The organism is Variovorax sp. 38R (genome assembly GCF_014843395.1).
GTDB classification, from domain to species: Bacteria; Pseudomonadota; Gammaproteobacteria; order Burkholderiales; family Burkholderiaceae_C; genus Variovorax; species Variovorax paradoxus_H.
In genome coordinates this window covers 5,303,448-5,361,118 of record NZ_CP062121.1, presented here as the reverse complement: position 1 = coordinate 5,361,118, position 57,671 = coordinate 5,303,448, and the positions used below count along the sequence as shown (strand labels likewise).

Genomic DNA, 57,671 nt, shown 5'->3' with positions numbered 1-57,671 from the left:
GCGGTGGTGCCTGGCCTACGGCGGCTGCGAGCGGTCCTCGTTCGTCGTCGGCCACCTGCTCGACGATCTGGGCGGCTGGCATGACGTCGAGCGCGACCTGCCAGTACACGGTCTACACGATCAACGTGAGCAACACCGGTGGCGCGGTCGGCGCCCTGGCGCTGCAGGACACGCTGCCGAGCGGCTTCTCCTATGTGGCCGGATCGGCCGTGTGGAGCAACTCGCCGACGGCGGGTACGGCCCTCACGGATGCTTCGACGGCCGATCTGGGTGGCATCGACTACCAGGCATCGGGCAACACCATCACGGCGGTCATCAAGGCGCTGCCTGTCAATGTGTCGCAGACCATCAGCTTCGTGGTGCTGGTCAACGACACGGCGGCCATCGGCGTGACGACCACCACCAACACGGTGAAGTACAACCCGATCGACGCGGGAACCAGCGCCGACTCCACGGCGCCGGGCACGCTGCCTTCGACGTCTAACCCCGCGGCCTTCACCGTATTGGCCAGCTACGGCTTCGCGATAGGTACCAACCTGCCGACCGTGTCCACCGCCGTGACGGCCAAGGACGTGACGCCCGGTACCGCCGACGGTAGCGCGGACACGACGACGCAGCCCTCGGTGATTCCGGGCGGCAGCGTCTCGTTCCCGAACCGGGTGTTCAACACCGGCAACGCGACCGACGCCATCAACCTCGCGACGAGCGGCAGCACATTCCCCGCGGGCACCACGTTCACCTTGCTGGCCGTGGACGGCGCCACGCCGCTGCTCGATACGACCGGCGACGGCATTCCCGACACGGGACCGATCGCAGCCGGCGGCTACGTCGACATCGTGGTGCGTGCGAACGTACCAGCCACCGCGACCCTGGGTTCGGGTCCGTTCACCGTGCTGGTCACCGGCAAGTCGGCGGGCAACCCGGCGGTTGCCGTGGATGCGACCAAGGAAATCGTGACCGCCGTGATCGGCTCGCTGGTCGACCTGACCAACAGCATCGGCGGCACGGGCACCGGCACGGTCGCTGGCGGCGATCTGGGCCCGGGCCCAAGCCCGAGCCCGACGACGACCCGCATCGTGGCAGCAGGCACCGCAGCGTTCTTCAACCTGTTCGTCAAGAACGGTGACTCGCTGGCCAACACCTACAACCTGTCGGCCAGTCAGACGCCGAGCTTCCCCGGCACGCTGCCAGCCGGCTGGACGGTCAAGTTCGTCACGGTCGGTACGGCCGGCACGGCGGGCGAGACCTGCGCGACCGCGCCTGCCATCACGCAAATCGACGTGGCCGTGGGCGCCCAAGGCAAGGTCGACGTCTGCGTCACGCCGCCGGCGACCCAAACCCCGGTGGCGGGTCAGAAGATCTACTTCCGGGTCGACTCCACGAAGCCCACGTCGACCACGACGCCCGCCAACGACACCAAGACCGATGCGGTGACGGTGATTGCAGCATCGACCCTCGGTGCCACGCTGACGCCGGACAACAGCGGCCAGGTCGCGCCCGGCGGTTCGGTGGTGTATGCCCACACGCTGACTGCCACCGGCACGCAGAGCTGCGCCGGCCCCTACGCCGTGTCGGTCTCGCTGCCCTCGGCAGACGAGACGGCAGGGTGGACCACCGCGGTGTACATCGACGCCAACGGCGACGGCCAGATTGACGCCGGCGATCCTCTGATCACGGGCACGATCCCCGGTCCGCTGGTCGGCGGCACCTCGCAGAAGCTGCTCGTCAAGGTGTTCGCACCGGGCGGCGCAACTGCAGGCGCCACCGACACGGCCACCGTGACCGTGACGTTCCCCTCGGGCGTCGGCTCGTGCGGCACGCCTACGGCCACCGACGTGAGCACGGTCATCAGCGGCCAGGTGCGCGTGGTGAAGACGCAGGCGGCAGACGCCAACTGCGACGCGAGCGAAGCGGCCACGCCCGCAGCGATCACGGCGAACTTCTCGACCGCGCTGCTGACGATGAAGCCAGGCCAGTGCGTCCTGTACCGGATCGTGGCGACCAACGAAGGCGTGGCACCGATCTCCAACCTGAAGATCAACGACGCGGTGCCCGCGTACACCAGCCTCACGGGTGCCACGCAACCCGCGGCGGCCACGCAGTGCTCGTCGACGGGCCTGACCGGAACGGCCGTCGCCTATGCAGGCACGGCACCGGCCACCACGGTGAGCTGCGGCAGCGCGGCCAACACCCTGGCGCCGGGCGGTACGGCCACGTTGATCTTCGCCGTAAAGATCAACCAGTAACGGTCGATCGACCCCACCTCCCACGCCCCTCGCGGGCGTGGGATCTCCATTCAGAAGGGCGCCCCTCAGGCGGCGTCGCTTCTGCTTTTTCCTGCGCTGTGAACCGCGCTGTGCGCCTGGCCGTCGAGGCCAGGCAGCGCAGGAAAGAGCCTTGGGCGCGCGTGCGTATTTGCACGGCGACGCAACCGATTCGGAACCCCTTCGTGCGACACGTCATCCACCACCGTCAATTCAGGTCACGCCTCCTGGCAGCCGCATGGGCACTGCTGGTGGCGGCGTGCATGTTCGTCTTTGCGATGGCACCCGCGCCGGCATCGGCCGCGCCCGTGCCGGCGGGCGTCTCGATCCGCAACGTCGCCACCGCGACCTACGTGCCGGCCGGAATGAGCCAGCAGGAAACCGCGAGCTCCAACGCCGTGCAGGCCATCGTGCTGCCAGTCGAGGCGTTGCTGCTCACGCAAGACCAGAGCGTGACGCGGCCGCCGAACGCACAGGTCACGCTGAGCCATTTGCTCAGCAACGTCGGCAACGTGACGTCGGGCTACACGCTGGCCTGGGCCAACAACGCCGGCGGCTGCGGCCCCGACCAGCTGGACCTGAGCGCCTTGCGCGTGGTGCGCGACGTCAACAACAACGGCGTGGTCGATGCGGGCGACCCGGTGCTGCCGCTGGGCAGCGCCGGCGCGCTGTCGCTCAAGCCCGGCGAGACCGCGGCGCTGCTGGTGCAGGGCACGCTGCCCGCAGCATCGGGCGGCATCGCGTGCCTGGCCCTGACCGCCACCACGGCGTTGCAATCGCAGACGGCCACCAACCGCGACGTGATCACCGTCAGCAGCGCGGCGGTGATCTCGCTGGTCAAGTCGGCGTCGTACCCCGGCGTGATCGTGCCGGGAACCACGCGCATCGACTTCACCGTCAAGGGCTCCAACATCGGCGCACAAGATGCGCAGCCGACCGGCTCTGCCGTGCCCGGCCCGTCGGCCATCACGGTCAACGGCGTGGCGTCGTCACTGGTGCTGGTGCGCGACCTGGTGCCCGCGGGCACGGTCTACCTGGCGGGCACGCTGCAGAGCACGGCCGCCGGTGCGGTCCGCCTGTACCGCCTGCCGGGCGACGCGGCTTTCAACTACCGCACCACGGACGATGCGGCCGCCATCGAAGTGGCGATCGGCGTGCCGACGGCGCTCGTGCGCAACGGCTCGATCGCGATGCAGTTCGCCGTGAAGGTCAAGGCCGACGTGGCGGGCGACATCCGCAACAACGCGCAGAGCTACTACAACGACAGCGCGGTCGATACGCTCGCGCAGTCGAACACGGTGGTCATCCCGCTGTCGCCCGCGCGCATCGGCGTCGCGAAGGCAGCGACGGTGCCGCGCATCCATCGCAACGCCGACGGCTCGCTCGACGGCACGGCGACCGTCGGCTTCAGCCTGCACGTGCGCAACTACGGCACGACCTGGCTGTACGGCGTGCAGGTCAACGACCTGCTCGAAGGCACGGGCGCGACCCAGTTCGGCAGCTACACGGCAGCCGTGGTGCCGGGCGCGAACCAGTACACGGTCGTGCCCGGCACGCTGCGCGTGGTGGGCAACCAGGGCGCGGGCACGGTCGCTGCCGTTAACACCGGCTTCACCGGCAAGCCCGCGGCGCGCGGCCTGCTCGCACCGGGCGCGGTGCTGCCCGTGGGCGCGGAGTTCACGGTGCAGTTCGACGTGCGGATCAACTTCACGGGCCGGACGGGCACGTTGTTGAACACCGCCCGCGCCGAGGCTTCGCTGACACCGGGCGGTGCGCCGCAGGTGTTCGACGATTCCGTCGACGGAAGCAGCCCCGACGCCGACGGCGACGGCAACCCCGGCAACGACGCCTCGCCCACGCCCATCTCGACGCAGGGCCCCTCGCTGTCGATCGTGAAGACGGCATCACAGCCCCGCCGTGTCGGCGACGGCGTCTACGAGATCGACTACGGCTTCAAGGTCACGAACACCGGCAGTGGCCCGGCGCCCAACGTGCGCGTCATCGACAACCTGAACTGCACCTTCGACATGGACAGGTCGGACAGCCGCATTGCCTCGTGGCAATTGACGGGCCCGGTACGGGCGCGCAACGGCGTGCTGTCGCCGTCGTCGAGCTTCACCGGCCGCGCCAGCTGCAACCGCGAGACCGCGGTCAGCACCGACCCCTACAAGCTGCCGACGGAGGTCGCGCTGAGCCTGGTCGACGGCAGCAGGGCGCTGGCGCCCGGCCAGAGCGAAGAGCTTGCCCTCACCGTGCGCATGACCACCAAGCGCGCGGCGGACAGCGCACGCGTGACGCTCGACAACAAGGCCTGGGCCGCGGCGTTCGCGCAGAACACCGTGAACGTCTCGCCGGCCAACCTGCTGGCCGCGGCCGTCGGTTCTGCGCGCGCCGTGCTGATGGACCCGATGGGCACCGTCTATAACGCCGTGACGCGCTTGCCGGTGGCGGGCGCGGTGGTCAAGTTCACGCGCCAGTCGTGCAACGCGGGGCCGGTGACGCCCATCCAGCGGGGCGAGATCGTCGGGACCGACACGGGGGTGTACACCTTCAATGCCGACGGCAGTGTTTCGATGTCGACGGGCGTTGACGGGACTTATCAGTTCCCGCTACAGAACCCGCCGGTGACGGGGCTGTGCACCTACGCCATCGCTGTCACGCCGCCGGCGGGCAGCGGCTATGTCGCGCCTTCGCTGCTGCTGCCGGCCAGGGCAGGGAGCTTCGCGAGCTGCGGCCAGGTCGTGCCAAACGCGGCGCCGCCGCAGGACGCGGAGCCCACCACCTACTACTTCAACGTGGTGACCGGCTTCAATGCCGATGGCAGCGCCTGCGATGCGGCCCACAACCACGTGCCGATGGACCCGGGGTCGCTCACAGGGCTGGTGATGCGTAAGGACGGCAGCAAGCGGCAGGTGGAGTTCGGCGACTTTCTCGACTACGCGTTGACCGTCACCAACAAGACCGGCTTTCCCGTCAACGGCCTCAACGTCGTCGACACGCTGCCGCCCGGCCTGGCCTACGTGCCCGGCAGTGCGCGGCTGAACGGCGTGGCCACCGACAACCCGCGCGGTGGCGCGGGTCCGCAGCTGGTCTGGAGCTATCCCGCGCTGTCGCTAGCCATCGACCAGTCGGTCATGGTGCGCTACCGCGTGCGGGTGGGCGTGGGCGCGCCCGTGTCCGGCGACGTCGTGAACCGCGCGCTCGCGAACTCGGGCGCGCTGCAGTCCAACCTGGCCACCTTCACGGTGCGCGTCACGGGCGGTGTCTTCTCCGACGAAGCTTTTGCCTTCGGCAAGGTCTACATGGATTGCAAGCGCGACCGTACGCAAGAGGGCGCAGACGAACCCGGCGTGCCCGGCGTGCGCCTTTACATGGAAGACGGCACGAGCGTCGTGACCGACGTGGAGGGCAAGTGGAGCCTGTACGGCTTGAAGCCCGTCACGCATGTGCTGCGGCTCGACGAGACGACGCTGCCCCCGCAGGCGCAGATCGTGCTGCTGGACAACCGCAACGCCAACAATCCCGCGAGCCGCTTCGTCGACCTCAAGAAGGGTGAGCTGCACAAGGCCAACTTCCCGCTAGCCGGCTGCGACGACCCGGTCGTGATGGACGACGTGGCGCGGCGCCGCAAGCTCATCGCCGTGCGGCCCGATGCCGACGGCGAAGCCGCGGTGCGTTCGCGTCTCGACCCGCAGGGCACCATTGTTCCCGTGGGCGACCACCGTTCGCTGCCGGCCTCGGGCGAGGTGAGCGCCTCGGGCGCCACTGGCGCCACGATTGCATCGAGCCAGCCGCTGATCACGCTGCCGAGCACACCCGCGGGCGGCGCAGGCAGCTTTGTCGGCGGCGTCGGCGCGGCCGGTGGCCTGACCGGCACGCTGGGCACCGTGCAGCAATCCACTGCCTTCAGCAGCCCGGTGGGCGTGCCCGGCGGCACCTCCGGCCTCTTGCCCGGTGGTGTGGGTAGCGGCGTGGGCACGCTGGGTGCCAACGGCATCAACGCACGCAGCGGCAGCCTCTCGCCGCTGGCGCAGCCGCTGTTGCCGCAGGGCGCGCCCGGCGCCATCGAGCTGGAAAAGATGATGCCCGGCCTGGACAACACGCCGGGGTTCATCGGGCTGAAGGACCGCGACACGCTCGCGTCGCAGACGGTCAACGTGCGCGTCAAGGGCCCGGCGGGCGCGAGCCTGCAACTGCTGGTCAACGGCGAGAAGATCGACGGCCGCCGCGTCGGCAAGAAGGCGACCCTGCCCAGTGCCACCCTGAGCGCCTGGGAGTACATCGGCCTCGTGCTTAAGCCCGGCACCAACCTGCTGCGGCTGGAGGTGCGCGACGACTTCGGTGGGGTGCGCGGCGAGCCGGTCGAAATCAACGTGGTCGCGCCCGACAAGCTTGGCGCCATCGCCGTGCAGGTGCCCGAAGGTGCGCGCGCGGATCTGCGCACACCTGTGCCGGTCAAGGTGCGCCTGACCGACGCGGCCGGCGTGGCGGTGTCGGCCCGCGCCCAGCTCACGCTCGAGGCTGACCGCGGGCGCTGGGTCGAGGAAGACCTGAACCCGAACGAGCCCGGTACGCAGGTCTTCATGGACGGCGGCGAGGCCGAGTTCCACCTGCTGCCGCCAGGCGAGCCCGGCGACGTGCGCGTGCGCGTGTCCACCTCGGCCTTCGTGCGCGAGGTGCGCATCGCCTTGCTGCCCGACCTGCGTCCGATGATCGGCGTCGGCATCCTCGAAGGCACGCTCGACTTCACGAAGCGCGGGAAGCTCGCGCTCGGCGAAATGCCGGCCGGCGCCGCCTTCGAGACCGAGCTGCGCAGCCTGTCGAGCGAACCGAAGGACACGCGTGCAGGTGCACGCGCCGCGTTCTTCTTCAAGGGCGCCGTGAAGGGCGAGTACCTGCTCACGGCCTCGCTGGACACCGACAAGAACCGCAAGGACCGGCTGTTCCGCGACATCCGTCCGGACGAGTTCTACCCCGTCTACGGCGATTCGTCGGTGCGCGGCTTCGACGCGCAAAGCTCGCAGCGCCTGTATGTGCGCATCGACAAGAACCGCTCGTTCCTGATGTACGGCGACTTCGTCACCTCAAGCAGTGCCGACGTGCGTCAGCTGAGCCAGACCAGCCGCACGCTCACCGGCCTGAAGCACGTGGTTGAGACCGATACGGTGCGCGCCACCAGCTACGCCTCACGCACGTCGCAGACGCAGCAGGTGGAAGAGTTCGCCGCGCGCGGCATCTCCGGCCCGTACTACCTGGGCGGTGGCGCAGGCAGCGCCGGCGACTTCGTGGAGAACAGCGAGCGCGTCGAGATCCTCGTGCGCGATCGCAGCCAGCCGAACGTGGTGCTGCAGAACGTGGCGGCAACGCGCTTCGTCGACTACACGATCGAGCCGCTGTCGCGCCGCATCCTGTTCACGCGCCCCATTGCGTCGGTCGATGCGAATCTGAATCCGCAGTCGATCCGCGTCACCTACGAGATCGATGCGGGCGGCCCCAAGTACACCGTGGCCGGCACCGACGTGCAGGTGAAGGTGGCCGACAACCTGCAGCTGGGCGTGGTGCTCGGCATCGACCAGAACCCGGAGAACCGCCGCAAGCTGGGCGCGGTCACCGCGCTGGCGCGCCTGGGCGACAACACCAGCGCGGCGGCCGAGCTGGTGCAGACCGATTCCGACCTGAACGGCAAGGGCTCGGCAGGCCGCATCGAACTGCGGCACCAGGACGACGCGCTCGGCGTCGCGGTGCAGGCCGCGCGCACGAGTAAGGGCTTTGACAACCCGGGCGCGACCTTCGCGGCCGGGCGCACCGAAGCCAGTGCGCGGGCCGAATACAAGGTCGATGCCACGCTGCAGGTGCGCGCCGAGGCGCTCTACAGCAAGGACAACCTGGCCGTGGGCAACACCCAGGGCGTGACCGTCAGCGCGCAGAAGAAGATCAACGACAGCCTCACGGGCGAGCTCGGGCTGCGCTACGGCTCGACCTCGAGCGCGTCGGCCTCGCTGTTCGACTACAACCAGGTCTCCAGCTACAACGGCGCGCTGGGTTCACCCAACGTCGGAAGCTCGGTCACCGCGCTCGGCGGTGTGGCCAATGCCGCGGGCGCGCTGCTCGACAAGCAGCAGGACAACCTCGCCACCGTGCGCGGGCGGCTCACGGCACAGGTGCCGAGCCTGCCCCAGGCCCAGGTCTTCATCGAAGGCGAGCAGGATCTGCGCAGCAGCGGCAAGCAGATCGCGATCGGCGGCAACTACGCCATCACCGACAAGACGCGCATCTACGGGCGCTACGAGTTCATCTCCACGCTCGGCGGCATCTACGACCTGAACAGCCAGCAGGCGCGCAACACCGGCATCGTCGGTGTCGAGAGCAACTACATGGAGGGCGGGCGTGTCTACAACGAGTACCGCCTGGCCGATTCGGTCGATGGTCCCACGGCGCAGAACGCCATCGGCATCCGCAACACGTTCAAGCTGAACGAGCGCTGGCGCCTCACCGGCGGCGTCGAGCACGTGAAGGCGATGGGCGGCACCCCGACGACAGCGGGCATCCTGGGGCAGGGCGATTCGACCGCGGTGGTCAGCGGCGTCGAGTACGCCAGCGAGCGCGTGAAGGCAAGCGCGATCCTGGAGGCGCGCTGGGCCGACGACTCCAACACCGTGCTGTCGAGCGCGGGCCTGGGCTACAAGATCGATGACGACTGGAGCCTGCTCGTGCGCAGCGTCTACAGCGACAGCAAGGGCAAGGGCGCCAACGAAGGCGACCGCCGCACCCTGTCGCGCCAGCAGCTGGGCGTGGCCTACCGCCCGGTGGGGCAGGACGTGTGGAACGTGCTGGCCCGTTACGAGCACAAGACCGAAGCCGTGCGCGGCGCGGGTACCACGCTGGGCACGATCAGCGGTAACGCCTTCGGCTCCGACGCCACGCAGGCCGGCGACTACCAGGCCGACATCGTGTCGGTGCACGTCAACGTGAACCCGCAGCCTGGCACCTACATCACCGGTCGTTTCGCGGCCAAGCGCGCGACGCAGGACGACGGCCTGCTCAAGAGCAGCTACTCGGCACAGCTGCTGCATGGCCGCCTGACCTACGACATCAACAAGGACTGGGACGTCGGCGTGCAGGCCGGCCTGTTGCACGGCAGCGGCGGCTCGCTGCAGAAGACCCTGGGCTTCGAGGTCGGCTACCAAGTCTACAAGGACCTGTGGCTGTCGGGGGGCTACAACTTCGTGGGCCTGAAAGACCGCGACTTGACCGCCGGCGAATACACCAGCAAGGGCGCGTTCGTGCGGCTGCGCTTCAAGTTCGATGAAACCGCACTGGGGTTCGCCTCCGCGGGCGCCGTGGCCAAGCTCGTCGCAGACGAGCCGGTAGCGGCACTTCCGCCGGGAAAGATCACGTTGCAGGCAGACGCCCTGTTCGAGAGCGGCCAGCACGCCCTGAAGCCTGCCGCCCATGCCGTACTGGACGAGGTCGTCTCACGCATCAAGAGCGAGCACTACGACGTCGTCGAGATCATCGGCTCGGCCACTCCCGAAGGCTCCGCAGATGACGTGCGGAACTTGCCGAAACAGCGCGCCGAAGCAGTCGCAGCCTACCTCGTGGCGCAGGGCGTCAGTTCGGCCCGTGTCAAGTCAGAGCGGCGGACAGACGCTCCGTCTCTCGCTGATAGGCCCAAGCCGCAGGGCGGCACGCGCAAGCAGCTGCTCGAGATCGAAGTGGCCGCCTGAGGCTGTCTTCAACGATGCCCGACCGACCGTTCAGCTACCGACTTTTTCCTTGCGGGCACCGCGTCCGCTTGACCAGTGACGGACCCCGTCGTCATGTTGCCCTATCGACAGAAGAAAAGAATGATGCCTAGAACCCTGTGCGCGCGATTTGCGTCGGCCTTGTCGAGCGGCTTGCTTGCGTTAGCTGCGCTGGCCCTGACGCCAACACAGGCGCAGGCTCAAACGGTGGCATTTGCTGGCACTACCACAGCAAAGGCCAGCGGCTCGGGTGCGTTCGGCACCCCCACGCTGACGTTCAATGTGGCGGCTGGACAGAACCGCGTTGTTTTGCTCGCAGCGTCTTTCGAGCGGGATCACTGCATCAGTGGCGGCGTTGAAGCATTGGCGGATTGTGTGGACGAGCCCCCCAGTCAGGCCAACAGCAACTTCGCTGGTCCCACCATGGTAGCGAACAATGGGGTGAATCCACAGATCCAGTTCGCAGCGAGTGGGCCGGGCGGCTCTCTGATCCTGACCAATCCGCTGGTACCTCCGAACGGGGATCTTCGCTATGCCAACCGGTGGGTAGGCATGCCCAACACCAGCACGATCGATCGCACGATCTATAGCCTGGAGAGTTATTTCCTGGCGCTGTACGAAGCCGATCTGCGCACCTTGCTCGGCGGTGCAGGCAGCGGCACGATCACCGTGACGCTGCCCAATGTGCAAGCGCCTCATCGGGCGGGTGACGAGGCAATGTTGACCGGCCTCCAGTTCAACAACGTCAGTCAGCGCAAGGACGGAGGCGCTGGCACGGGCATCGTTCGTTCGGGGGCCGACACGTCCGATGTGAATTGCGCGACGGGCCTCAGTGCCCTTTTGGGCGCTACGCCCGGGACATGGACGAAATGCCTTACGGGCTATGACGCAGGCCAAGCGCCGACAGGGGCCGGAGACGGTGTTCTGCTGTTCGGCCTCAATGGTTACGCCGGGAGTGGCTTGGCGGGCTTCGACACGGTCGCCGGATACACCGAGGTGGCGAATCCGTCGGTCATCAACACCGATCCGATGACGGACACAGGTACTGCCGCCGGGGCGAATTTCATCACAAACACTGAATCTGACGGCCTCAGCGCAACCTTTCAGTTTCGTAGTGGCTTCGCGCCCCCTAACGTCGCGATGCAGTCGCGCAATGGCTCGGCTCCACTCACCAGCGGCGGCCATGTGGCGAAGTTCACACTGACCCGTGCCGGAATGGACTTGACTGTCACCAAGACCGACGGCGTGACGTCGGTGGCACCGGGCGCGACTGCCACGTATACCATCGTCGTGACCAACCCCTCCGTCAACTTTGCCGACGGCGCCGTGGTGGCCGACCCTGCTACCCCGGGGCTGACCATTACCAACGTGACCTGCGCGGTCACCACGGGCTTGGCCGTGTGCCCGGTTAGCCTGACTCAGGCCGACCAAGCGCTGCGCGTGGCGGCTCTGCAGGGCGGTGCGACGATCATGCGGTTTCCGCCGAGCAGCTCCTTGACGCTCACCGTCACCGCGACGGTGGGGGCGGGCATTGCCTCGGTCTCGAACACCGCGACTCTTACGACCCCTGCGGGTTACACCGACCTTGTGCCTGCGACCAACACGGTGATCGACACCGACGCCGTGCTGGGCACCATCGTCATCGTCAAGGATGCGCAGCCCGACCATGCGCAGGACTTCAGCTTCACGACGACGGGCGGCTCGAACCTGCCAGCCAGCTTCGGCCTGGACGATGACCCCACGGACGCCACGCTGCCCAACAGCCGCACGTTCTACGTTACGCCCGGTGCCACCGTCTATACCGTCAAGGAAGCAGCGCTACCCAGCGGATGGACGCAAAGCAATGTGAGCTGCACCACCGGCGGCAGCGTGGCGAGCGGCACGGCTTCCATCACCGTGGGGGCAGGGGAGACAGTCACCTGCACGTTCACGAACGCCAAAACACCGACCGTGAAGGTACAGAAGGTCACGCAAGGGGGCGCAGGCGGCACGTTCAACTTCAGCCAGACCAACCTGGCGAGCGCGCCGGCAGGCATCGTCACGGGCGCTGCCGGCACGCCGACCCCGTCGTCACCGACGCCGATCAACGTGACCACGACGGGCACGGCCGTGACGCTCACCGAAGCGCCGCTGACCGGTGTGCTGACGGGGTGGGCGCTGGTCTCGGCCAGTTGTACCGATGCCAACAGCACAGCCAGCGGTAATCCCGCGGGCGCGATCGGGACGCTGGTGGGCAGCACGCTGACGATTCCCGCAGCCAATGTGAAGGCCGGCGCCGACTTCACCTGCGTGTTCACCAACGCCCGTCCGCGCCTTCGCCTGACCAAGCTGTTGCCCGACGGGCGCGTGAACGACGGCCTGCTCACGCCCGACCAGTTCAGCCTGTCGATCGTCGGTCCCAGCGGGGCGACGGCCAGCACCTCGACGGTGCTGCTCACTACCCTCGGCAACGGCACCACGGTCACCGGTCAGGCCGACACCAATGCCTTGTTCCCCGCCAACTCCGGTGGCATCTATGCGTTGTCGGAGACGCGAGGCAACCTCACGACGACCCTGTCTCAGTACATTTCTAGCCTCAGCTGTACCAATGCAACGGCGGGCTCCACCACCGTGCTGCCGGGCGGCTCCGGCATCAGCGGTTTCTCGGTGACGCCCACAGGCAACGACGACATCACCTGCACCTTCACCAACCGGAAGAAGCTGCCCCAGCTCACGACTACCAAGACGGTCAGCGCAAACCCGCTGCTGGTGGGCGCGAGCGGGCAGAGCTACACCATCACCGTCACGGTGGCCAACGGACCGACGACGGCGCCGATCACACTGACGGACCCTTTGCCTGCGGGCATCACCACCAATGGTCCAGTCACCGCCACAGGTGGCACCTTGAGCGGTTGTCCTGCGGCAGGTGCCACGAACTTGAGCGGCTGCACGATCGCCATGGGCGCGGCCAACGGCAACATCGTGATCACCGTGCCGGTCGCTGTGGCCGTGGGGGCGGTGGGACCGTCGGGCGCCACCAACGTCGTGAATGTGTCGGGCGGTGGTGACCCGCTGTGTACGACGGCGCCGGGGCAGCCCTGTGATGCGAGCACGACGACGACCGCCGTGGTCCAGCCTGCAACGCTGCAATTGGCCAAGGCCTGGGGCGTCGGCAGCATCGCTGGCAACGTGGCGAGCATCGGCGCGAGCACAGGTGGCACGAACAACACCGTCGCATTCACCGCCACGGCGCCCACGGCCGCCAACAGCGGCACGGCCGTGATGGTCGTGGCGGGCAACACGATCACGCTGCCTGCGGAGACGATGACCACGGGCACGCTCGCGAACTACAACACGGTGCTGTCGTGTACCGCCAATGGCGGCCCCACAGCCAACGCATTGAGCGGCACCGACGGTCAGGCGATCAACACACTGCTGATCGGCGCGGCCGATGCCGGCAAGGCCATCGTGTGTACCTACACCAACATCGGCAAGCCGCCGACGCTGACCATCGCCAAGCGTTCGCTCGGCGGCACGGCTGCCTTCGAGTTCACGGGCACCAATGGTGTCGCGTTACACACCGTCACCACCGCCGTGGCCGGCACGGCCGTCAACGGGCCGGTGCAGACGTTGACCACGCCGGGCACGGCGACCACCGTCACTGAAACCTACACGCCGGCCACGGGCGTGCCCGACTATGTGATCACCGATGTCTCGTGCACGGGCATGGGCAGCGGCGGTGCGGTGACGCGCGGGACGCTGGCGAACACGAACCAGTTCACGCTGAACGCAGCCGCGACGGCCGCGGGCTCGAACGTCGTCTGTACCGTCACCAACGCCAAGGCGCCGACGGTGGTGCTGCGCAAGAAGTGGGTCAACGCGCTGGTCAACGATGCCTTCACGCTGGGCGCTTCGGGCACGGGTCATCCGAACCACAACGTCAGCTACGCCTTCAACCTGCAGGCGACGGCCAACACTCCGAACGAGACCGACACCGCCGGCCCGCAACGCGTGGCGGTGGGCGACACGGTCACCCTGTCGGAGACGCCGTTTGGCACCAACGCGGGCTCGTACACGGCCAGCGCCTGGAGTTGTACCGGCGGCGGGTCGCTCAGCGGCAACCTGCTGACCCTGGGCACCGCCGACGCGGGCCTGCCGATCGTGTGCGAGATCACCAACACCGCGAAGACAGCGAATGTCACGCTGGCCAAGACCTGGTCGGGCGCGAGTGTCAACGATGCGGTGAGCGTCACCGGCACGGGCCTCACGGCCCTGCTCTCGGTCGCCAACACGGCCGCCGAGACCGACACCGGCACGGTGCAGGCCGTTCCCGTGGGTAGCGTCATCACCCTGGCCGAGAGCTTCACCACGGGCAGCGCCGCCAACTATACGAGCGCGCTGACCTGTACTGGCACCAGCGGTCTGTCGGGCAGCACGCTGACGGTGGGCGCGGCCGACACGGCCATCGTCTGTACCTACTCGAATACGAAGAAGACGGCCACGCTGCAACTGGCCAAGGCCTGGGGTGCGAACAGCATTACGGGCAATGTCGCCAACATTGGCGCCAGCGCTGGAGGAGCTAGCAACACAGCGGCCTTCACTGCGACCGCTCCCTCGGTGGGCAATAGTGGTGCAGCCGTGACCGTGGCTGCCGGCGACACGCTCACGTTCCCGGCGGAGGCGATGACCGCGGGCACGCTGGCGAACTACGACACGGTGCTTTCGTGTACCGCCAATGGCGGAGCAACAACCAATGCGCTGAGCGGAACCAATGGTCAGTTCACCAACACGCTGCTGATCGGCGCGGCCGACGCGGGCAAGGCCATCGTCTGCACCTACACCAACACCCGCAAATCGGGATTCCTGAGGCTGGCCAAGCAATGGGCAGGTGCGGCATCCGCTGATGACGCTACCTTGACTGTGGCGCGCGGTGGCTTGGTGTTCCACACCTTCGATTCCGACGCCGCCTCGCCTGCCGACTTCGATTCGGATTCGTCGACAACGCAGGTGCAAGTGTTTGCCGGCGAAACGCTGACCCTGGCCGAGACGTTGCCCGGGGGCAACATCGGTGGCTATACCGGCGTGCTGGCCTCGTGTTATCCGTGGACTGCGAGCGGTGCCACGGTGACGGTTGGAAATCTCTCCTATCCTGTCAGTTGTATCTATACCAATACGCGAAAAACCTTCGCAGTGAAGGTGACGAAGACCTGGACCAACGCCAACGCTGGCGATGCGGTCAGTCTCACGATCAGCGGTCTCGCTGTCGACGTGACGGCGATCTCCGCCGGGTCGTCCACGGTATCCGGCACCACCATCGACGCGACGGCCACGGCGGCCAGCGGCAGCGCAGTGACCGTGGCAGAAGTCTTCACCAGCGGCAGCGAGGCCAACTACAACACTACGTTGAGCTGTACCAAGGATGTCGATGGCAGTGTAGTGACCCTGACGACGGGAAGCGGTCTGGGCTGGGGCTTCAACATGCCCAAGGACAGCGCTGTGACCTGCACCTACGTCAACGCGCGCAAGACGGCTTCGTTGCAACTTGCGAAGGCCTGGGGCGTCGGCAGCACGGTGGCCAACGTGGCAAACATCGGCGCCAGCGCCGGCGGAGCGAGCAACACCGCGCCGTTCGCGGCGAATGCACCGACGGCTGGCAACAGCGGTACGGCCGTGACAGTGGCGGCTGGCGACGTCCTCACGTTCCCCGCGGAAACCATGAGCGCGGGGACACTGACGAACTACACCACGGTGTTGTCGTGCACGGCCAATGGTGGCGCCACGGCCAACGCGCTGAGCGGCACCAACGGCCAGGTCAGCAATACGCTGGTGATCGGCGCGGGTGATGCGGGCAAGGCCATCGTCTGTACCTACACCAACACGCCGAAGACCGTCACCGTGCAGCTGCGCAAGGCCTGGAGCGCGGATAGCACGAGCGGCGATGTGGCCAGCATCGGTGCCACCTCGGGCGGCAGCAGCAACACGACCCTGTTCACCGCGACCGCACCCACCGCCGGCAACAGCGGCACGGCGGTGGTGGCCGCAGTCGGCAACACCATCACCTTCCCCGCGGAGACGATGCCCACGGGCACGCTGGCGAACTACACGACCGTGCTGTCGTGTACCGCCGACGGCGGCGCCACGGCCAACGCACTGAGCGGCACCAACGGCCAGACCAGCAACACGCTGGTGATCGGCGCGGGCGACGCCGGCAAGGCCATCGCCTGTACCTACACCAACAACCGCCTGCCGACGGTGCAGATCCGCAAGCAGGCGCTGGGCGGCACGGGCACCTTCGCGTTCAGCGGCACCAACGGTTTCGGCACCGACAGCATTCAGGTGGCGACGGCCGGGGCCACTGTGGCCGGTGCGGTGAGGACGTTGGCAGCTGCGAATGTCCAGACGGTGCTCACCGAACCCGCCGGGTCGATGCCGGCCGGATTCACCTTCGCCGGTGCGACTTGCACCGGCCTGACGGGCGGTGCGACGGCCGTGGTCGATACGGTGACCCGGACGGTGACACTACCCGCAGCTGGCCTGGCCAACGGCGCGGCGGTGGCTTGTACCTTCACTAACGTTGTCGCGGCCACCGTGAGCGGCCGGGTTTTCTTGGACACGGGGATGGGCGCTTCCGCCACGGCCAACGATGGTGTGCTTAATGGGGCCGAAGCCGGCATTCCGGGCGTCACCGTGCGATTGACCAACTGTGCGGCTACTGTGTACGGTACGACGATCACGGACGGTACCGGCGCTTACACCTTGGCCATTCCCGCCACGGCGACCGTGGGCAGCCCGCTGTGCGTTGAAGAGTTCAACACAGGCAGTCGTATTTCCACGGGTGCTTCGGTGGGTAATGTGCCATTACCGTCGGGGACGGCCACTGCGGCGGCAGGCGCAACATACACCTACGCGCGTGCCGGCACCCCCGATCGCATTGCATTCACGTGGAGCGGCGCCGCCCATGCCAACCTGAACTTCGGCGATGTCGATCCCAGTACTTTTGCAACCAGCGGTGCCAAGACTGGGCAGCCGGGCAACACTGTCACCTATGCGCACACCTTCGTTGCAGGGACAGGCGGGAGCGTTGTCTTCGCAATCAGTGCTTCGACGTCGACACCCACCCTGGCCGGTTGGGCCGAGAAGATCTTTGCTGACCCGACCTGCAGCGGCGGCCTCCAGCCAGGCGCCGTCACGCTGTATCCGCCTTCTGCATCGATCACCGTGACTGCAGGCCAGACGGTCTGTGTGATCGTGCAGGAATTCATTCCGGCCACCGCCCAACCGGGCTACTCGAACGATGCGAAGGTGCAGGCCAACTTCACCCTCACCAATTCGTTGCCGGCTCCACAGCTCAGCGCGACCTACACGCTCGACGACATCACGACGGTCTCTACGTCCGCGCTGGAGTTGAAGAAGGAAGTGCGCAACGTGACACAGGGCGCAACAACCTTCACCATCAACAACCAGGCCAAGTCGGGAGAGACGCTGGAATACCGTGTCACCTACACCAACAACGGCACGACCCCGATCGGCAATCTCACAGTGAACGATGCGACGCCGGCGTACACCACCTTCGTGTCGAGCACCGTAGGCATCACACCGGCCACGCTGACGGCCTGTCGAAAGACGACGCCTGCCAATCCGGCGCCCGCCGCCACCGTGGCCTGTGATGTGGGGCAGGCGGCCGGTGGCTCGGGACCGGTGAGCTGGATCTTTGCCGGCACGATCAACCCGGGAGCCACCGGCGCGGTGCTGTTTCAGGTCAAGGTTGATTGACCGCCCAGCTTCCCCGCGGAGGGGCGTTGGGCGGGTCCCATCACGCCCGGCGACTGGACGACGACGTTGCCAGGGTAAAAGAGAACCCGCCGAAGCGGGTTAAACAGTCAACGATCACCAAGCTGCCCACCATGAGGCGGTGAGGCAGCACTGCTTTTTAATCGGCGCGCGGGGCGCAGCGTTCGATGTAATGCGCAAAACCTGTGAGGTCGAGAAAAAATTCCGGGACACTTCATCTTCATTTACCCACCGATGTGGGTTCGTGGCTTACAAATCTCGAATGAACCACAAGATGCGAATGAATTGGGAAGGGCGCTGGGCGCTCACAGTCAATGAGCTGGCACCGGGCGCGTTCTATTTCACGGTGCTGGATGCCATCACGGACAACATCGACTGTTTGTCGTATCGCCCCTTGATTACCGATGAAACCCCGCACGAGACTCCCGCTGAGGCGTGGCTGGCCGGGGTATGCGCGCTGAATGCGCTCGATGTAGCGAAGGTCGACTTGCCCTCTCTGTAGCAACTCTCAGTGCGGTCGGTACAGCTGAAGTTCGCGAGGATCGCACGGCACCGAGATCTGTTGCCCGTCGAACCTCACGCGCACATGTGGATAAGTGATTCCCGTGATGGTGCCGACTCGGACTTCACAGACAACGCGGTCACCGCGCTGAAACGACCTACCGAATTGAGTCTTGATCTGGTCGAAGCTCATGCGTTGATTGGTTCTGGACATTTCGGCCTCCTTCGGACGTTATTGAAATGCCCAACGTGTGAATTGGTGCGACGGACGACAGCGCGTATCGATCACGAGAAAACTTGAAAAAGAAGAGCGAATATTCCCGCCATTCATGGGAATTTTTTCTTTCAAGTTCTCGGCGGCGTGAGCAAAAAAAGACCCGCCGAAGCGGGTCGATCGATCCAATTGATCAAAGGGGCGAACCCCAGTGCGTGACAGCCCCCGTGTTTTACACCTGCGCACGGCCTGTGTGCGGCAGCTGAAATTTAAAGGTGTGGGCTGCGAGAAAAAGTTCCCTGTCGATTTACTGTCATTTACTTTCAAGCATGGGGTTGATGCCATAGATGGCCCATGCTCCGGCCCATCTGGCAGCCGGCCCAGTGGCTTGACAGGTGGCGATTTCAAGCGTATTTCCTACGTACTTGGCTTTTGGAAAGAGGCTGGAATGCTTGTGCCGGACATGGATCGAACATCGATCGTGCGGCTGCGCATGAAAGGGGGGGCCTGCTGCCAGGCGGCGGCCAAAGTGGACTCGTCATGACGCCATCCGCGGCAATTCTCTATGGCCGCCTTATGACGGGAGCCCGCATCCGACATCTGCAGGCATATGCGGCTGTTGCCGAGTTGGGTAGCGCCAAACGCGCGGGCGACGCCATCGGACTGACCCAACCTGCGGTGACGAATCTCATTGCCGACCTCGAGCAACTGTTGGAGTGCACGCTGTTCCAGCGTCATGCGCGTGGAATGCGGATGACGGAAATGGCCGCGGAATTGCTGCCTTTCGTGCGGCGTGCGCTGGCGTCTCTCGAGAGAGGAACGGAGTTCGTGGCGTTTCGGCAGACGAGTGCGCAGCAGATCGTGCGTATCGGCGCAATCCATGGCGCGATCTGCGGCCTGCTGGTGCGTGCGCTGCCAGCTTTCGCCAGCGTGAGACCAGACGTCGTGATCGAACTCCAGGAGGCCAACGCGCCGCGCACGGCAACGCTGATCCTAAAGCAGGAGATCGACCTGATGCTGTGCCGCGAACCCGCGGTTCGGCCTGAAGGTTGGGTGTTCTCCGAACTCTTGCTGGATCGGCTCGTCGTGGTTGTTGGGCCCCAGCACCCGCTAATCTCGAAGAGCGCGTTGAGCTTCGCCGAGCTCTGCGACGAAACGTGGTTGCTGCTTCATCCCGCGACGCAGGCGCGCCACGTGTTCGACGAATTGCTGAACCACCATGGCTTCACTGCAAGATTGCGGAAGATCGAGGCACTCTCGAGCCCCATGGTGTTGGCACAGTTGCGCAGCGAGCGGCTGGTGATCCTTGCGCCTTACAGCGTCTTTCGTCAACTGATCGACCTCGGTCAGTTGGCGATGCTCGACGTGATCGACATTCCCCCGTTTCGTCCGCTGGGGATGCTCAGCCCCAGAGACGACGACATGAGTCAGACAGCTCGTGGACTGAAGGAGTTTCTCTACCGCTACGTCAAGCAACATCCATAGCGGCCATCGTCGGCTGTAATGCCGATCAGCGCATAGCCATTCTTGATCGCCGGAAGCGAACTCCCCCAAGTACGCAGCACAACAAGGCCAGCACGAAAGCAGCAACAGTAAGGTTGAAACGGGGATGGGAGACGTTGCTGCGCAAAGCGGGCTTCGGGGACGGGTGCAGAACAGGTGCTTTCGCTTGCGCTCCGGCTCGGACAGGTGGAACGACCTTGGGGCAATGACGATGAGCTAGGCGAGGTCCTACACCCCCGTTATGCCAGCACGCTGGAAAGCTTCTCGCAGGGCTTGACGACCCTTCTTTGTGATGGTCAGCACCATGGCGGACTTGTCGTTCACGCTATCGTGTCCAACCGCATCTTGCGGGGGGATGAACGCCATGATTAGCTCAGCATCCCTGAGCACTCTGAGCGCGTCGATCTCTAGGGCTGCGAACGTTTCGCAGGGGAGCTTCTGCTCGGCAAAGTGCCGCAGATATTCCATCGTCATCTAGATATCCTGCATTGGCCGCGCGTGAGGCCCCAAAAAAGAACCCGCCGAAGCGGGTGAAGCGATCAAAAACTACCGAAGAGCTGCTCAACAAGAAACAGCGTCGATATTGTGAAGCCCGATGCCCTTTGGCGCCGCGAGGACGTCGACGCAAAATCCGGTCTGGCAAGAAAAAATCACGCTCGTTGGGTCTTTGTTCTCGATCTATTGCCGTAGCGGCGCTAGACCTGCTTTCAACTGGCGGTGTTAATTGCGTCCTTGAGCGCCTTGCCCGCGGAAAACTTCGTTGCCTTGCTTGCCTTGATGGTCATTGCTTCACCCGTCGACGGGTTGCGGCCGGAGCGCTCAGGACGGTCTGACACCGAGAAGGTGCCGAAGCCGATCAGCTGCACGGTGTCGCCGCGTGCCAAGGCGCGCGAGAGATTGTCGATGACGGAATCAAGTGCTCGGGCCGCATCGATCTTGCTGAGATCGGTATCTGCGGCGATGGCTGCGACGAGGTCGGTCTTGTTCAAAACAGGAACTCTTTCAATGGATGGGTTGAAACGGAATCAGCGACGCGAATGCGCGCAGGGTCGAGTCTAAGCACGACGCATGGATGAGTTACCCGATGGAAGCGTTTCGAAACGGAAACATCCCGATCTGTCTCGTGGGTCCGACATGACGATGTGCAACTGCCGACGGCGACGAAACGATTCATAGCGGGAAGGAATTTTTCACAGATTCGGCAACAGCGAACGAAGCGCCGTTCGCGAGCTCTTTTCTAGGCGGAATTTTTTCACGCTGAGCAACGGCCTTGATCGATGCCGACGCATATGATTTCGGCCCCTACAGCAGCTGTGCTGTTCAAAAGAGAAGAAGCTTGAAAACCGCTATCACTGTCATCGCTTTCGGGATCGCACTGGTCCTGATCGCCGCACTGCCGCCGTCGGTGCCCGCAGAATCCCCACCCGAAACCTCAGCAGCAGCGTCGCAAGCCTAGATGGGGTCGTGCAGACGGGAACGATCTTTGTGCCCTCTATCTAAATACCAAGGGTATCAACTCGGTTCGTTTCAAGCTTTATTTCGATCGAGCGCGCTGCACTTTGGAGATGAGGAAGGCAAGTTTTGACGATCTCGCTTTCATCGATAACAGCGGGGAGCCAAACTACACAAAGGCACGCGAAGGCCTGATCGCGCACAAGCACTGGCACTGCGAGTGCGCCGAATCGCTCGGGGGAGTCTGCGCTGGTATGTGACGCGTTGCGGGTGGCGTAACCCCGCTGCCGTGTCTCTTTGATCATCCTACCCAAGGCATCCGGATTGAGCCCAGCGCGGTCGGCTTCTGAGCGCGAGTGAGCCAGTGCGGAGAGAATTTTGTGTCGTTCTTCAGCCGAGCAAAAGGACAAGTAGCATCGTCCCAGCGACGAACGGAGCATTGACGGACGAGAACCCAGACTCTTGAAGTTGGCACTCAAGCTACTGCCGGTGTATGGCCCGTCCAGGCTCAGCATTGAAACGCCGTCACGCACGCCCAGATCCGTTGGCCAGGGGATACGCCGCTGAAGGACTGTTCGTGCATCGGCAGCCTGCTCGGAAAGAGTTCTGACGTGCGCCATCGTTTGCTCCGATGCCGCGGCCGTTACATCTAAGGTGTAGCGCCCAGTGGCAGCGTCACGCTTGATCCATCCTGTCTCGACCAACGTCTTGAGAATTCGAGCCAGACTCGCGTTGGGAAGTGTGGTTCTTTCTAACAACTCGGAGAAGGTGATCGCCGTCGCCAGACCGATCTCGCGAAGCACCTCCAAGCCTCTACCCAGCGAATTGATCGTCTTGACGCTCGAGGTTCGTTCGCCCTGGCTCATCTTCATCTGCGCGATGGTTTGTTCTCCTGGTGAAACTATACCTGTCGATGAATCGAGTCTCTTTCTAGACTGCCGCTGGTATCCACCCGGCGCATTCGGCGCAAGGGCAGGTGCGATGTAGAAAGGGAGTCCTGTATGAGTTTCAAGCGACGTGAAATGGTTCGTTTTTCTGCAGCTGCCACGGTGCTGGTTGCAAGCGGTGCAAGGGCACAGTCTTGGCCCGCAAGGCCTGTCACCCTTATTGTGGCTTTTCCCGCAGGAGGTGATACGGACGCGGTCGCAAGAATCTACGCAGAGAAACTGACGCTCCAACTAAAGCAACCGGTCATCGTTGAGAACCGCCCTGGCGCGGGCGGTGCGATCGGCACCGCGTATGTGGCCAAAGCAGCGCCCGACGGCCACACGCTCCTTTACGCTCCGAGCCCGTTCGTCATCGCGCCCCATGTACTTCGGTTGTCTGCCGCAACAAGATACAGCGCGACCGAAGATTTCACGCCAGTCATCAAGGATGCAAGGCTACAGCTGGTCTTGGTGACGGCGACGAGCACTGGGATAAGAAGTGTTGAGCAGCTGATTGCCGAAGCAAAGGCAGGCAGAACCCTGAGCTATGCCTCGCCCGGAGCAGGTTCTCCGATGCACATCGTTGGTGAGATGCTGAACAAGGCGGCCGGCGTGAGCATCGCCCATGTTCCCTATCGCGGATCCGCGCCGGTGGTGGCAGACGTTCTCGGTGCGCACGTACCGGTGGGCTGGGTAACGCCCGGCACCGTGGTGGAGCACATTCGCGCAGGCCGGTTGCGAGCGCTTGCGGTGGCAGGATCCGATCGCAGTAGGGTGCTGCCTGACGTGCCAACCCTCAAAGAGTTGGGATACAAGGGGATTCAAGTCGATGCGTGGCAAGGGTTGATGGGGCCCAAAGGACTTCCGGGTGGGATCGTTCGGACTCTGAACCAGCATATGAATGAAATCCTCAAAATGAGAGAGGTGGTAGCCAAGCTGATCTCGCTCAGCATTGAGCCAGCCGGAGGAGAGCCGATTGGACTTACTCAACAGATCGTCCAGGACGACGAACGTTTCGAAAAACTCGTCAAGGAGTTCGGCATTCGCGCCGATTGATTCTTGTGAATATTTCTCAGATTACCTCCATCGAAGATCTTCGCGTACTAGCGAAGAAGCGCCTTCCAAGGATGTTCTATGACTTCGTGGACTCCGGTGCGTGGACGCAAAGTACCTATCGCGCCAACGAAGCCGATTTTTGTTCAATCAAGCTGCGTCAGCGTGTTGGTGTGGATATTGAGCACCGCAGCACCGCTACCACGCTTGCAGGCCAGCAGGCAATGATGCCTGTGGCCATCTCGCCTACGGGGCTGGCGGGATTTCTAAGAGCGGACGGGGAGATTCTTGCAGCGCGCGCGGCTGAGCGTTTTGGCATTCCCTACGGCCTGTCCATCGGCAGCGTGTGTTCGATTGAAGATATCCGCCGGCATACGAAGGCGCCGTTCTGGCTTCAGATTTCCATGCTGCGCGATCGCGAGTTCCTGGAGCGGTTGATCGAGCGCGCCAAGGCTGTGAACTGCAGCGCACTGATCCTCACCATGGACTATCACTTGGTTGGACAGCGCCATTGCGACGTGAAAAATGGTCTGTCGATGCCACCCAGCTTCACGTTGCGTCATTGGATTGACATGGCGCGCCATCCCGCTTGGTGTCTGGACATGTCGGGGACGAAGCGACGCGGGTTCGGCAACGTGATCGGCCATGCTAAAGGTGTCACCGACATCGCTTCCTTTGCCGCTTGGCAAATGCAGCAGTTCGAGCTCCGAATGGACTGGAACATGGTCGAGTGGATCAAGCGTCGTTGGGATGGGAAGTTGATCCTCAAGGGGGTGCTGGACCCTGACGATGCGCGTCATGCGCTCAATGCAGGTGCGGACGGGATCAGCGTCAGCAATCAGGGCGGTCGGCAGATTGATGGTGCGCCATCGAGCATTGAAGCTTTGTCCTATGTCGTCGATGCCGTTGGGCGTCGGATGGAGGTGTTTCTGGATGGAGGTGTGCGTAGTGGTCAAGACGTGCTTAAAGCCGTTGCACTAGGGGCCAAGGGCGTTCTGATCGGACGCGCCGCGCTTTATGGGCTTGCGGCGAAGGGCGAGAGCGGCGTGTTCAAGGTACTTGAGATCCTTCATAAGGAGCTGGACTACACAATGGCGTTCTGCGGTCGGTCGAAAATCGTCGAAGTCGATGATTCCATCTTGTGGCGAACGATCACGCGCAATGCGAGCTCCGGAATAAGGGGTACCCAGCTATGACAACACTCGTCACTGGTGCCGGATTGCTTGGTCGATTGATCGCGCGGCAGCTTGTCGAGCAGGGCGAGCGGGTCTTGTTGGCGGATGTGCGGCGCCCGCCGCCTCGGGAGCTTGATGGGCTTCCGTTGGAGTTGTGCGATGTCACTGATTGGGAAGGGTTATGCGGGCTGATCAAGCGCAATGGGGTGCGCTCGATCGCGCATACGGCCGCAATGTTGACACCGGCTATCCATCGAGATCCGTTGGCCGGTGTGCGGGTGAACGTGATGGGAACGGCACATGTGTTGGAGGCCGCTCGTCGCTTCGAACTAGGGCGTGTGGTCATCGCAAGTTCCACCACCGTCATGTATTCCGCCTTCAGTTCATTGCCATTCGAGCCAATTGGAGAGGATTTCACCTATAGGATCGTGAGCGAACGGCCAGGAAGCATCTACGCGGTGACTAAAGTGGCCGGCGAACATCTGGCTCTGGCGTACGCACAACTCCACGGTGTGGATGCAGTGGTGCTTCGAATCGGAGCCGTGCTGGGCGTTGGCGCGGAGGCCGCCTCCAGCGTACCTGGGCAGATGATTGAATGTCTTCTCCAGGCGGGGCGCGCAGGGAAGCCGGCCCGATTTGAGAACCCGAATCTGCTCTGGGGCGGTCAGGAAGAATTCGTGGATGCGCGCGACTGCGCAGCAGCCCATGTTGCGGCGCTGCACGCCAAGGCTCCGATGCAGCGCATCTACAACATCGGAACTGGACGAGCCCATACCTTTGAGGAGCTTTTGGAAATGGTACGTCGACACTATCCGAAATTGGGCGTGGTCGATCTGCAGCTGCCCGCGGGGGGATTTTCTGGATTCCCACACCAGAGACCTGCGGCATCAGATGTCAGTGCCGCTCGGAGGGAACTGCAGTTCCGAGCCGCATATTCTTTGCAGGACACGATTGAACATCTTGCTGCGATTCAAGGCCATCGTGACCAAGAGGGTGAGCCTGGCGCCTGATGGTTCGAACGTTCGTTTCGATTGGAGGGTTTTGTCCCTCCTGCGCAAAAAGTTTCACATTAAGAAGTGTTCATCTTCGGCTAGACCCTGAATCAGCCGTCGTTTTCTAAGGCGGCGGCATGTTCCGCAATTTAAGGGCGCTGTCAAATGGCGTATGAGCCCGAGAAAACACCGTACTCGTCGCTCTTCGATCCGGAAAGTCGTAAATAGCCCGTTAGTGGGACGGATCGCTTCTTCGTTCTAGACCTGCATTTGAGGCATCTTTACTTTAGAAGGTAGGTAGCCCAGTCTTCCATCAGGTGCTTGCGTTTTTCCATCATGTCGCTGCGGGCGTAGGCACGTACCGTCTGATCCCCAACGACGTGTGCGATCGCAAACTCGAGCATCTCGTCCGGATACTGGGTTGCCTCCATGCCCCAAGTGCGAAAGCTGGCGCGGAACCCGTGCATTGTGTAGGGCAGCTCCATACGTCGCATCAACTGCGTGAACACCATGTCGCTGTAGGGATTGCCGCTTGGATTGGGAAACACCAAGCAATCTCCAGTCTTGACTGCGCTGAGTCCTTGTAGCTCACCCGCCTCGAGCAAGATTGCATGAGCCCGCTGCGACAACGGCACTCTGTGATCTCGGCCAGCCTTCATGCGTTCCCCCGGTACAGTCCAACTTGAGAGGTGAGTGTCGAACTCGGACCACTGTGCCCCGCGCACCTCCCCACTGCGCGCACCCGTGAGCACGATGAACTCGAATGCCAACTTCACCATCGGCGTGGCCGTGCCGGCTTTCACGTTTGCCAGCAACGTTCCTGCTTCTGCGTGTGGACATGAAGCGTGGTGCTCTACCTTCCGCGCCCGGTCGTTCGCTCCCAACGCTAGCTTCAGTTGCTCCCAGAATTCCTGATCTAGCCCTAGGCAATAGTCTTTGGCTGCGCCGTAGTTGATGACTGTTCGTATGCGCTGGAACACCCGGCTTGCTGTCTCGGCCTTCTTCTTCCAGATAGGGAGGAGGGCCTTCTGGATTTCAGCTTTGCCCACAGCTCCTACTGGCAGCTTGCCGCAGACCGGGAAGACGTAGGTCGACAACGTATTGATCCACTGGTCGCCATGTTTGGCGTTCTTCCAGTTGTCGACATGAGCCGTGTGGTACTCCCGAGCGCAAGCCTCGAAGGTCACGCTGGCCTGTGCCGCTCGTGTGTCTGCAATGCTGCGCTGAACCCGCAGCTTGTCACGGTGGCTGATGGGGTCGATCCCCTGGGCAACGAGTTCGCGCTGCTGCTGGGCCAACTCCCGGGCGCGGGCCAGCCCCACGTCAAATATCGAACCCAACCCCATTTCGCGGGTTTTGCCGCTCATGGTGTAACGCAACAACCAGGAGCGGCCGCCCTTTGGGGCAATTTGCAGGTACAAGCCGCGCCCGTCGAGGTAGTAGCCGGGGGGCTTGTTTTTGCTTTTTACGGCGGCATCAGTAAGAAGGTTGTGGTGCATACAAAAGTTGTATAGCCGGAATCCGCATACGAACTGGCTGTACCCCTTATATTACCCCCTTTTCTAGTTGCGCTGCCTTGGTTCTTGATGGATTTTCTTGTACCAGCGGAATGGCTAAGTGGCTGGTACTAAAGGATTTTTGTGCTTTGTTGGTTGCCCCTGTACTGGCCATTAGTTAGAATGCGCGGCCACACTCTCCGCCATCAGCCTGTTGTTCATGCGGGCTCGCGATCGGGGGCAAGCCATTTGCCCCCTCACGCACCCTACCTCCCCGACCCATACCGCCGCACCAGAATGCGCGTCCCACTCGCCGCCTCAAACTGCTGCCAGGCCAACACCGCATTCCCCACCTCATTCGACGCCAGATCCGGCGCGGTCGCAATTTCGTCCGTGCCCTCCTGAGCCACCGGCGTCCCCCAGGCATCCGCCAGCGTGTGCCGAGCCGCATAGAGATCGCTCGTCCCCACGCCATTGCTTTGCGCCCATGCCACCAGCGCGTTCGTCGCATCGTCCACTCCGACAGCAGGCAAGCTCGCCAACGCCTGTGAAGCCGCCGCCCGCACCGCACGGTCCGCGCCGAACGCTGCGCCCGGTGCCGCCGTCGCCGCCATGAGCGCGTTGTCCAGCCGTCCCCAGCTCACGACCGCCGCACCCGCTGCATTCATGCGCAGCACAGGCGTGCTCAGCAACGCCTGCGTGGCGACGAACGGTGCGCCCACGCGCGCGGTGCTGCTCTGCCATGCGCCCGCCGAGAAGCGCTTGAACCACACGGCGCTCTCCCACTGGTTGCTGCCGCCGGGCAGGTCGGCCTGGCCCCAGGCCAGCAGCGCGTTGCCGGCGGCGTCGATCGCCAGGTCATGGGCGCCGATGGAATGCGCGGTGCCGGTGTCGGGCACGAGTTCGGTGGCCGTGGTCCAGGTGCCGCTTGCGTTGGCGCGGTTGGTCCAGAGCGAGGCGCTGCTGCCGTCGGAGCGCTTCCACACCGCGACCGATTCGCCGGATCCCGCGACCACGACGGCCGGGTCGCCGTCGACGCTGCCCACGACCTCGTTGGTCTCGATGAGTGCGGCGGTGCCCCAGCCGCCGGCGGGGGTGTAGCGGTTGGCATAGATGCTGAAGCGCGTGGCCGGGCCGATCTGCGACCACACGGCGACGGCGTTGCCGTTGGCGTCGATGCCCACGCTGGCGTTGCCGACGATGCCGGTGCCGGTCTCCAGCAGCGCGGGGCTGCCCCAGCCGCCCGCGGGGTCGACGGGCAGCGCCCACAGGTCGTAGCCGGTCACGGAGCTCAGCTGGGTCCACAGCACGACGGCGCGGCCGCTGGGCTTGTCGATGGCGACGCGGATGTCGCGCACGCCGCCGGCGTTGGCCTCGAGGCGCTGCGGCGCGGTCCAGCCGCTGCCGGGCAGGTAGCGGCTGCCCCACAGCCGGTCCACCTGGGGGTTGCCTTCGATCTGGCGCCACACGACCAGCGCGCGCCCCTGCGCGTCGATCGCGGTCTTCGGCAGGCTGGCGCCGCCGGCCGACAGCGCCGACGCATCGCCCCAGCCGATCACCGGCGGAGCCGCCACGAAGGTGGCCGTCACGCCGAGCGCGGCGTCCATCCGCACAGTGCAGGTGCTGGCGTTGCCGCTGCAGGCGCCGCCCCAATTGCCGAGCACCTGTCCTGCGGCCGGCGTGGCCGCGAGGACGACCTCGGTGCCCGCGCTGAAATCCGCGCTGCAGCGATCGGTGCAGTCGATGCCCGCGGGCTGCGATCCGACGCGGCCGTTGCCGGTGATGCCGACTTCCAGTCGATGGGTCACTGCCGCCGGCGGGGGCGCGGGTGGAAAGAGGCCGAGGGGCGGCAGCGCCCCGCCGCCCGATCCGCCGCCACCGCCGCCGCAGGCCGCCAGCAGGGCCAGCGCGCCTGCGCACACCATCCACCGTCCGTAGCTGTTCGTCTTCGTCATGTCTGTGTTCCTCCGCGTCCGCTGGCGCCGGGGCCCGGCGCCTTCTGTGCTTGTTCGTTCAAGAGGGCCGGATCGTAGGGACGGCGCCGCGTGCGGCCCATAGCACCTTCGGGCACCTGCCCTAAGGTGCTATGGGCCGGCGCAACGTGTCCCGATAGGCTCGCTGCATGACCTCTTCACGAACGCTTCTCTGCATGCCCTTGCTTCTCATGGCCGCCGTTCTGGCAGGCGGATGCGCTTCGCAGGCCGTGACCGACGACGCCATCGTCACGAACACCTCTCGCGCGCTGGGCCTGCCGCCGCAGGCGTTCACCATCTCGAACCGCGCCGACAGCGGCGTGCAGACGACCTTCCAGGCCCGCACCGATGGCGGACGGGTCTACAGCTGCTACGTGGAGGGTTCGGTGTCGGTCGTGGGCAGGGTGGTCAGCGACGCCGTCTGCCAGGAGATGCGCCAGAGCGACGCCCCCGCGTCCGCGCGCCGCTCCGCCACGCGGCCGACGACCGCTCCCGCGCCGGCCTGCAATGCGCTGCTGCGCGCGGCGGGTCGTTGCAACTGAGGCTTCGCGAAAGCTGCTGCACCGATGCGCCGGTGTAGACAACAATGGCGCCCTACGAGGAGAGGGCGCGGGCCGGGCCCGCACCCAAGGATCACGGCACCATGAAACTCCTGCTTGTCGACGATCACCCGCTGTTCGGTGTCGGCTTTGCGCACGCGCTGACGCACGCCCGTCCCGACTTCGAAGTGCAGATCGCGCTCTCGCTGGCCGAGGGCGTGGCGCACGCCACGCAATGCGCGCCCGACATCGTGCTGATCGACTACCGCCTGGGCGGTGAAGACGGCCTCGAGGGCTTGCGCCTCTTCGGTGCCCGGCATCCCCTCGTGTCGCGCCTGATGATCTCGGGCGACGAAGAGCCGGCACTCGCCGCCCGCGCACGCGCCGCGGGTGCGGCCGGCTTCATCGGCAAGTCGCGCTCGGTGGCGCACATCGCCGCGGCGCTGGACGAGGTGGCCGCGGGCGGCGAGTCTTTCGATGTGCTGACGTCGCGCACCGGCCTGCCGGTGGCGAGCCTCACGCCGCGCCAGCTCGAAGTGCTGCTGCTGGTGGCGCAAGGCCGCCAGAACAAGCAGATCGCTGCCGAGCTGGCGATCGCGGAGCGCACGGTCAAGCTCCACATCACGGCGCTGCTCGACACGATGGACGCGCGCAACCGCACCCACCTGCTGGTCCAGGCGCGGCGCGCGGGGCTGCTGCTGGAGCCGCGATGAAGCCTTCGGTGCCTGCCGCCCTCGCACCGCCGCTGAAAGCGCCGCCTGACCCAGGTGTGCGCGGCCTCATCGCCGCATGCCTGCGCTTCTCGGACCTGCAGCTCCAACAGGTCGAGCAGATGATCCGCACCACACCGTGGGCGTGGATGCTGGCCGCGCTCGGCGGGTACCTGTGCTACCGCGAATACGCGACGGGCGCGGACGGCGCGCGTGTGCAGGTGTGGTTCACCGTCTACTGCTTTCTCGTCGCCGTGCGGGGCGGCATCTGGGTCGCATGGGCGCTGCGGCCCGGCCTTCGAGCGAACCTCGCGGCGATGGCATTGCCCCTCATGGCCAGCAGCCAGAGCCTGGCCTTGTCGTGGGGCGTCTTGTGCGTGCTGCTGCAGAACGACGGCCCGGCACAGGCCGAGGCCATCCTTCACATCACGATGGTCACCGTCTCGCTCGGCGGCGCGATCCGGCTCTCGACGATGGAGCGGTCGGCCATCGTCTATGTGAGCCTCATCCTCGGGCCGCTGGTGCTGCGCGACATCTGGTTCGGTGGCAGCTACCACCTGGCCATGGCGATGATCGTGACCTTGATCGGCGTCTACACGCTGCTGAGTTCCAGGGAGCTCTCGCGTGCGCTGCACGAGATCCAGGCGCAGCGCCGGCGCAATGCCGAACTCGTGACCGCGCTGAGCGCCGAAAACGAACGCAGCCGCTCGGCCCGCCAGACCGCCGAAGAGGCCGTGGCGGCGCGCATGCGTTTCTTCGCCTCGGCCAACCACGACCTTCGCCAGCCACTCAACGCGATGGCGCTGTTGGCCCAGACCCTGCACACGGTCAGCACGCAGCCGCAGGTGCAACAGCTCTCGGAGCAGCTCGTGGCCTGCGCCGACGGCATGACCGACGTGGTCGACGACCTGCTCGACATCACACGGGCCGACAGCGGATCGATCAGCCCGCAGTGGTCGCTCTTCGCCATCGACGAGCTGCTGCGCGACTGCTGCCGGCCGCACCAGGCCGTGGCCGCGGCCAAGGGGCTGAAGTTCGAGATGGCGATCGATGCCGCCACCGTCCGCAGCGACCGCGCCTTGCTCACGCGTGTGCTCACCAACCTGCTGGCGAACGCCATCCGCTACACGCGCAAGGGCACGGTGCGCATCGGCGGCGCGGTCGACAACGGCCGGCTGCGGCTGACCATCGAAGACACGGGCATCGGCATCACGCCCGAGCACCTGCCGCACATCTTCGACGAGTTCTATCAAATCGATAACCCCGCGCGCGATCGTCGCCTGGGCTACGGCCTCGGCCTCGCGACCGTCAAGCGATTGAGCGAACTGCTCGACCTGGGCGTGACCGTGCGCTCGCAGCCGGGGCAGGGCAGCGTGTTCGAAGTGCAGGTGCCGTTGGCCGATGCGGTCGAGAGCGGGCGGGCGGACGATGCCGAACGGCTCGTCGCGTCATCGACCGCCGCATTGGCGGCGCGCGTGCTCGTGGTCGATGACGACCAGAGTTCGTTGCAGGCGCTGCAAGGGCTGCTGACGTCGTGGGGTGCGGAGGTGCGCGCCGCGAGCGACATGGCGGGCGCGCTGGGCTGCCTGCAGACGGGCTTCCGGCCCGATGCGCTCGTGGTCGATCTGCGGCTTGGCGTGCAGGCCAGCGGCATCCAGGCCATCGCAGACCTGCGCCTCGCATTGAACGAGGTGGAGCTGCCCGCGTTGATCGTGACCGGCGATGTGGGAGGCGACTACCTGGCGGCGGCGCGCGAGGCCGGCCTGCCGGTGCTCGTCAAACCGGTGCGGCCTTCGCAGCTTCGCGCGTTCCTGGGCCATGCGCAGGCCCGCAGCCGGGAGCGCGCGCCCGACTGATCGATGGATCGATTCAGCGCGCCGCCACCGCGTGCCCCGCAATCGCATCGATCACCGGCCCCCACGTCACCTTCGGCAGCGCGTGCCCCATGCCTTCGATGGTCACCATCCTGGCACCGGGCACATGCCGCGCCACATCCTTCCCGCACTCGATCGGCACCAGCGGATCGACATCGCCATGGATCACCAGCGTCGGTACCTTCAGCGAGGCCAGCCGTTCCCGGCGGCTGCCCGACGCGATGATCGCCGCGAGCTGGCGCGCATAGCCGGCCGGGTGCAGGCCGCGTTCGAACGTGCGTTCCGCGCGTGCGGCGTCGAGTGCTTCTTCGACCCCCTGGTGCCCATGGCGCCGATCGGCCATCCGCTGGCGCGCACGAAACGCGAGGTCGGATGGGAGCAGTTGGCGCAGGCGCGATGGATCGTCATAGCGCCGGGCACGTCAACGAACACCGAGTTCGGCGGCCTGCCCAGGCCATTCCTGCGGGCGCAATGTCCGCGCAACGACTGCTGGTAGCCTTGCCGCATTGTTCAGGCGCGCCTCGACCTGCGAGGTCGCGTGATCCGGATGATTCAGAAAGGACTCAGCGCGTGGTTGTGACAGGGAGAAGATGGGGCGCATGCGCCGCGTTGATGGCGGCATTGCTGGTGGGCGCGTGTTCCACCACGCCGAGCACACCGGTGGCCGGCCCCGGCGAATACGTCGTGCAGACGGGCGACACGCTCTACCGCATCGCGCAGCGGCACGGCCGGACGACGGCCGAGATTGCCCGCTGGAACCAGATCAAGGACCCCGACCAGCTCGAAGCCGGCCAGGTGCTGCGCGTGGTGCCGCCGGGCGGTGCCGCGTCGGCGGGTGCCACGCCCCCGCCGCGCAGCAGCAGCGGCAGCGGCACCGACAAGGCCAAGCCTGCGCCCGCACCCCGCGAGCGCGACCCCGTGGTGCCGCCCGCGTCGCGGCGCAGCGACTGGGGCTGGCCGTCGCAGGGCGCGGTCATCGCCGGCTTCAACGGCAACAGCAACAAGGGCCTGGACATTGGCGGCAGCAGCGGCGAGCCCGTGCATTCGATCGGCGCCGGCTCGGTAGCCGCGACCGAAACCATGCGCGGCTACGGCAGCGTGATCATGGTGGACCACGGCGGCTCCTACATGTCGATCTACACCAACGTGGGCACCGTGGGCGTGAAGCAGGGCCAGCGCGTGCAGCGCGGCCAGAAGCTCGCCGAGATCGGCCCGGCCGAAGGCGGTCGCGCCAAGCTGCACTTCGAGATCCGCTACCGCGGCAAAGCGGTCGATCCGCGGCTGTACCTGCCGGCGAAGTAAGCCCTCAGCCCTGCGGCCGGGTGAGCAGATCGAGCTCGGCCCGCAGGCGCCGCACCGCCACTTCATGGCGCCGCGTCTGCGGCCCGCGCCCGTGCGTGCCGGCCTTCAGAATGAGCCGCAGCTGCTCGCGCTGCAACTGCGCCTTCAGGCGGCGGGCGCGCTTGCCGAACTCCTTGCCCATGTCGCGCCGCACGCGGTAGCGCAGCAGCGGCGCGCCCAGGCGCACCCATTCGTCGTCGCGGATCAGCTCGCGCTCCGGCACGAAGTACGCGGCCAGCGCGTGCAGGTAGGTGCCGTTCTCGCGCGCGGCGGCGCGCCACACGAAGGCCGCGGCAATCACCACCGGGATGCCCTTGACGATCAGCAGCAGCGCGATGCCGACAAAGCCGTCGTCGAAGCGGTCTTCGAGCAGCGGCGAGTTCCAGATGAAGTGCATGGCCCACGCCAGCGCGAAGTAGAAGAGGGCGCAGCCGATGCGGGCCGCCATCGAGCGCTGCGGGTTCAGCAAGAACCACGCGACGCCGAACGAGGCAATCGTCGTGTAGGCCGCATGGCTCCACAGCCCGCTCAGCAGCCCGCGCATCAGCAGGTGGTAGAGCACCGGGTACACCTGGTTCTCGAGCGGGAAGTTCACGGCGCTGTTCACCGTGTAGCTCAGGTTCTCGATCACCTGGAAACCCAGCCCGGCCATGGCGCCGACGATCAGCACCGACAGGTAGGTTTCGAACTGGTTGCGCGCAATCAGCACCAGCAGGATCACGCCGGCCAACTTCAGAAACTCTTCGGTGATCGGCCCCGCGATGGCCGGCCCCCAGACCGCGACGAACTCGGGCGACACCAGCTTGGCGCACAGGCTCTGGATGGCGATGTTGGCCGGCGCCGCGAAGTACACCGCGCCCAGCCCGCCCCATGCAAAGGCCAGCACATAGGCCTCGGGCGGGTGCTGCTCCAGCAGGTCGAGCGTGCGGAAGAACAGCACGAAGGCCGCCGTGTAGCCGCCCCACACCAGGAGCCCCAGCAGCGCGGTGACGGGCACCACGCGAAAGCCCAGCGAGAACATCGACACGGTATAGAACAGGCCGTTGAGGATCAACGCCGCCAGCAGCCAGAACGCGGCGCGCTGCGGCTGGAAGAACGAGTCGGTGCCGATCGGCCAGTCGGCGTCTTCCTGCGTGGCGATGGCTTCGGTGGGGGCTTCGGTGTTTGTGCTCACAGCGGTGCCTCCAGGTCCATCGAGTCGAGCATCTTGCGGGCGTCGGCCAGGGCTTCGTTGAAGCCGTCGGCGGGGCCGTACACGTCGATCTGCACCAGCGAACGGCGTTGCGTGTCGACCACCTGCCAGAAGCGGCCGGCGAGCTTGGCGCCGTAGTAGGCGAAGGTCTTGCCCTGCAGGCCCCAGCCGGTGACGAAGTCGGACACGTCGCCCTCGATGGTCAGGCCCTGGCCGCGCTCCATGAGCCGCTGCTGGCGCACCATGGGGCCGTCGGGCCCACCGATCCACAGGCGCGTGGTCACGAGGAACTTGTGGCCGCCCTTGAAGAGCATGAGCGACTGGCCGGCCTTCGAGCGCGACACGTCCATCTGCCAGCCGGGTGCGGGCTCGAAGCGCGCATGGCCGACCGACACCGTCTCGCCCGCGGGCAGCGGCCGGCTGCCGGGCGTGTGGTTGTTCCAGAAGGTGAGGCCGCCGACATACGCGGCAATGGCCAGGAGGATCGCGAGCGCGCCCGGCCAGGTGCGGTACGGGATGCGGCGGGACGGTTGAAGCATCCGTGGATCGTGCCACACCGAAGCGACGGCGCGAGGGCGCCGCCGCGGTTGTCAGGCGCTCAGAACGCCATGCGAATACCCACGTCGTAGCCGAGCGCGCGGTGCGGCTGCATGCCGTTGGTGGTCGCGTAGGCCGGCTGCGGGAAGATCGCCGGCAGGCTCAGCACCAGCGGCGTCACGCCCATCACGGTCGGGTTGTTGCGGCCGTTGGCGATGTGGATGCGCGCCACCGAGGCATACAGCGCCGTGCGCTTCGACAGGTTGTGCACATAGCCCAGCGCCAGCTTGTTCACCGACGAATTGCCGTCGGGCAGGCCCAGGCCGTTGACGAAGCGCACGCGCGCATAGGAGGCGCGCACCACGCCCGCGCCCAGCGGCACGTTCACGCCGGCCATGAGGCCGTCGTAGCGGTCGCTCAGGCGCAGAGAGCCGCTGGCGAACGGGGTGGCGCTGCTGCGTACGTCGCGCACACGCGACCATTCGCCGAACACCTTCACCACGCCGAAGTCGTACGAGGCCCCGACGTTCAGGCTCTTGATCTTCTCGCTCTGCGCGGCGGCGCTGGCCAGCGTGCTCTCGCCGTAGCCCAGTGCCACGTCGGCCGGACCGCTGGCCCAACCGACGCGTCCGCCCACGTAGCGACCGCGCTGCGAGGGGCTGTCGGGCACGTTGCTGACCTTGGTGTTCTCGTGCAACGCGTACTGCACCTGGCCATAGAAGCCGCCCAGGTTCGGCGGCAGGAAGTAGCTGATGGCGTTGCTCGTGCGCAGGTAGCTGTCGGTGCCCGCCGAAAGGCCGCCGTTCAGCAGGCCGCCGGTCGCCAGCGCACGCGAAGCCGCGATGTTGCTGTTGACCACCGCGATCAGGTTGGTGCCCACGCCGTTGACGCTGAAGGGGTCGAACACGGCGTCGTTCCAGAACGAGGCCGTGTAGTCGCGGCCCAGGCGCACTTCGCCGAAGGGGCCGCTGAGGCTGAGCGTGGAGCGGCGCCCGAAGTTCGTGATGCCGCCGCCCGTGTCGTTGCTGAGCGGCGCCTCGAGCCAGAAGCTCGCGGCCAGCCCGCCACCCAGGTCTTCGGTGCCGCGAAAGCCGATGCGGCTGGACGCATTGCCCGAGGGCGACAGCGCGGTCTGGCTCTGGCGCAGCTCGGCCGGGCGCAGCGGGTTGTACGAACTGCTGGTGGTGCGGTAGTGGCTGACGCCCGCGTCGACCACGCCGAACAGCGTGAGCGAGGACTGGGCGAGGGCGGGGCCGGCGGCGAGGATGGCGGCTGCAGCGGCGATGAGGGGCTTGTTCTTCTTCATGGTCTTGTCTCCTGCTCGTTGTGTTTATTCGTGGGGGTGTTCAGGGCACGAGCACGGTGGCGCCGGTGGTCTTGCGGCCTTCGAGCGCGCGGTGCGCCTCGGCTGCATCGGCCAGCGCAAAGCTCTGCTGCGGCTCGCTCACGATGCGGCCGGCCAGCACGTGGCCGAACAGCTCGTCGGCCATGCTCAGCATGTGCGGGCGCGGGTGGATGTAGTGAACCATCGCGGGCCGCGTGAGCCAGAGCGAACCCTTCGCGGCCAGCACCTGCGAATCGACGACCACGGTGCCAGAAGACGTGCCGTTGCTCACGAGCGTGCCGCGTGGCTGCAGGCAGTCGAGCGAGGCTTCCAGCGTGTCCTTGCCCACCGAGTCGTAGACGACTGGCACGCCCTTGCCGTCGGTGATCTCTCTCACGCGCTGGGCGATGTTCTCGCGCGAGGTCACGATGGTGTGGGCGCAGCCGTTGGCCTTGGCGACCGCGGCCTTCTCGTCGGTGCTGACGGTGCCGATCATCGTGACGCCCATCGCACGTGCCCACTGGCAGGCGATGAGTCCAACGCCGCCGGCGGCTGCGTGATACAGGATGGTCTCGCCACCTTTGAGCGGATAGACCTGGCGGAACAGGTACTGCGCCGTCATGCCCTTCATCATCAATGTGGCGGCGGTGCTATCCGAGATGCCATCAGGCAAAGGGATCAACACATCAGCCGGCATCACACGCACCTGCGAGTACGCACCCTGTGGCCCGAGCAGATAGCCCACGCGATCGCCCGCGCGGATGTCGGTGACACCCGGGCCCACGGCCTCGACCACACCGACGGCATCGGAACCGAGGCCATTCGGCAGTGCGAGCGGATAGCGCCCGGTGCGAAAGTAGATGTCGATGAAGTTGACCGCGATGAGGCTGTGGCGCACGCGCGCCTGGCCCGGGCCGGGCTCGCCGACCTCGACGTGTTCGAGCTTGAGCACGTCGGCGCCGCCGGTTTCGTGAAAGCGGATGGCTTTGGACATGTCTTGTTCCTTGAGGGGGTCTGTATCGGACGCACGCGACGCAGTTCAGGCGTCAGCCTGCACGCTCACTGGTTGAGCTGGATGTTGTAGGTCTTGACGATTCGCGCGTTGCGCTCGTACTCGTCGTGCGTGATCTTCGCGAGCTGCTCGGGGCTCTCGCTGGTCATCGGCACAAAGTTCTGCGCGATGAGCCGCTCCCGCACCTTCGGCGAGGAGGCCGCCTTCGTGAGGACCGCATTGATCCGCTTGACGAGGTCGTCGGGCATCTTGGCCGACACGATGGCGCCGGCCCAGTTCGAGAAGTCGATCTCGTCGAAGCCCTGCTCGGCCATCGTGGGCACGTCCGGAAGCTGCGCCAGCCGGGTCTTGGCCCCGACCCCGAAGACCTTCACCTTGCCGGCCTTGATCAGCGGCAGCGACGTGACGATGCCGTCGAACAGGATGTCGACCTGGCTGCCCATCAGGTTCTGCAGTGCCGGCGGTGAGCCCGGGAACGGCACATGCTGCAGGTCCAGCCCCGCCTTCCTGGCAAAGATGGCGCCGGCGTAGTGCGAGCTGGTTCCGGCGGAGTACGAGGCGTAGCTGCCCGGGCTGCCCTTGCCGGTCTTCAGGTAGGCGATGAGTCCTTTCAGGTCGTTGGCCGGCACCGTCGGTGCGCTCACCAGCACCATCGCCGAGCGCGCCACCATGGTCACCGGTTTCACGTCCTTGACCGGGTCGAAACTGGTCTTCATCACCAGCGGAATCTCGGTCAGGATGTTGCTGACCATGAACATGATGGTCTGCCCGTCGGGCGGTGCGCTGTTGAGGGCCTGCACCCCGATGGCGCCACCGGCCCCCGGCTTGTTGTCGACGATCACCGGCTGCCCGATCTCGGCCGAGATGGCTTCGGACAACACGCGGGCCACGACGTCCATGGTGCCGCCGGCGGGCGCCGGCACCACGATGCGTACCGGCTTGGTGGTCCAGGCATGGGCGAGCAGGGGCGCGGCAGCCAGGGCAACCGCCCATGGCCTCAGGCGGCGAAGGATGTTTTGGGTCTTTTTCATCGCGATGTCTCCAGGTGTTCTTGTGCCGGCGGTGCGTGGGGCTCAGGCCGCCTTGCGCAGGAAGCCCTGCTGCCGGCCCGGGGCGTTTGGCGCAAAGCCGTTGGCCGCCAGCGACGCTTCGGTCGTGTCGTAGAAAACGCCGATCTTGGACATCTCGCGTGCCTGCTGGCCCGTGGCGATGGGGCGGCCGAATTCGCGCGAGATGCGAACGAGTTGCTCGACTTGCTTGGCGGTGCCGATCTTGGCCGAGCGGTCCTGGTTCCACAGGTTGTCTTCGGTGCCGGTGCGCACGTGCAGGCCCATGGCGATGCCCATCATGTTGATCGGCAGCACGTTGAGCACCGAGGCCTCCACCGTCACCACCGCGCCGTCGGGCACGGCGCGCATGAAGTTGGCCAGGCTGTAGACGTTGGGCACGTCCATGCCGCCGCCGATGGCCACCCAGTTCATGACCAGCGGGCCCTTGTAGATGCCGCGGCGCATCAGCCGCTCCACCGACTCGAAGCTGTTGATGTTGTAGCACTGGAAGGCGCTCTGGATGCCAGCCTTGGTCAGTCGGCGGATGTGCTCCTCGGCCCAGCCGGGCTGCGAAGGCACGGTCATTTCCTTGTAGGCGTTGAAGGTGGCGGGGTCTTCCATCGACGTGCCCTGGATGTCGCGCAGGTCGAACTGCTCCATCACGTTCATCTGCGAGGTGTTGATGGTCACCGTCACCTGGTCGGGCTTGGGGTCGAGGTCGGCCAGCATGTGGCGCGTGTCGTCACTCAGCCACTTGGCGGCCGCACCGTCGGTCTCGGGTGCGAAGCTGATCGAGCCGCCGACCTGGATGATCATTTCGGGCACGGCATTGCGCACGCCGGCGATCAGCTCGTTGAACTTGGACAGGCGCTTGCTGCCCCGGCCGTCGAGTTCGCGCACGTGCAGGTGCAGCACGGTGGCGCCGGCGTTGTAGCAGTCCACCGCCCGTTGGATCTGGTCCTCCATGGTCACGGCAATCTCGCCGGGGAAGTCCGAAGGCATCCATGAAGGGGCATACGGCGCGGCGGTGATGATCAGCGGCTGCTGGTTTTCGGGGAACAGATGGCCGTCGAGAAAATTCATGGCAGGAACCTCGGTAGAAGAAGGAAAGAGAGGGAAGAAGAAGGGGCGTTGCGCCCGCTCAGAAGACCGCTTCGCCGACGATGCCGGCGCGTTCCATCTTTCGATGGCAGGGCGGGTAGTCCATGACCGCGTAGTGCTGGGTCGAACGGTTGTCCCACATGGCCACGTCGCCCGGCTGCCAGCGCCAGCGCACCTGGTATTCGGGGATGGCGGCCTGGCTGATCAGGTACTGCAGCAGCGCCGAGTGGCCCTGGGTGTAGTCCTGCCCGTAGCGCACGTTGGCCGGCGTGTGGAAGTTGGTGAAGTGCGTCGTGAAGCCGTTGACGAACAGAATCTTCTCGCCCGTGTCGGGGTGCGTGCGCACCACGGGATGCTCGGCATCGGGGAACTGGGCCTTCAGCGCGAGGCGCTTCTCGGTCGGCATCGCGGCGCCGAAGGTGGCCTCGATGCTGTGGCGGGCGCGCAGGGGCGCGATGACGTCCTTGACGTGCTGCGGCAGCTTCTCGAAGGCCAGCACCATGTTGGCCCACATCGTGTCGCCGCCGACCGGCGGGCATTCGACGCAACGCAGCACGCAGCCGAAGGGCGGCTTCTCGCGCCAGGTGGCGTCGGTGTGCCAGCTGTTCTCGTAGCGATCGACCGGCGTTTCGGGGTTCTTGTAGATGCGCACGAGGCCCGGGTGCTCGGGGTCGCTGCCGATCACGGGGTGGTCCTCGAGCTCGCCGAAGTGGCGGGCGAAGCTGACGTGCTCGCCGCGCGTGAGTTCCTGCTGGCGGAAGAACAGCACCTTGTGCTGTACCAGCAGCGCGCGAATCTCGGCGGCCAGGCCCGCGTCGCGCGAGGCCTCGGCCAGCGACACGTGGCACAGTTCGGCGCCGATGGCGCAGGTCACGGGGTGGACCTGGATGCCGCGCGTGTGCACGGCGGGGGCGGCCCCGTTCGAGAGGCCTGGCTGGATCGTGGAACCCATGTGTCTTGTCTCCTGTGCCGGTCGAGGAGTGCCGCTGTGTCGCTGTGCGGCGGTGACCGTACTGGGCGCAAGAATAGGTCGGGGCCCCTGCGCGCGCCCCCTCCTCGCGGGAGGGGGAACCGGCTCTGGAGGGGAGGGACAAACCCTCGCCCGCTCCCGCTTTTTCAGCGTTCGGGGCCGAGCAGTCCCAGGATGCGCGCGCGCTGGACCACCTGCGTGCGCGTGCCGGCGTCCAGCTTGGCGAACAGGTTCTTGACGTGCCACTTGATGGTGGTCTCGCCCACCTGCATGGCGCGCCCGATCTCCTTGTTCGACAGGTTGCGCGCCAGCAGCGTCAGCACCTCGCCCTCCTTGGGCGTGAGCACGGCGCCGTGCGTCGTCACGGGTGGCACGGGCGCGGGCGGCGCCGCAGCGGTGGTGGGGGCGAACGAGGTCTCCGGCTGTGCGCCCTCGGCCGCGAGCGTGCCGACCCAGGCGCCGAGGTCGGGGTGCGCGTCGGAGAACACGCGCTGCAGCCCGTAGGCGCGCGCCAGGTCCATCGCCTCGCGCAGCAGCGCCTGCGCGGGCTGGCCGCAGCGCTCCAGCGCCAGCGCGCGCAGGCCCAGCAGCTCGATGTGCAGGCCGCCCTGCTTGCGCTGGCGCGCCTGTTCGTCGGCGCGCGCCAGCTGCGCGAGGGCGCCGGGCCAGTCGCGCGCGGCGATGGCCGCGTGGGCGTGCGCCACGTCGCGCAGCACCTGCACGCTGCGCCGCCACAGCGGGCCTTGCGGCAGTGCGGGGTCGGCCAGTTGCGCGTCGATGCGCTCGCACAGTTCGCGGCAGGTCTGGGCGCGGTGGCGCTGCGCGTGCAGCCGCACCTGCTCGGCCAGGCTGGCGATGCGCAGCCGCGGCAGGCGCCGCGCGGCACCTGCCGCGTCGAGCGCGTTCAGCAGTTCCAGCGCGCGGTGCTCGGCGCCTTCGGCCGCCGCGATGCGCGCCGCGGTGCGGTAGGCCAGCAGCAGCGATTCCGGCAGGCCGCTGTGCTCCAGCACGTCGAGGCGGTCGGCCAGCAGCATCGCGGCGTCGCCGGGCAGGTCGCGCTCCCAGGCCACCGCCGCGAGCAGCGCGGCGAGGTTGCAGCTGAGGCGGTGGCGCCGGCCCAGCTCGGTCTCGGCACCGGCCACGGCGGGCCGCAGCAGCTGTTCGGCCAGCACCACCTGGCCCTCCCAGGCATAGCTCAGGCCGATGACCAGTTCGCTCCAGCGCCGGATGTAGTCGATGCCGGGGCCCGCCTGCCCGCGCGCGACCTGCTGCTGGCGCAGGCGCGCGAGCGCCGGCTCGCCTTCGAGCAGCGCGCGGTAGGCCATGCGGTTGGCGTGCGACTGGAGCAGCAGCGGGTCGGTGATCGGCACGGCTTCGGTCCACGGCGCGTGCAGTTCGACGAAGTGGTCGGGGTCGTCCGCGAACACGGCGGCGCCGCCGAGGATCAGCGCGCATTCGCAGCGCAGCGCATCGCTCACATCGGGCTGCGCGAGCAGGCGTGCCACGAAGCGGCCGGCTTCGTCGTGCCGCTCGCTCGATGCGAGCGTCCACGCCGCGGCCAGCAGCAGGCGCGGTCGGCGGTCGAGTTCGTCGGCGGGCAGCTGCGCGAGCCATTCGAGCACGGCGGACTGCCGGCCGCGCCGCATCAGCGATTCGTACACGCTGCGTTCGGCAAGCTCGTAGGCGGTCTGGTGCTGGCCCGCGCTGAGTGCATGGTGCGCGGCTTCGTCGATCAGGTCGTGCGCGGCCAGCCACTGCGCCGCGCGCGCATGCACCGCCACCTGCTCGGCGGCGTCGAGCGCGCCGAAGCGCTGGCGCAGCACGTCGCGCGCCAGTGCGTGCATGCGCAGCCACTCGCCCCCTTCGGTCGCGGCGAACACCGGCGTGTCGTTGCTCAGCCGCGCCAGCCGCGCCGCGGCGTCGTCGGCGCCGGACACGGCCTGGCACAGCTCGGGGTGCAACAGGTCGAGCACGGCGATGCGGACCAGGAAGTCGCGATCCTGGGGGTCTAGGTTGACCAGCAGCAGCCGCACCAGCTCGCCCTGCAGCTCGCCCGCAGCAGCCGTCATGTCGGACAGTGCCGCGTGCGCATCGGCGCCGCGCGAGATGATCGTCGTCGCCAGCTGCAGGCCCAGCGGCCAGCCTTCGGTTAGCTCGTGCAGCCGCGCCGCCATGTTGCGGTCGACGCGTGCGCCGAAGCGCGCGTGCACGAGCTGCAGCGTTTCGTCGAGGCTGAACTTCAGCAGCGCCGGGCCGATCTCCACGCACTGCCCGTAGGCCACGAGGTCTTCGATGTCGAGCCGGCCGTCGGGCCGCGTGGCGATGAGCGTGCGCATGTTGGGCGGCGCGTTGCGCAGCAGGTAGGCCAGCGCCTCGCGCGAGGCCGGCGGCAGCCGTTCGGCCTCGTCGATGACCAGCACCACGTCGAGGGCCGCCTGCGTCAGCTCGGACAGCAGGGCCGTGACGCTGCCGAGGTTGCCGGGCCGGTCGTCTTCGAGCACGCTGCGCCCGAACGCGGGGCGGCCCATGGCCACGCGCAGCGCGAGCGCCAGGCTCTGCACCAGCCGGCCCGGGTCGTCGTGGGTCTGCGCCGAGACCCAGGCCACCGGCATGCCCATGGCCAGGTACTCCAGCCGCCACTGCGCGAGCAGCGAGGTCTTGCCGAAGCCCGACGGTGCCTGCACCACGAACACCGCGTGGTCGCGCAACGCGTCGGCGGTGGCCAGCAGCCGGGCGCGCGACACCAGGTGGCGCGGCACGCGCGGCGGTGTCACCTTGAGCAGCAGGTCGCGGGGGGCGCCGGTCGCACCGGTCGTCGGGAAGGTGGCCAAGTCGTTCGTGTCCGTGGTGTCTGCGGGGAGGAGGGCGGCGCCGATTCTGCGCGTCAATCGTGCGCCTGCCGCGCGGCCGCGCGGCGGCGCCCCGCGCTGCGTTGGGCGCGGCTTTCCTTTGCGCTGCAGCCGAACTGCGCGTGGAACCAGCGCGACAGCCCGCTGGGCGCGGAGAAGCCGAGCAGCGTCGCCACCTCGGCCAGCGGACGGTCGCTCTCGAGCACGTGGCGCGTGGCGAGTTCCTTGCGCACGTCGTTGACGATCGACGAGAAGGTCTGGCCTTCGTCGGCGAGCCGGCGCTGGACGGTGCGGCACACCACGCCCACGTGGTCCGACACCTGCTCGATGGTGCAGCGCCCGCTGGGCAACAGCAGCAGCACCGCGCGCCGCACGTCGTCGTGCAGCGCCTCGCGGCCCGGCCGGGCCGCGGCGTCGAGCAGCTGCTGCGCATAGCGCGCCATGGCCGGGTCGGCCGAGGGGTTGGGTGCGGCCAGGTCTTCGCGCGCGCAGATGATGCAGTTGAAGTCGTGGTCGAACGCGAGGGCCGGGCCCATCACGCGGCGGTGCGTGCGCAGGTCGCGCGGCGCCGGGTGCGCCAGGCACACGCGCCGCGGCTGCCAGTCGGCACCGAGGAACTGCCGCATGATCCGCAGCATCACGCCCAGCGCGAGTTCGATGCGCTGGCGCGTGGCGCGGTTGGCCTTGCCGGGCTTCACTTCTTCGCGGATGACCACCACCTGGTCGAAGGCCTCGACCATCAGCGACAGCGAGCCGTTGAGCAGCGGCAGGTAGCGCATCAGCACGTCGAGCGAATCGCGCAGCGTGGGTTGTTCGCGCACCAGCAGGCCGACGGCGCCGAGGTTGGACAGGCGCCGCGACTCGGCCATGCACAGGCCGAAGCTCTCGTTGCCCGAACGCTCGGCCGACGACTGCAGCAGCGACGCGACGGCCTCGACGGGAATCATGAGGTCGGGCTCGTCCAGCACGCTCGGGTTCAGGCCGGCATCGAGCAGCATGCGCACCGGGTCCAGTCCACTGGCACGGGCGACATCGCTGTAGTTGGTGAGACTGGCGGCGCGGACCAAGGAAGACATCGAAAACCTGAGCACTGGAGTGGCATCGAAGGGTAAGTGGCTGGCGCGCAATGTCAATCGGGGGAACACCGCCGTCACCAGAATCCGGGGCAACGCGATGCACTGCCATCGCTCTCCAACGCCCTTGCTGAAACGTGCCCATGACACCCCCGATTCCCGCCACCGTTCTCATCGTGCCCGGCCTGCGCGACCATGTCGCCGACCACTGGCAGACGCTGCTCGCGGCCCGGCTGCCGCGCGTGCGCAGCGTGCCGCCGCTCGAACACGACAAGCTCAGTTGCGCGGCGCGCGTCGACGCGATCACGCGCGCGCTGCAGGACATCGACGGGCCCGTGGTCTTCGTGGCGCACAGCGCGGGCGCGATCATGGTCGCGCACTGGGCGCAATCGCATCGCGCGGACCGCATCCGCGGCGCGCTGCTCGCGACGCCTGCGGACCTCGAGACGCCGCTGCCCGCGGGCTACCCCACGCACGACGCACTGCAGGCCAACGGCTGGCTGCCCCTTCCGCGCCTGCCGCTGCCGTTCCCCAGCATCGTGGCCGCGAGCAGCAACGACCCGCTCGCGCAACTCGATCGCACGCGCGGCCTCGCGCAGGCCTGGGGCAGCCGCTTCGTCGAGCTGGGCGCGGTCGGGCACCTGAACCCACAGGCGGGCTTCGGCGACTGGCCGGGCGCTGACGCGTTGATTCGCGAACTCGCCTGAGCGGGCCGCGCTTCTCAACAAAACAAGAATTTCATCCACAGCCATCGGAGACACCGGGCATGCGCATCAGACCTTTCATCCTTGTCGCGGGAACGTTGGGCGCCGTCGGCGCCAGTGCCCAGTCCTCACTCACCGTGTTCGGGGTCATCGACGCGGGCATCAGCCGCTACACGACGAAGAGCGAGACCTACGGCGCGGCCGCGCTGCCCGGTTCGCGCACGGCGGGCCAGCGCCAGACGGTGCTGTCGCCCTCGGGCCTGAGCTCCAGCCGCCTGGGCTTTCGCGGCACCGAAGACCTGGGCGGCGGCCTGGCCGCGAGCTTCTGGCTCGAAGCACCGCTGAGCAACGACACGGGCGGCGGCATCGCGAACTTCGGGCGCCGCTCCACGCTGAGCCTGAGCGGCCCCTTCGGCGAAGTGCGCCTGGGCCGCGACTACACGGCCTCGTTCTGGAACGATGCGGTGTTCGACCCGATGACCGTCAACGGCGTGGGCACGAACCTGATCGCCGTGGTCAACAGCAACATCGCGGCCTCGCGTGCGCTGGCTACAGGCGGCCTGCTGAACGGCGGCCTCTCGGCAGGCACCGACAGCTACCTGCGCACGAGCAACGCCATCAGCTACTTCCTGCCGCCGAACCTCGGCGGTTTCTACGGCCAGGTGCAGTACGCGTTCCCGGAGAACATCAAGGTCGAAGGCCCCGGCGCCCCGGCGGGCACGGGCCAGCGCGGACGCTATGCCGGTGCGCGGGCCGGGTGGACCGGCGGCCCCGTCGACGTGGCGATGGCCTACGGCGAAAGCACGGTGGCCGACACGGCGCTCAACAAGGAGCGGATCAAGAGCTTCAACGTCGGCGCGTCGTATGACTTCGGCGCGGCCAAGCTGTTCGGCGAACTGTCGCGTGTGAAGGATGTGCGCGAAGGCCCGCTGTTCGCGCGCATCAGCGACCGCTACGACGGCGCCTTGCTCGGCCTCACGGTGCCGGTCGGCCCCGGCCTGATTCGCGTCTCGTACGCCAAGGTGAAGTTCGACAACGGCTTGCCGGTGCCGAACGGCGACGCCCGCACCAACAAGCTCGCGGTCGGCTACGTGCATAACCTGTCCAAGCGCACGGCGCTGTACGCGTCGGTGGCGCGCATCCGCATCCGTGACGGCCACAACAACCCCACCGTGATGGGCGTGACGCCGCTGGTCGTGAGCCTGCCCGCGATCTTCCCGCAGGCGAGCTACACGAACACAGGCGGGTTCCAGCCGCGCGGCGCGATGGGCTACGACGTCGGCATCCGGCACGCGTTCTGAGCGTCTGCGAAAAAAGGGGGCGGGGCCATCGGCCTCGCCCCCTTTCTTCGTTCAGGGCACGAGCACGGTGGCGCCGGTGGTCTTGCGGCCTTCGAGCGCGCGGTGCGCCTCGGCTGCATCGGCCAGCGCAAAGCTCTGCTGCGGCTCGCTCACGATGCGCCCGGCCAGCACGTGGCCGAACAGCTCGTCGGCCATGCTCAGCATGTGCGGGCGCGGATGGATGTAATGCACCATCGCCGGCCGCGTGAGCCAGATCGATCCCTTGCCTGCGAGCACCTTGGTGTCGAGGACCACGGACCCCGACGAGGTGCCGTTGCTCACGAGCGTGCCGCGCGGCTGCAGGCAATCGAGTGACGCGTCCAAGGTGTCCTTGCCGACCGAGTCATACACGACCGGCACGCCCTTGCCGTCGGTGATCTCGCGCACGCGCTGGGCGATGTTCTCGCGCGAGGTCACGATGGTGTGCGTGCAGCCGTTGGCCTTGGCAACGGCTGCCTTCTCGTCGGTGCTCACGGTGCCGATCATCGTGACGCCCATCGCACGTGCCCACTGGCAGGCGATGAGGCCCACGCCACCGGCGGCTGCGTGATACAGGATCGTCTCGCCACCCTTGAGCGGATAGACCTGGCGGAACAGGTACTGCGCCGTCATGCCCTTCATCATCAGCGTGGCTGCCGTGCTGTCCGAGATGCCATCGGGCAGAGGGATCAACACATCGGCAGGCATCACACGCACTTGCGAGTACGCGCCTTGCGGGCCAAGGAGGTAGCCCACGCGATCACCCACGCGGATGTCGGTGACGCCCGGCCCCACGGCCTCGACCACGCCCACGGCATCGGAGCCCAGGCCATTGGGCAGTGCGAGCGGATAGCGCCCGGTGCGGAAATAGATGTCGATGAAGTTGACCGCGATGAGGCTGTGGCGCACGCGCGCCTGGCCGGGGCCGGGCTCGCCGACCTCGACGTGTTCGAGTTGGAGCACGTCGGCGCCGCCGGTTTCGTGGAAGCGGATGGCCTGGTTCATGGTGCGTCTCCTGGAGTGTCTGGGTGCATGGAAGCGCCCATTCTTGCGGCGCACCGCAGCGACCGGAAGTGCGGTCGAAGGGATGTCCCAAATCGACAAACGGACGCCCCAATAAAGCAAGAACCGAGGGCGGGGTGCGCCGGATACTGGCGGCGTTGGCCCACCGAGGCCTGCGTGACACAAGAACCGGAGACACCCCATGAAACTGCTTCACTTTGTACGCACCGCCGCCGTGGCGCTGGTCGGATGCTCGATGGCCCTCGGGGCCTGGGCGCTGGGCGACAAGCCCCTCAAGCTCATCGTTCCCGCGCCGCCGGGCGGCACGATGGACATCGTCGCCCGCGTCGTCGGGCAACAGATGGCACTGGACATCGGCCGTCCCGTGATCATCGAGAACCGCCCCGGCGCGGGCGGCTCGATCGGCCTGCAGGCGATGCTGCAGGCACCGGCCGACGGCAACACCATCGTGATGGCCGCCAGCAACGTGCTGGCCGAAACGCCGCAGATCGTGAAGATGCCCTTCGATCCGCTGAAGGACGTGGTGCCCATCGCCTCGGTGGCGCGCTCGGGCGTGGTGCTCGTCACGGCGGCGAACTTTCCGGCCAAGGACTTCCAGGGTCTGGTCGCCGAGCTGAAGAAGCGCAAGGGCAAGAGCAGCTTCGCCAGCTACAGCCCCGGCACGGTGTCGCAGTACGCCGGCCTGATCCTCAGCGACCGCGCCGGGCTGGACATGCAGCACGTGGGCTACGCCGGCTCGCCGCCCGCGCTGCAGGACCTGCTGGGCGGCCAGATCGACGTCATGTTCGACGGCATGCTCACTTCGATGCCGCTCATCAAGGCCGGCAAGCTGCGCCCCTATGCCTTCACCGGCAAGACCCGCTCGCGCTTCCTGCCCGACCTGCCGACCACCACCGAGCTCGGCTACCCCGACCTGCAGTTCCGCGGCTGGGTCGGCTTCATCGGCTCCGCCAAGCTGCCGGCCGACGTGCTGGCCAAGCTGCAGGCCACGATCGAGAAGGCCGCGCAGGTGCCTTCGGTGCTGCAGAAGCTGAACGACGTGGGCCTGGAGCCCGAGCTGAGCATCGACACGCCCGCGCTGATGGTCGAAACCCGGGCGCTGTCCGAGCGCAACGCCGCCATCGTCAAGAAGTACCGCATCCAGGCGAACTGACCCGCACCCGCCATTCCACCGGAGACCTCTCATGAAGATCAGACCCATCACGCCGTCGATCGGCGCAGAAATCACCGACGTCCACCTGGGCGAGGCCGCGCGCGATGCCGAGCGCTTTGCGCCGATCCGCGCCGCACTGCTCAAGCACAAGGTGCTGTTCTTTCGCGGCCAGGACATCACGCGCGGCGAGCACGTGGCGTTTGCGAAACGCTTCGGTGCGCTGGAAGACCACCCGGTGCTCGGCTCCGATCCCGACCACCCGGGGCTGGTGCTCATCCATCGCAGCGACAACAAGCACAGCTACGAGAACACCTACCACTGCGACGGCCTGTGGCGCACGACGCCGCCGCTGGGCTCGGTGCTGCGCTGCATCGAATGCCCCGAGATCGGCGGCGACACCATCTGGGTGAACATGGTGCAGGCGCACGACGAGCTGCCCGAAGAGATCAAGCAGAAGATCAGCAAGCTGCGCGCCAAGGCCAGCATCGAGCATTCGTTCGGCGCCGTGATGCCGATGGAAGCCCGCCTCAAGCTGGGCCAGGACAACCCGCCCGTGGAGCACCCCGTGGTGCGCACGCACCCCGAGACCGGCGAGAAGGTGCTCTACGTGGGCAGCTTCACCACGCACTTCGTGAACTACAGCACCCCCGAGAACGTGCGGCACGGCATCGACAAGACGCCGGGTGCAGCGCTGCTGCTGAACTACCTGCTCAGCCGCGCCACCATTCCCGAGTACCAGGTGCGCTGGTCGTGGCAGCCGGGCGACGTGGTCGTCTGGGACAACCGCAGCACGCAGCACTACGCGCTGAACGACTACTGGCCCGCGCCGCGAAAGATGGAACGCGCGGGCATCGTCGGCGACGTGCCCTACTGAGCCGTGCGCTCCCTTCCGACCTTTGCATCGCAACCCGAAAGCGCCACGCCATGAACTTCCTCGACGGTCACCTCTTTCCCGAAAACCAGCAGCCGCTGATCATCACCGCCGCGCCCTATGCACCGGGCTGGCTGCCTTCCGACTTCCCGGGCGAGATCCCGGTCACGATGGAAGAGCAGATCCAGAAGGCGGTCGATTGCTACAACGCCGGCGCCACGGTGCTGCATCTGCATGTGCGCGAACTCGATGGCAAGGGCAGCAAGCGCCTCTCGAAGTTCAACGAGCTGATCGCCGGCGTGCGCCATGCGGTGCCTGAAATGATCATCCAGGTCGGCGGCTCGATCAGCTTCGCACCCGAGAGCGAAGGCGCCGCGGCCAAGTGGCTGAGCGACGACACGCGCCACATGCTCGCCGAGCTGGAGCCCACGCCCGACCAGGTGACGGTGACCGTCAACACCTCGCAGATGAACGTCACGGAGCACGCCGAGCTGGCGGACTTCAAGGGCACCTCGCGCGAGATCCCCGCCATCTACGAGGCCTACAAGGAGATGACGGTGCCGGCGCAGCCGGGCTGGGTCGAGGAGCACATCCGCCGCCTCACGAAGGCCGGCATCCAGAGCGCCTTCCAGTGCTACAACATCAACAGCTTCGAGTCGGTCGAACGGCTCATGCGGCGCGGCGTCTACAAGGGCCCGCTGGTGATGAACTGGGTGGCGATCAGCGGCGGCATGGATGCGCCGAACATCTACAACCTCGCCAACTTCGTGCGCGCGGTGCCCGACGGCGCGGTGCTCACCGTCGAAAGCTCGGTGCGCAATGTGCTGCCCGTGAACATGATGGGCATTGCGATGGGCCTGCACGTGCGCTGCGGCACCGAGGACGTGCTGTGGAACCAGACGCGCTCGGCCAAGATCGGCACCGTGGCGCAGATCGAGCAGCTGGTGGAAATCTCGCGTCAGTTCGGCCGACCGATCGCGACGGCGCAACAGGCGCGCGAGATCTCGAAGATCGGCGTGTTCTACGAGACGGCGGAAGAGTCGCTCGCAGCCAACGGCTTCGCGCCCAATCGCAACGGAGGCAACCAGGGCTTCCTGCGCAAGGCGGCTTGAGAGACAAGGTGATGACGAGGCGCTTCACACACGCGGTCTGGCGCCTGCTGGAAGGCCTCTCGCATGCCCTGCGCCTCGAAGACCTGGTTCAGAACGCGCGCACCGCGCCCTGAGCCACCGCGCCGGCCGTCTGCTTGCTCCACTGCGAGGCGCTGCAGCCGAAGTGATGGCGGAACCAGTGGCTGAAGCTGCTGGGCCCTGAAAAACCCAGCAGCTCGGCCACCTCGCTCAGCGGCAGGTCGCTGTCGCGCAGGTGGCGCTTCACGAGGTCGGAGCGCACATGGTCGAGCAGGCTGCTGAAGGTGAAGCCTTCGGCCTCGAGCCTGCGGTGCAGCGTGCGGCGGTCCACGCGCAGGTGCCGCGCCACTTCCTGCGCCGTGCAGCCGCCACCGGGCATCAGCGCCAGGATGAGTTCGCGGCAGGCTTCGCGCGTGCTCTCGCCGCGGTCTTTCAGCGCCGCATCGAGGTACTCGCGTGCAAAGCGCGCCGCGCCCTGGTCGCCCGATTCGCGCGGCTTGCGCAGGTCGGCCGCCAAGCACACGAGGCCGTTGAAATCCTGGTTGAACTTGACGTGGCGCCCGAAGAAGGCGCGGTGCGCCGACACGTCCGCCGGCGGGCGGTGCGTGAAGCACACCTGCTGTGGCCGCCACTGCGGATCGATGAGTTCGCTGAGGATGCGGAACATGATGCCCACGGCCAGCTCCATCGACTGGCGCATCGGCAGCCCCGGGCTGGGCAGCAGGTCTTCCTGGATGATGACCATGTCGCCCGTGTCCTCGAGGCGAAAGCTCAGCGAGGCGTTCACCAGCTTGAGGTAGCGGCCCAGCGTGTCGAGCGCGTCGCGCGGCGTGGGCTCTTCCTTCAACACGACGCTGATGGGGCCCAGCGCCGACAGCTTGCGCTGCGCCGCGAGCCGCAGCGCGAAATCTTCGGTGCGCGTGGCGCGCGCGGTGATCTCGAGCAGCTCGCGCACGGCGTCGCCGGGGATCAGCGTCTCGGGGTGTTCGAGCAGCTGCGCCTTCAGCCCCACGGTGCGCATGAAGGCATGCGGGTCCCGGCCGAGCGACTGCACCAGCTCCACGTAGCCGCTGAGGCTCGCGCTGCGCATCAGTCGACCGAGGTGTTTCATGGGTGGCTGCTGGAAGGGCCCCGTGCTGCTCACTCGGGGCTGATCTTGAGTTTCAGTTTCTCGATGATGGCCCGATTGTGGGCGGTCGTGGCGTCCAGCGTCTGGCGCAGCTGCGGCAGCGACATGTCGCGGGGCGGATCGTAATTCTGCGCGAGCAGGGCCTCGCGGAACTTCGGCGACTGCACGGCCCGGGCCACTTCGGCGTGGATCTTCTCCTGCAGCGCCGGCGGCATGCTGCTGAGCACGAACACGCCCACGCTGGCGTCGGGCATCACGAAGTCGGGCAGGCCCAGTTCGCCGAAGGTGGGCACGTCGGGCAGGAAGCGCGATCGCTTGGCCGACGCCACGGCCAGCGCCTTGATCTTGCCGCTGCGGATCAGCGGCGTGACGTTGCTCACCACCTCGAACGTGAGCTGCACCTGGTTGCCCATGAGGTCGACCAGCGCCGGCGCGGAGCCCTTGTACGGCACCACGAGGATGTCGTTGCCGCTGCGCTCGCGCAGCATCTCGCCCAGCAGGTTGGAGCGCGTGCCCGTGCTCAGGTTGGCCACGCTGAGCGTGCGCGGGTGCTGCCTGGCATGCGCCAGCAGATCTTTCACCGTGTTCGGTGCAAAGCCGGTGTTGGCCACCAGCACATGGACCATGCCGGTCACTTCGCCGACGTAGGTGAAGGTCTTCAGCGGGTCATACGGCGTCTTCACGGCGAGCGGAATGTCGGACAGCACGCTCGACGGCGACACCATCAGCGTGTAGCCGTCGGCCGGCGCGCTCATCAAGGCGCGCTGGGCGATGACCGTGGAGCCGCCCGGCTTGTTGTCCACCAGCACGGTCTGGCCGAGGTTCGTGCGCAGATGCTCGGCGAGCAGCCGCGCCGACGCGTCGGAGATGCCGCCGGGCGGCGCGGGAACGATCAGCCGGATGGGCTTGTCGGGCCAGGCCTGGGCCGAGGCCGTGCCCATGCCGCAGCACAGCGCGGCCAGGAAGAGAAGGGGGGCTCGCAGTAGATGCAGACACATGAAGTTCGTCCTCAGGTTGAAGAGACAAAGGCGTGCAAATTCTGCGGCGCCACCCCCTGTCAACGCTTGGCGCTGGGCGTCGGCCACTTACCGAATCGCGACAGCGAAGCCTTGGCCTTTTCAACGTCCCAAAAAGACAAAACACCGCCCCAAATGAGCAAGAAGTTTTCTCCGGTGCGCCAGACACTTTTGGCGTCAGAACCACCTTCCCACCGGAGACAACCCCATCATGAACTTCCTCGACGGCCACCTCTATCCCGAGAACCAGCAACCCCTGATCATCACGGCCGCGCCCTATGCGCCGGGGTGGATTCCCGCCGACTTTCCGGAAGACATTCCGGTCACGATGGAAGAGCAGATCCAGAAGGCGGTCGACTGCTACGAAGCCGGCGCCACCGTGCTGCACCTGCATGTGCGCGAAGCCAATGGCAAGGGCAGCAAGCGCCTGTCGATGTTCAACGAGCTGATCGCCGGCGTGCGCGCCCGCGTGCCCGAGATGGTCATCCAGGTGGGCGGCTCGATCAGCTTCGCGCCCGAGGACGACGGTTCGGCCGCCAAGTGGCTCAGCGACGACACGCGCCACATGCTGGCCGAGCTCACGCCCAAGCCCGACCAGGTGACCGTGACCGTCAACACCACGCAGATGAACGTCACCGAGCACGCCGGCCTGGACGACTTCAAGGGCCTGTCGCGCGGCGACCCGCGGCTGTACTCCACGTACAAGGACATGATCGTTCCCTCGAACCCCAGCTGGGTCGAGGAGCACATCCGCCGCCTCACGGCCGCGGGCATCCAGAGCGAGTTCCAGTGCTACAACATCAACAGCTTCGAGACCATCGAGCGGATGATCCGCCGCGGCGTCTACAAGGGCCCGCTGGTGATGAACTGGGTGGCGATCAGCGGCGGCATGGACCAGGCGAACATCTACAACCTGGCCAACTTCTTGCGCGCCGCACCCGACGGCTCGGTGGTCACGGTCGAGAGCTCCGTGCTCAACGTGCTGCCCGTGAACATGATCGGCATCGCCCTGGGCCTGCATGTGCGCTGCGGCATCGAGGACGTGCTCTGGAACCAGACCCGCACCGGCAAGATGAGCTCGGTCGAGCAGATCAGGCAGCTGGTGCGCATCTCGACCGAGTTCGGCCGCCCCATCGCCACCGCGCAGCAGGCGCGCGAGATCATGAAGATCGGCGTGTTCTACGAAACCACCGAAGAGACGCTGCAGGCCAACGGCTTCGCGCCCAACCGCAACGGCGCCCAGCAGGGCTTCCTGCGCAAGCCGGCCTGATACCTCTGTCTCGGGGGTGATTGACGTACCGACTGGTCAGTCGGTAGACTGGGGCCGATCGCGCAGCTCACCGGGCTTCACCGGGCTGCAGGCATCGCACAGAAAGCCCCCCGATGAGCGAGAACTTCGCAGCCGAACTCCATCGCCGCGCCACCACGGCCCTGCAGGCCGGGCGCGCCGACGCCCAAGGGGAGGGCGAGCGCGTGCCGGTCGGCCAGTACACCGACGAGGCGATTGCGCGCGACGAGCGGCGGCTGCTGCAGCGGCACCCGCAGCCGGTGGCTTCCAGCGCCTCGCTCGCGTCGCCGGGCGCGTGGCTGTCGCTCACGCACACCGGCGTGCCGCTGCTGCTGGTGCGCCAGGAGAGCGGGCAGGTGCAAGCTTTTCTCAACGTGTGCCGCCACCGCGGCGCGCGCGTGGTGCCCGAGGGCAGCGGCAGCGAGGCGCGCGCTTTTGTCTGCCCGTACCACGCATGGACCTACAAGCCCGACGGCGCCTTGCGCGGCGTGCCCGAGTCCTTCGGCTTTCCGTGCCTCAAGCAGGAAGAGTCGGGCCTGCGCCGGCTGGCCACGGTCGAGCGCGCGGGCGTGGTCTGGGTCGTGTGCGATCCGTCGCTGGCGGGCAGTGATCCCGGCGCGCACCTCGGTGCGCTCATGGACAACCTCGAATCGCTGGCCGGGCTGCGCGCGCCCGTGGCCTATGCGCCGCGCACTTACGAGGTCGACGCCAACTGGAAGCTGCTGGTCGATGGTTCCTTCGAGGCGTACCACTTCAAGGTGGCGCACCGCGAGACCATCGCCCACATGTTCCTGCACAACCTGCAGGTCATCGACGAGTTCGACCTGAACCGGCGCCTGTACCTGCTCAAGGCGAAGTTCCAGGAACACACGCCCGATGTCGCCGGCTTCGATCCGCGTCGCTACGGCAACCTGACCTACTTCTTCTTTCCCAACACGACCATCCTCGTGCAGCCCGACCATGCGCAACTCAGCATGCTGGAGCCGCTGGGTGCCACGCGCACGCGCGTGCACGAACTCACGCTGATTCCTGAAGCGCCAGCGTCGGAGAAGGCCACGGCCCACTGGGACGCCAACGTCGCGCTGTACCGCCGCACGCTCGCCGAAGACTACGCGCTGGCCGAGTCGATCCAGGCCGGGCTCGCATCGGGCGCGAACGACGCGCTGAGCTTCGGCACCTTCGAGTACAGCGCGCCGCGCTTCCATGCGCAGCTCGCGCAGCAGGTGGCAGCGATGCCGGCCGCACGCTGACGCGGGGCGGTGTCGCGCGTGCAACAACCAGACCACAAGACACAAGAAAGAATGGCGCGCCCCGCGTCTGATCGCCGGTCGCGTTGTCGCGGCATGCGCTCTTCAGCGTGACGCTCTCCAGCACCGACCGATGGCCACCCTTGCCCTTTCCCGTAAAGAAATAATCCTCGCGCGCGCCGAGCAGCACTTTGCCGACCATGGCTTCCAGGGCGCGTCGCTGTCGGCCATTGCGCGCGATTGCGAGGTCGGCAACCCGGGGCTGCTGCATCACTTTCCGAGCAAGGAAGTGCTGTACCGCGCCGTGCTCGAAAAACAGGCCGAGGACCTGACGGCACGCATCTGCAAGCGCGTCGAGGCGGCCCCCGACCTGCCCGCGCGGCTGCAGGCGTTCGTCGCGCTGCAGGTCGAGTGGATGCACGCGCGGCCCACGGGCTTCAAGCTCGTCACGCGCGAACTGCTCGACAACGCCGAGCGCATCCAGCATGCGCAGACCCGGCCGCTCGAAGGCTTCCTGCAGGCCAGCCTGGCGCTGGTGGCTGCAGCGCAGAAGGCCGGCCTCGTGCGCGACGACCTGTCGGCCGTGGTGGTGCTCACGCTCATCTTCGGCACGCTGAACTACGCAAAGATGGCGCGGCCCACTTTCGCCAAGACCTTCGCCGAGCCCGCACTGAAGAGCGACGCGGCCTGGATGAAGGCGATGGCGCGCGATGTGTTGCGCGTGATCTCGCCGCCCTGATTTTTCTTTCTTTCTTCCCAGCAACCCCGACCAAAGGACGTTCCCTTGAAAACCCGCATCACCGAACTCTTCGGCATCCGCCACCCGATCATCCAGGGCGGTATGCACTACGTCGGCTTTGCCGAGCTGGCAGCGGCCGTCTCCAACGCCGGCGGCCTGGGGATCATCACGGGCCTCACGCAGAAGACCCCCGAGTTGCTGGCCCGCGAGATCGCGCGCTGCCACGAGATGACCGACAAGCCCTTCGGCGTGAACCTCACCTTCCTGCCGACCTTTGCCTCGCCGCCGTACCCCGAGTACATCGCCGCCATCGTCGAAGGCGGCATCAAGGCCGTGGAAACCGCGGGCCGCAGCCCCGAGGCCTACATGCCCGCGCTGAAGGCCGCGGGCATCAAGGTGATCCACAAGTGCACGTCGGTGCGCCACGCGCTCAAGGCCGAGCGCATCGGCTGCGATGCGGTGAGCGTCGACGGCTTCGAGTGCGGCGGCCACCCCGGCGAAGACGACGTGCCCAACATGATCCTGCTGCCGCGCGCGGCCGAAGAACTGAAGATCCCGTTCGTCGCCTCGGGCGGCATGGCCGACGGCCGCAGCCTCGTGGCCGCGCTCGCGCTGGGCGCCGAAGGCATGAACATGGGCACGCGCTTCATCGCAACGAAAGAAGCGCCAGTGCACGCCAACGTGAAGCAGGCCATCGTGAACGCTTCGGAGCTCGACACGCGCCTGATCATGCGGTCGCTGCGCAACACCGAGCGCGTGATCAACAACGCGGGCGTGGAGCGTCTCATCGAGATCGAGCGCATCAAGGGCGACGCGCTGAAGATCGACGACATCATGGACCAGGTCGCCGGCATCTACCCGAAGGTGATGACCGAGGGCGACATGGACGCCGGCGCCTGGAGCTGCGGCATGGTGGCCGGCCTGATCCACGACGTGCCCAGCTGTGCGGAGCTCATCGACCGCATCATGGCGCAGGCGGATGAACTCATCGCCAAGCGCCTGGCGGGCATGCTGCGCGGCTGATCGACTAGCCCCGCTCGACCTGCCGCGCCAGGAAGCTGCAACTGGCCACCAGCAGCCGCGCCACCTCGGCCACGCTGGATTCGATGCGGTGCTGCGGCCCGGCCACGGCCACTGCCACCGTGTCGTTGTGCAGCTGCAGGAAGGCCGCCACGGCCCACACGTCGCTCACGTTCTCGCCGCGCGTCACGAAGTAGCCGAGCTTGCGGCTGTCGAGCACGTCGGCCACCAGCGCCTCGTGCGCGGTCTTGGTGGTGGCGGTCACGGCGGGCAGCGTGCGCTCCTTGAGCCAGGTGCGCAGCTCGGGCTCCTTCAGGCTGCCCAGCAGCGCCTTGCCGATGGAGCTGGAGTGCAGCGGCTTGAACTCGCCGGGCTTGGCCGAATAGCGGATGGGGTG

At 66.7% G+C, this 57,671-nt stretch carries 42 protein-coding genes (2 of these 42 cut by a window edge); 23 read left to right on the top strand and 19 right to left on the bottom strand.

The genetic code is table 11. The features are described from left to right. The 6 genes from IG196_RS24890 to IG196_RS24865 form a co-directional block, all read left to right on the top strand. On the top strand, window positions 1-2,246 hold the 3' portion of the coding sequence (locus tag IG196_RS24890; RefSeq protein WP_192193450.1) for a beta strand repeat-containing protein. It extends 682 nt beyond the left edge of the window; the window shows 2,246 of its 2,928 coding nt (coding positions 683-2,928); the start codon falls outside the window, past its left edge; the stop codon is at window positions 2,244-2,246. Between the two features lie 281 nt (window positions 2,247-2,527). Beyond that, entirely contained in the window at window positions 2,528-9,991 is a 7,464-nt protein-coding gene (locus IG196_RS24885; protein ID WP_192193449.1) for an OmpA family protein, read from the top strand. A 123-nt stretch (window positions 9,992-10,114) separates the two neighbouring features. Further along, on the top strand, window positions 10,115-17,761 hold the full coding sequence (locus IG196_RS24880; RefSeq protein ID WP_192193448.1) for a beta strand repeat-containing protein: 7,647 nt from the start codon (window positions 10,115-10,117) through the stop codon (window positions 17,759-17,761). Between the two features lie 280 nt (window positions 17,762-18,041). Beyond that, window positions 18,042-18,281 (top strand): hypothetical protein, encoded by a 240-nt coding sequence (locus tag IG196_RS24875; RefSeq protein WP_192193447.1) that lies wholly within the window; start codon window positions 18,042-18,044, stop codon window positions 18,279-18,281. A 424-nt stretch (window positions 18,282-18,705) separates the two neighbouring features. Further along, a complete protein-coding gene (locus IG196_RS24870) occupies window positions 18,706-19,038 on the top strand; it encodes a hypothetical protein (protein ID WP_192193446.1) in 333 nt (110 codons plus the stop codon). After that, on the top strand, window positions 19,035-19,979 hold the full coding sequence (locus IG196_RS24865; RefSeq protein WP_192193445.1) for a LysR family transcriptional regulator: 945 nt from the start codon (window positions 19,035-19,037) through the stop codon (window positions 19,977-19,979). Before IG196_RS24870 ends, IG196_RS24865 begins: the two co-directional genes overlap by 4 nt. 246 nt (window positions 19,980-20,225) lie before the next feature. On the opposite strand, the gene IG196_RS24860 is transcribed toward IG196_RS24865, so the two are convergent. Next, complete coding sequence (locus IG196_RS24860; protein ID WP_192193444.1) at window positions 20,226-20,471, bottom strand: hypothetical protein; 246 nt, start codon at window positions 20,469-20,471, stop codon at window positions 20,226-20,228. Between the two features lie 233 nt (window positions 20,472-20,704). Beyond that, the gene (locus tag IG196_RS24855; RefSeq protein ID WP_192193443.1) at window positions 20,705-20,986 is read right to left on the bottom strand and encodes an HU family DNA-binding protein; all 282 of its coding nucleotides are present in this window, start codon (window positions 20,984-20,986) and stop codon (window positions 20,705-20,707) included. A gap of 281 nt (window positions 20,987-21,267) precedes the next feature. Between IG196_RS24855 and IG196_RS24850 the strand changes: the two genes are divergently transcribed. After that, window positions 21,268-21,453 (top strand): hypothetical protein, encoded by a 186-nt coding sequence (locus tag IG196_RS24850; RefSeq protein WP_192193442.1) that lies wholly within the window; start codon window positions 21,268-21,270, stop codon window positions 21,451-21,453. 40 nt (window positions 21,454-21,493) lie between these two features. Here IG196_RS24850 and IG196_RS24845 read toward each other — a convergent pair whose 3' ends face one another. Then, entirely contained in the window at window positions 21,494-22,321 is an 828-nt protein-coding gene (locus IG196_RS24845; RefSeq protein WP_192193441.1) for an IclR family transcriptional regulator C-terminal domain-containing protein, read from the bottom strand. A 129-nt stretch (window positions 22,322-22,450) separates the two neighbouring features. Between IG196_RS24845 and IG196_RS24840 the strand changes: the two genes are divergently transcribed. Genes IG196_RS24840 through IG196_RS24830 form a run of 3 tightly spaced genes read left to right on the top strand, consistent with a single transcriptional unit; the run spans window position 22,451 to window position 25,613 of the window. Next, window positions 22,451-23,431 (top strand): Bug family tripartite tricarboxylate transporter substrate binding protein, encoded by a 981-nt coding sequence (locus IG196_RS24840; RefSeq protein WP_192193440.1) that lies wholly within the window; start codon window positions 22,451-22,453, stop codon window positions 23,429-23,431. Continuing rightward, on the top strand, window positions 23,431-24,624 hold the full coding sequence (locus IG196_RS24835; RefSeq protein WP_192197138.1) for an alpha-hydroxy acid oxidase: 1,194 nt from the start codon (window positions 23,431-23,433) through the stop codon (window positions 24,622-24,624). The genes IG196_RS24840 and IG196_RS24835 overlap by 1 nt, the downstream gene beginning before the upstream one ends. Beyond that, window positions 24,621-25,613: an NAD-dependent epimerase/dehydratase family protein gene (locus IG196_RS24830; RefSeq protein ID WP_192193439.1), complete on the top strand. Its 993-nt coding sequence runs from the start codon at window positions 24,621-24,623 to the stop codon at window positions 25,611-25,613. The genes IG196_RS24835 and IG196_RS24830 overlap by 4 nt, the downstream gene beginning before the upstream one ends. Before the next feature lie 263 nt (window positions 25,614-25,876). On the opposite strand, the gene IG196_RS24825 is transcribed toward IG196_RS24830, so the two are convergent. Both IG196_RS24825 and IG196_RS24820 read right to left on the bottom strand, forming a co-directional pair. Next, window positions 25,877-27,094 carry a tyrosine-type recombinase/integrase gene (locus IG196_RS24825; RefSeq protein ID WP_192193438.1) on the bottom strand — a complete coding sequence of 406 codons (1,218 nt, stop codon included), beginning with the start codon at window positions 27,092-27,094 and terminating at the stop codon, window positions 25,877-25,879. Window positions 27,095-27,357: 263 nt separating this feature from the next. Then, on the bottom strand, window positions 27,358-29,046 hold the full coding sequence (locus IG196_RS24820; protein ID WP_192193437.1) for an InlB B-repeat-containing protein: 1,689 nt from the start codon (window positions 29,044-29,046) through the stop codon (window positions 27,358-27,360). Window positions 29,047-29,240: 194 nt separating this feature from the next. On the opposite strand from IG196_RS24820, the gene IG196_RS24815 reads away from it, so the two are divergent. The 3 genes from IG196_RS24815 (at window position 29,241) to IG196_RS24805 (ending at window position 32,169) form a co-directional block, all read left to right on the top strand. Beyond that, complete coding sequence (locus IG196_RS24815) at window positions 29,241-29,606, top strand: hypothetical protein (RefSeq protein ID WP_192193436.1); 366 nt, start codon at window positions 29,241-29,243, stop codon at window positions 29,604-29,606. Window positions 29,607-29,707: 101 nt separating this feature from the next. After that, on the top strand, window positions 29,708-30,316 hold the full coding sequence (locus IG196_RS24810; RefSeq protein WP_192193435.1) for a response regulator transcription factor: 609 nt from the start codon (window positions 29,708-29,710) through the stop codon (window positions 30,314-30,316). After that, complete coding sequence (locus IG196_RS24805; RefSeq protein WP_192193434.1) at window positions 30,313-32,169, top strand: hybrid sensor histidine kinase/response regulator; 1,857 nt, start codon at window positions 30,313-30,315, stop codon at window positions 32,167-32,169. The genes IG196_RS24810 and IG196_RS24805 overlap by 4 nt, the downstream gene beginning before the upstream one ends. A gap of 13 nt (window positions 32,170-32,182) precedes the next feature. Here the strand turns inward: IG196_RS24805 and IG196_RS24800 are convergent, their stop codons facing one another. Then, window positions 32,183-32,530 (bottom strand): alpha/beta fold hydrolase, encoded by a 348-nt coding sequence (locus IG196_RS24800; RefSeq protein WP_192193433.1) that lies wholly within the window; start codon window positions 32,528-32,530, stop codon window positions 32,183-32,185. 269 nt (window positions 32,531-32,799) lie between these two features. Between IG196_RS24800 and IG196_RS24795 the strand changes: the two genes are divergently transcribed. Next, entirely contained in the window at window positions 32,800-33,489 is a 690-nt protein-coding gene (locus IG196_RS24795) for a peptidoglycan DD-metalloendopeptidase family protein (protein WP_225616785.1), read from the top strand. 4 nt (window positions 33,490-33,493) lie between these two features. On the opposite strand, the gene IG196_RS24790 is transcribed toward IG196_RS24795, so the two are convergent. From IG196_RS24790 to IG196_RS24750, 9 genes are all read right to left on the bottom strand, one after another. Then, complete coding sequence (locus tag IG196_RS24790) at window positions 33,494-34,702, bottom strand: PrsW family intramembrane metalloprotease (protein ID WP_225616784.1); 1,209 nt, start codon at window positions 34,700-34,702, stop codon at window positions 33,494-33,496. Next, the gene (locus tag IG196_RS24785) at window positions 34,699-35,259 is read right to left on the bottom strand and encodes a hypothetical protein (RefSeq protein ID WP_192193432.1); all 561 of its coding nucleotides are present in this window, start codon (window positions 35,257-35,259) and stop codon (window positions 34,699-34,701) included. Before IG196_RS24785 ends, IG196_RS24790 begins: the two co-directional genes overlap by 4 nt. A 59-nt stretch (window positions 35,260-35,318) precedes the next feature. Next, window positions 35,319-36,563 carry a porin gene (locus IG196_RS24780; RefSeq protein WP_192193431.1) on the bottom strand — a complete coding sequence of 415 codons (1,245 nt, stop codon included), beginning with the start codon at window positions 36,561-36,563 and terminating at the stop codon, window positions 35,319-35,321. Window positions 36,564-36,603: 40 nt separating this feature from the next. Continuing rightward, window positions 36,604-37,575: a quinone oxidoreductase family protein gene (locus IG196_RS24775; protein ID WP_192193430.1), complete on the bottom strand. Its 972-nt coding sequence runs from the start codon at window positions 37,573-37,575 to the stop codon at window positions 36,604-36,606. Window positions 37,576-37,640: 65 nt separating this feature from the next. Next, the gene (locus IG196_RS24770; protein WP_192193429.1) at window positions 37,641-38,624 is read right to left on the bottom strand and encodes a tripartite tricarboxylate transporter substrate binding protein; all 984 of its coding nucleotides are present in this window, start codon (window positions 38,622-38,624) and stop codon (window positions 37,641-37,643) included. Between the two features lie 42 nt (window positions 38,625-38,666). Further along, window positions 38,667-39,725 carry a 3-keto-5-aminohexanoate cleavage protein gene (locus IG196_RS24765; RefSeq protein WP_192193428.1) on the bottom strand — a complete coding sequence of 353 codons (1,059 nt, stop codon included), beginning with the start codon at window positions 39,723-39,725 and terminating at the stop codon, window positions 38,667-38,669. Between the two features lie 58 nt (window positions 39,726-39,783). Next, window positions 39,784-40,632 carry a TauD/TfdA dioxygenase family protein gene (locus IG196_RS24760; protein ID WP_192197136.1) on the bottom strand — a complete coding sequence of 283 codons (849 nt, stop codon included), beginning with the start codon at window positions 40,630-40,632 and terminating at the stop codon, window positions 39,784-39,786. Window positions 40,633-40,859: 227 nt separating this feature from the next. Further along, complete coding sequence (locus tag IG196_RS24755) at window positions 40,860-43,544, bottom strand: LuxR C-terminal-related transcriptional regulator (RefSeq protein WP_192193427.1); 2,685 nt, start codon at window positions 43,542-43,544, stop codon at window positions 40,860-40,862. A 53-nt stretch (window positions 43,545-43,597) separates the two neighbouring features. Next, window positions 43,598-44,638 carry an AraC family transcriptional regulator gene (locus tag IG196_RS24750; protein WP_192193426.1) on the bottom strand — a complete coding sequence of 347 codons (1,041 nt, stop codon included), beginning with the start codon at window positions 44,636-44,638 and terminating at the stop codon, window positions 43,598-43,600. Between the two features lie 140 nt (window positions 44,639-44,778). Between IG196_RS24750 and IG196_RS24745 the strand changes: the two genes are divergently transcribed. Together IG196_RS24745 and IG196_RS24740 are read left to right on the top strand one after the other, a co-directional pair. Further along, a complete protein-coding gene (locus IG196_RS24745) occupies window positions 44,779-45,342 on the top strand; it encodes an RBBP9/YdeN family alpha/beta hydrolase (RefSeq protein ID WP_192193425.1) in 564 nt (187 codons plus the stop codon). A 59-nt stretch (window positions 45,343-45,401) separates the two neighbouring features. After that, window positions 45,402-46,640 carry a porin gene (locus tag IG196_RS24740; RefSeq protein ID WP_192193424.1) on the top strand — a complete coding sequence of 413 codons (1,239 nt, stop codon included), beginning with the start codon at window positions 45,402-45,404 and terminating at the stop codon, window positions 46,638-46,640. A 51-nt stretch (window positions 46,641-46,691) separates the two neighbouring features. On the opposite strand, the gene IG196_RS24735 is transcribed toward IG196_RS24740, so the two are convergent. Beyond that, on the bottom strand, window positions 46,692-47,663 hold the full coding sequence (locus IG196_RS24735; RefSeq protein ID WP_192193423.1) for a quinone oxidoreductase family protein: 972 nt from the start codon (window positions 47,661-47,663) through the stop codon (window positions 46,692-46,694). 199 nt (window positions 47,664-47,862) lie between these two features. On the opposite strand from IG196_RS24735, the gene IG196_RS24730 reads away from it, so the two are divergent. Genes IG196_RS24730 through IG196_RS24720 form a run of 3 tightly spaced genes read left to right on the top strand, consistent with a single transcriptional unit; the run spans window position 47,863 to window position 50,817 of the window. Then, window positions 47,863-48,834: a Bug family tripartite tricarboxylate transporter substrate binding protein gene (locus IG196_RS24730; RefSeq protein ID WP_192193422.1), complete on the top strand. Its 972-nt coding sequence runs from the start codon at window positions 47,863-47,865 to the stop codon at window positions 48,832-48,834. A gap of 31 nt (window positions 48,835-48,865) precedes the next feature. Next, window positions 48,866-49,708, top strand: coding sequence for a TauD/TfdA dioxygenase family protein (locus IG196_RS24725; RefSeq protein ID WP_192193421.1), 843 nt, complete (start codon window positions 48,866-48,868; stop codon window positions 49,706-49,708). A gap of 50 nt (window positions 49,709-49,758) precedes the next feature. Beyond that, window positions 49,759-50,817: a 3-keto-5-aminohexanoate cleavage protein gene (locus IG196_RS24720; protein ID WP_192193420.1), complete on the top strand. Its 1,059-nt coding sequence runs from the start codon at window positions 49,759-49,761 to the stop codon at window positions 50,815-50,817. An 88-nt stretch (window positions 50,818-50,905) separates the two neighbouring features. On the opposite strand, the gene IG196_RS24715 is transcribed toward IG196_RS24720, so the two are convergent. Next, window positions 50,906-51,946 carry an AraC family transcriptional regulator gene (locus IG196_RS24715; protein ID WP_101488873.1) on the bottom strand — a complete coding sequence of 347 codons (1,041 nt, stop codon included), beginning with the start codon at window positions 51,944-51,946 and terminating at the stop codon, window positions 50,906-50,908. A gap of 29 nt (window positions 51,947-51,975) precedes the next feature. Then, window positions 51,976-52,962 carry a Bug family tripartite tricarboxylate transporter substrate binding protein gene (locus IG196_RS24710; protein ID WP_225616783.1) on the bottom strand — a complete coding sequence of 329 codons (987 nt, stop codon included), beginning with the start codon at window positions 52,960-52,962 and terminating at the stop codon, window positions 51,976-51,978. Between the two features lie 229 nt (window positions 52,963-53,191). On the opposite strand from IG196_RS24710, the gene IG196_RS24705 reads away from it, so the two are divergent. The 4 genes from IG196_RS24705 to IG196_RS24690 all read left to right on the top strand — a co-directional run bounded on the left by IG196_RS24705 (window position 53,192) and on the right by IG196_RS24690 (window position 57,277). Further along, window positions 53,192-54,250 carry a 3-keto-5-aminohexanoate cleavage protein gene (locus IG196_RS24705; RefSeq protein WP_192193419.1) on the top strand — a complete coding sequence of 353 codons (1,059 nt, stop codon included), beginning with the start codon at window positions 53,192-53,194 and terminating at the stop codon, window positions 54,248-54,250. Window positions 54,251-54,363: 113 nt separating this feature from the next. Then, window positions 54,364-55,518, top strand: coding sequence for an aromatic ring-hydroxylating oxygenase subunit alpha (locus IG196_RS24700; protein ID WP_192193418.1), 1,155 nt, complete (start codon window positions 54,364-54,366; stop codon window positions 55,516-55,518). A 130-nt stretch (window positions 55,519-55,648) separates the two neighbouring features. Beyond that, window positions 55,649-56,254 (top strand): TetR/AcrR family transcriptional regulator, encoded by a 606-nt coding sequence (locus IG196_RS24695; RefSeq protein WP_192193417.1) that lies wholly within the window; start codon window positions 55,649-55,651, stop codon window positions 56,252-56,254. Window positions 56,255-56,299: 45 nt separating this feature from the next. Further along, window positions 56,300-57,277, top strand: a complete 978-nt coding sequence (locus IG196_RS24690) for an NAD(P)H-dependent flavin oxidoreductase (protein ID WP_099792541.1) — start codon at window positions 56,300-56,302, stop codon at window positions 57,275-57,277. A gap of 4 nt (window positions 57,278-57,281) precedes the next feature. On the opposite strand, the gene IG196_RS24685 is transcribed toward IG196_RS24690, so the two are convergent. Next, window positions 57,282-57,671 carry the 3' portion of an IclR family transcriptional regulator gene (locus tag IG196_RS24685; protein ID WP_101488879.1) on the bottom strand. It continues 363 nt past the right edge of the window, so the window shows 390 of its 753 coding nt (coding positions 364-753); its start codon lies off the right edge, out of view; the stop codon is at window positions 57,282-57,284.

What these genes read in the sequence shown, in the direction of transcription:
- IG196_RS24750 (WP_192193426.1), bottom strand. Translation starts at nt 44,638, where the DNA reads ATGTCTTCCTTGGTCCGCGCCGCCAGTCTCACCAACTACAGCGATGTC.
- IG196_RS24805 (WP_192193434.1), top strand. Translation starts at nt 30,313, where the DNA reads ATGAAGCCTTCGGTGCCTGCCGCCCTCGCACCGCCGCTGAAAGCGCCG.
- IG196_RS24860 (WP_192193444.1), bottom strand. Translation starts at nt 20,471, where the DNA reads ATGACGATGGAATATCTGCGGCACTTTGCCGAGCAGAAGCTCCCCTGC.
- IG196_RS24825 (WP_192193438.1), bottom strand. Translation starts at nt 27,094, where the DNA reads ATGCACCACAACCTTCTTACTGATGCCGCCGTAAAAAGCAAAAACAAG.
- IG196_RS24865 (WP_192193445.1), top strand. Translation starts at nt 19,035, where the DNA reads ATGACGCCATCCGCGGCAATTCTCTATGGCCGCCTTATGACGGGAGCC.
- IG196_RS24700 (WP_192193418.1), top strand. Translation starts at nt 54,364, where the DNA reads ATGAGCGAGAACTTCGCAGCCGAACTCCATCGCCGCGCCACCACGGCC.
- IG196_RS24840 (WP_192193440.1), top strand. Translation starts at nt 22,451, where the DNA reads ATGAGTTTCAAGCGACGTGAAATGGTTCGTTTTTCTGCAGCTGCCACG.
- IG196_RS24785 (WP_192193432.1), bottom strand. Translation starts at nt 35,259, where the DNA reads ATGCTTCAACCGTCCCGCCGCATCCCGTACCGCACCTGGCCGGGCGCG.
- IG196_RS24710 (WP_225616783.1), bottom strand. Translation starts at nt 52,962, where the DNA reads ATGTGTCTGCATCTACTGCGAGCCCCCCTTCTCTTCCTGGCCGCGCTG.
- IG196_RS24815 (WP_192193436.1), top strand. Translation starts at nt 29,241, where the DNA reads ATGCCCTTGCTTCTCATGGCCGCCGTTCTGGCAGGCGGATGCGCTTCG.
- IG196_RS24795 (WP_225616785.1), top strand. Translation starts at nt 32,800, where the DNA reads ATGGCGGCATTGCTGGTGGGCGCGTGTTCCACCACGCCGAGCACACCG.
- IG196_RS24765 (WP_192193428.1), bottom strand. Translation starts at nt 39,725, where the DNA reads ATGAATTTTCTCGACGGCCATCTGTTCCCCGAAAACCAGCAGCCGCTG.
- IG196_RS24830 (WP_192193439.1), top strand. Translation starts at nt 24,621, where the DNA reads ATGACAACACTCGTCACTGGTGCCGGATTGCTTGGTCGATTGATCGCG.
- IG196_RS24725 (WP_192193421.1), top strand. Translation starts at nt 48,866, where the DNA reads ATGAAGATCAGACCCATCACGCCGTCGATCGGCGCAGAAATCACCGAC.
- IG196_RS24875 (WP_192193447.1), top strand. Translation starts at nt 18,042, where the DNA reads ATGAACCACAAGATGCGAATGAATTGGGAAGGGCGCTGGGCGCTCACA.
- IG196_RS24880 (WP_192193448.1), top strand. Translation starts at nt 10,115, where the DNA reads ATGCCTAGAACCCTGTGCGCGCGATTTGCGTCGGCCTTGTCGAGCGGC.
- IG196_RS24775 (WP_192193430.1), bottom strand. Translation starts at nt 37,575, where the DNA reads ATGTCCAAAGCCATCCGCTTTCACGAAACCGGCGGCGCCGACGTGCTC.
- IG196_RS24735 (WP_192193423.1), bottom strand. Translation starts at nt 47,663, where the DNA reads ATGAACCAGGCCATCCGCTTCCACGAAACCGGCGGCGCCGACGTGCTC.
- IG196_RS24715 (WP_101488873.1), bottom strand. Translation starts at nt 51,946, where the DNA reads ATGAAACACCTCGGTCGACTGATGCGCAGCGCGAGCCTCAGCGGCTAC.
- IG196_RS24780 (WP_192193431.1), bottom strand. Translation starts at nt 36,563, where the DNA reads ATGAAGAAGAACAAGCCCCTCATCGCCGCTGCAGCCGCCATCCTCGCC.
- IG196_RS24770 (WP_192193429.1), bottom strand. Translation starts at nt 38,624, where the DNA reads ATGAAAAAGACCCAAAACATCCTTCGCCGCCTGAGGCCATGGGCGGTT.
- IG196_RS24845 (WP_192193441.1), bottom strand. Translation starts at nt 22,321, where the DNA reads ATGAAGATGAGCCAGGGCGAACGAACCTCGAGCGTCAAGACGATCAAT.
- IG196_RS24820 (WP_192193437.1), bottom strand. Translation starts at nt 29,046, where the DNA reads ATGACGAAGACGAACAGCTACGGACGGTGGATGGTGTGCGCAGGCGCG.
- IG196_RS24810 (WP_192193435.1), top strand. Translation starts at nt 29,708, where the DNA reads ATGAAACTCCTGCTTGTCGACGATCACCCGCTGTTCGGTGTCGGCTTT.
- IG196_RS24730 (WP_192193422.1), top strand. Translation starts at nt 47,863, where the DNA reads ATGAAACTGCTTCACTTTGTACGCACCGCCGCCGTGGCGCTGGTCGGA.
- IG196_RS24885 (WP_192193449.1), top strand. Translation starts at nt 2,528, where the DNA reads ATGTTCGTCTTTGCGATGGCACCCGCGCCGGCATCGGCCGCGCCCGTG.
- IG196_RS24705 (WP_192193419.1), top strand. Translation starts at nt 53,192, where the DNA reads ATGAACTTCCTCGACGGCCACCTCTATCCCGAGAACCAGCAACCCCTG.
- IG196_RS24800 (WP_192193433.1), bottom strand. Translation starts at nt 32,530, where the DNA reads ATGGCCGATCGGCGCCATGGGCACCAGGGGGTCGAAGAAGCACTCGAC.
- IG196_RS24740 (WP_192193424.1), top strand. Translation starts at nt 45,402, where the DNA reads ATGCGCATCAGACCTTTCATCCTTGTCGCGGGAACGTTGGGCGCCGTC.
- IG196_RS24745 (WP_192193425.1), top strand. Translation starts at nt 44,779, where the DNA reads ATGACACCCCCGATTCCCGCCACCGTTCTCATCGTGCCCGGCCTGCGC.
- IG196_RS24695 (WP_192193417.1), top strand. Translation starts at nt 55,649, where the DNA reads ATGGCCACCCTTGCCCTTTCCCGTAAAGAAATAATCCTCGCGCGCGCC.
- IG196_RS24720 (WP_192193420.1), top strand. Translation starts at nt 49,759, where the DNA reads ATGAACTTCCTCGACGGTCACCTCTTTCCCGAAAACCAGCAGCCGCTG.